Below are 57,671 nucleotides of genomic sequence, written 5' to 3' on the forward strand. Positions count from 1 at the left end.
CCATTGACGATCGCCACTTGAATGTTGCTATTGCCAGAGACGCTGAAGGTCAGATCGCCATCCACGTTATCCACATCACTGAAGGCGGTATTTAGATCGATGCTGTATGGCGTAAAGTCTTCTGCCAAGGCTTGGTCTGCAATGCTACTTTCAACCACAGGCGCGTCGTTTACCGCATTTACGGTGACGTTGACCGTCGCTTGGTCAGTCAGCGAACCATCGGTCACGGTGTAAGTGATTTCGGCGTCGCCATGGAAGTTCTCAGCCGGTGTGAAGACCAGTTTGCCGTCAACAATCTCGACTGTGCCTTGCGCTTCAGGTACAGACGCTGATTCAATCGACAGCTTATCGCCATCGATGTCCGTATCGTTTGGTAGGACATCAATCGTGACAGCGGTATCTTCTTGTGTTGTTGCCGTGTCATCTTTTGCCACTGGCGCATCATTGACTGGCGTCACATCGACGTTCACCGTGGTGGACTCCGATACCCCACCCGACGTAACGATGTAGGTGAAGCTGTCTGCCCCGTGGAAGTTGTCGTTTGGCGTGTAAGTGACGCTGCCATCCGGGTTGACCGAGACCGTGCCGTTAGCTGGACCGTTGTTGGTATCCAGCGACACCACTTTGTCGTTGCCTTCGAACGTGTCGTTACCTAAGACCTTAATGATGGTCGGCGTGTCTTCCACGACCGTCGCTTTATCTGCCACGATGTCCGCCACAGGCGCCACTGTGAAGTTCACCGTTTGGCTGACGCTTTCACCGCTTGGATCGGTAGCAGTAAAGGTCAATGCTTCTGAGCCGTTCCAGTCCGCGGTTGAAGTGAACGTAGCAATACCGTTGACGATCGCCACTTGAATGTTGCTGTTGCCGGAGACGCTGAAGGTCAGATCGCCATCCATGTTATCTACATCGCTGAACGCGGTATTTAGATCGATGCTGTATGGCGTAAAGTCTTCTGCCAAGGCTTGGTCTGCGATGCTACTTTCAACCACAGGCGTGTCGTTCACCGCATTCACGGTGACGTTGACCGTCGCTTGGTCAGTCAGTGCACCATCGGTGATGGTGTAAGTGATTTCGGCGTCGCCATGGAAGTTCTCGGCCGGTGTGAAGACCAGTTTTCCATCAATAATTTCGACTGTCCCTTGGTCACTCGGCACAGATGCCGAGTCAATCGACAGCGTATCGCCATCAATATCGGTGTCGTTTGGCAGGACATCAATCGTCACTGGCGTGTCTTCGTCAGTAATCGCCGTGTCATCTTTTGCCACTGGCGCATCGTTCACTGGCGTGACATCGACGTTCACCGTGGTGGACTCACTGACCCCACCGGAGGTAACGATGTACGTGAAGCTGTCTGTACCGTGGTAGTTGTCGTTTGGCGTGTAAGTGACACTGCCATCTGGGTTGACCGAGACCGTGCCGTTAGCTGGACCGTGATTGCTATCCAGCGACACCACTTTATCGTCGCCTTCGAACGTGTCGTTACCTAAGACCTTGATGATGGTCGGCGTGTCTTCCACAACCGTCGCGTTGTCTGCCACGATGTCCGCCACAGGGGCTACCGTGAAGTTCACCGTTTGGCTAACGCTTTCACCGCTTGGATCGGTGGCCGTAAAGGTCAATGCTTCTGAGCCGTTCCAGTCCGCGGTTGGAGTGAACGTAGCAATGCCATTGACGATCGCCACTTGAATGTTGCTATTACCAGAAACGCTGAAGCTCAGCTCGCCATCAACATTATCCACATCGCTGAAAGCGGTATTTAGATCGATGCTGTATGGCGTGAAATCTTCCGCCAAGGTTTGGTCTGCAATGTTGCTCTCAACCACAGGCGTGTCGTTCACCGCATTCACGGTGACGTTGACCGTCGCTTGGTCAGTCAGCGAACCATCGGTGACGGTATAAGTGATTTCGACATCACCATTGAAGTTCTCGGCCGGTGTGAACACCAGTTTGCCGTCAACAATCTCAACTGTACCTTGTGTTTCAGGTACGGAAGCTGATTGGATAGACAGCGTATCGCCATCAATATCGGTGTCGTTTGGCAGGACATCAACCGTTACTGAACTATCTTCCTCTGAAATTGTTGTATCATTAGAGGCAATAGGCGCATCGTTAACTGAGTTTACTGTTACCGAAACTTGAGCTTCATCCTCTAACTCACCATCTGTGATGGTGTAGCTAATCGTTGCATTACCGTTGAAATTTTCGGCCGGAGTGAAAACAAGCTTACCATCGATAATCTCAACGATACCTTGCTCTTCTGGTACAGAAGCAGAGGTAATGATTAAATCATCACCTTCAATATCACTGTCGTTAGCGAGCACATCAATTACAATCTGGGAATCCTCGTCAGTTGGAATCGCATCATTAGTTGCTATTGGCGCGTCATTAACAGGCGTAATATCTAAGTTAGCAGTGCCATTAATAACACCGCCATCGTTATCAATAATGTCATAGGAGAATGACACTTCAGTGTCATCATCAGCCTCTGGAATGTAAGTCCAAGATCCATCGCTGTTATCAATTAAGGTGCCATTCCCACTCTCAATAGTGACGTTTGTAATGACAAGAGTATCGGCATCATCAATATTGACATTAGATAGTAATTCTTCAGTAGTTATCGTGATTGGATCGCTATCTTCCTCAACAGCGCTTAATGTCACTGGAGAATTAGTAAGTGGCTTACTTGAGCCATCCCCACTTGTCTCGATACCTGTTGTGAAGAAGTCATTTAAGGTCAACGCTTGTGTTTCAGATAAGCCGAGGGATTCTAGGCCAATAGTTTCAAAGTTTGTTGAGGCTAGCACTTCAGTACCATCTCGTACAATCGTGGCACTATTTTGCAAACTGGAGCCACTATTTTCACCCGCTGCAGGTGCGAGTTCTTCATCAATAGCAGAAGGGTCTTGACCTTGCTCAATAGCACTAATAATCTGTGCTACATCGTCTGAAATATCTTTTAAACCTTGCTCTTGAGCAAGCTGAATTTTCAGGTCTTGAGGCGCAGCATCTGTCATTGCCACTATCACTTCACCTGGTAGAGGCTGCTGTCCTTCTGCAAGGACTCTCAGCTGCCCATCCAAACCTATTACGACGACTTGATTACCGAGTGGCACTAATGCTGTACGATCCATATAAACCTTAACCCTAAATAACTGTCAAGTTTTTGACTAACAATACTAATTTGCTATATATTGCCCGAATATATAGTGCAATAACAGCAATTTGATGCTCAATAAAGTAATTATGTGTCATACATCAATAAGAATCCAGATGCATAAGTGTTTTATTTTATTAAAATCTGGACACACGTTCCTAGCTATTACCTCCATCTTTAATTTGAGATCTTAATTCAAGTTTTAGGCAGATTTAGTAGGTTGTTTTATCAAAATTGAAACAAATGAACAGCGAATCAACAGGTTACTTCATCGCATATTAATGTTATTGTGCGCTAAATTATTGACGCCCTTATAAGTATTCCACTTATAAGCCCTATCACCTCGAGAATTTTTACCATTATCTAGGAGAATCACAGTGAAGTGGACTCGTGCCAACGCCTTTTGTATTGGTATGTTCACCGCTAGTCATGCTTTTGGGCAAACGCTAGAGCAAGCGGTTGAAAACACATTAAAAACCAATCCTGACATCAAAAGTGCGTTCAATGAATTCGTTAGCAAGCAGTATGTGAATGAAGCATCTGGTGGTGCTTACCTCCCATCCGTAGACTTAGATGCCGGTATCGGTTACGAAGGAATCAAACCTGCAGAGTCAGGGCGAGATTCAACCGATCTGACAAGAAAAGAAGCCACCGTGACACTAACCCAGCTAATATGGGATGGCTCAGCGACACTTAATGATATGGATCGAACAGCAGCTGATGCTGAATCGGTCCGTTATCAACTTCTAGCTGATGCCCAAGACACCGCTCTAGAGGTCGCGAAAGTTTATTTAGACTCAGTAAAAGCTTATGAAATTCTTACACTTTCCGAGAATAACTTGAAAGTGCATAAGAAGATCTATGAAGACATTAAAAAGCGAGTTAACTCAGGTATCGGTTCTACAGCAGACCTAACCCAGGTAGAGGCTCGTTTAGCAAAGGCTCACGGTAACTTGGTGGCAGCTCAGAACAACTTATATGACAGCCACACCACCTTTACACGCCTTGTCGGACAGTCACCACAAGGATTGATTTTCCCAAGAGCGGACCAAAACTTTATTCCCTACACCATCGATGAAGCGATTGACTTGGCATTCGAGTCACATCCAGTAATCAAAATCTCGGTAGCTGATGTGGACTCTGCAAAGTTCCAATACAAGCAATCTAAGGGAGCTTACTACCCAACGATATCGGTAGAAGCGGCTCAAACATGGCGTGATGATGCAAGCGGTATTGAAGGAAGCAGCGAAGAGACAACAGCGATGTTGCGCATGCGTTACAACCTCTTTAACGGTGGTAGTGACGTAGCCAACGCCGAAAGTTTTGCCTACCAACTAAACAAAGCAAAAGACCTAAGAGAACGTGCATACCGCCAAGTAGAAGAAGGCCTTCGTCTATCTTGGAGTGCGTTAGATTTAACACTTCAACAAAAAGAGTTCCTAGCGGATCACGTAGATTCGGCCTCTGAAACTGTCATCGCCTACGAAAAGCAGTATCGCATTGGAAAACGCACTCTGCTGGACTTGTTAAATACTGAAAACGAACTTTTCGAAGCGAGAAAGAACTACTTGGATGCTCGATACTCAGAGCAGTACGCCAAGTACCGCGTTATGAACGCGACTGGCCAATTGTTAAATGCCTTGCGTGTCGATGTACCTACAGAATGGAATGAAAAGGTGGAGTACTGATCATGAAACCAGTGAAGATTCTATTTGCATTGGGTATGCTCGCCATCACTCAACACGTTGTTGCTGAAGACGAATATGAGTATCGTCCTGTACCAAATGCAGAACAAATAGCAGATTTGCAAGATGACGATAACGATGGTGTCATCAATGCTCGAGATATGTGCCCAGGTACACCTGAAGGCTCAGAGGTCGACAACGACGGTTGTGGAGAATACATTAAAGCATCAGATAACATGCAAGTGCGGATACTTTTTGCTAACGACTCTGATGAGATCAATCCAGTCTTCAGAAGACAAGTTCGAGAGCTTTCCGACTTTTTAAAAGAGTACCCTACTACTTCGATAGAGCTGCACGGCTATGCTAGTAAAGTTGGTGGTTCAAAGCATAACCAAGATCTTTCTGAAAGACGAGCACGCAATGTCCGTGAAGCCCTACTAAGCTACGACATCGAACCGAGTAGAGTCCGCATTGTTGGTTTTGGTGACACTCACTTAGCACAACAAGGGACCGATGAAGTCAGCCATGCTTTAAATCGTCGAGTAACCGCATCAGTCGTTGGTTACAAAGGCGAGATAAAAAGAGAGTGGACAATATTCACAACTCTTCCAGAAAGGTAAAGTACCTGTTTTTGTTTGCTCTGCAAGCACAAAGCAAACAAAAACGAGTGAATACTTAACCTCAGAAAAGGAGCTTCGGCTCCTTTATTTTTACTCATTTCGACAACCGTATTATGCTTTAGGAATCGGCACTTTAGTGTTACTCTAGCCACGTCATAACAACGAGAGTTTTGAAATGAGCAAACTTACATCAGATATCCAAGCGAACCTTGACCTTTTTGTTGCAGAAACGAAAGAAAACCAATTGGTTTGGGGTTTACGCAATGAAGAAGGTTGGCTATCTTGCGATTCAACTGAATTCGAAAACAGCGAAGTCATGCCTTTCTGGTCTTCTAAAGAAGATGCAGAAGCACATAATGTTGAAGAATGGGCAGATTTTACTGTACTAGAAATCCCATTAGATATCTTTGTTGAAGATTGGCTTTTGACTCTTGCTGAAGATGGTGTTCTTGTTGGAACTAACTGGAACGATCAGTTAGAAGGCAAAGAAATGGAGCCTCAAGATCTAGCAAAGCTTTACATTGATTAAAGATTTCTGACCTCAACTTTATGTTGAGGTCTTTCTTTTTATGCCTCTTCTTTCAATATCTCGACCAAGTGCATAGTTTTACTACTCTTTTTCTTAGTACACCCAACTTAATCACAACGCTGATGCGTTAAAAGCGCTATGATAACTCAACTTTAAAGGCACCTTAAATTAAAGGCTCGTTTAAACATGCGCGTGCTCTATCCTTTGCTTGCGTCACTTTTGCTCACTCCAGTATATGCAAGCGACACTCAAGATATTGAACCAAACCAAAATATCACACAGTGGCACTCTGTCTACCAAACCACACTACGAAGCAACCCTGAGTCGGCATTGAGCATGCTTCAAGATCGCTACCATACAGCGAAATCGGACAGCGAAAAGCTCTACGTAAGTGGATTGATTTATGAATATATGTCAAACATAAATCAGCCTTACTACGGCAGCAGTCAAGTCTTAGACAACCCTTTTTCTCAATTAGAATCAGAATATATTCTTGCCTTAAATGAACGTAAGCATGGTAGTTACGAGGCCTCAGTAGATAGCTTTTCTTCTTTGCGACAGACAATGAAGAAAATATCCGATTCCGAAGGCAAGGCTCTGATGAACTATCAACTTTGTTATACGCTGAATCAACAAGGTAGTTATCACAAAGCAAACTTTTATTGCTCATCCTTAGAAAGCCACTTAAATCATAAGCATCAAGAAAACTTCCCTGTTGATCTTGCTTTGCGCGTGGTAGCAAATAACTACAATTACCGCGGTGACTATGAAAAAGCCTTAAGTTTGTATCGACAGTTGATGGCCAACATGTCGACGCAAAGCGATCCTTCAGGGATTTACAATGACGTCGGCAATTTACTTGCAGAGCTGGGGCAATTTGAACAATCAGAGCAATATCTCATTCAAGCCCTACTGGTTCGCCAAGATGAAGGGACACCTCTTGAAGTTGCGCAAGTCGAACATAGTCTAGGAGCGATGTACAGAAAATCCAAAGAACTCGATAAGTCCATCAGCCACTACAAAAATGCATTAACGATTCTCGAACAACTTCATTACCCATACGGGCAAGGGTTGACCTATTTAGGGTTATCTTATGCTTTGGCCGATTCTGGGCAATTAGATACCGCGGTAGATTACATTGGAAGAGCATTAAACATTGCCCAAACTTATGAGAATACGCACCTTGAAACAGAGGGTCATTTGGCTGCTGGATTGGCATATTTAAAGAACCATACACCCGAAAAATCGATTGAACACACTACAATAGCGTTAAGATTAGCGGTAAAAAACGCTAGGCCCTTATTGCAAGCGCAAGCCCAATTACTCCTCTCAAAAGCATACCAAGCGCAAAATGATTACAAAAAGGCGCTGGAGCATCACAAGGCCTACTCGACGATTGAACTAACGAACCGAGACGCGAGTAATATCAAGGCGTTAGAGGCACTAGATCTCACTAAAAAAGAGTATGAATATGAACTACAAGTCGCGCAGTTGAACAACGAAACTCTTCTAAGTCAGTACCAGTTTGAAAAACTCACAGACCAACAACGCACTTATAATTTTGTTGTTTTCTGTTTATTGATTCTCCTCGCTCTGGCATTGATGGTTCAGCGACAAACACGCTTAAAAGCCAAAATAGACAGCTTAACGTGTGCATTAAACAGAGCGGCAATTATAGAGACGATTAAAAGCCAAACCTCCAAAGCTGAAGGAGACTTCCGCTACGTTCTAGCATTAATCGATCTAGATGACTTTAAGGCGATTAATGATCAGTATGGTCATCCGACTGGCGACTTAGTACTACAACAGGTATGCAAAGCGCTTAAAGCAAAACTTAATAAGGGAGATTACTTGGGTCGTTTAGGTGGAGAAGAGTTTATCTTGCTATTGAAAAACGTCGATGAGATTGACGTTCCCTTTAGAATACAAAGTCTGCATAAAACAATTTCAGAAAAGAGTGTACATTCGCTTAATAACCATCAATTGAATATATCTGCGAGTCTGGCCTATCTATCAACCTCAATGCCACTTACCAACTTTGATGAGCTCTATTCGATATTAGACCAAGCGTTATACAATGCTAAGAAGCAAGGAAAAAACTCCCTTGTGGACGCATACAACGAGCCGATCAGTTTAAGTGCTGAGTATATTCTCTAATAAAACCAAACCACCAGCGTAGTGGTTTGTTATAGGTGGAAGCATCAGTAAGCCATTCAGATGCAACACCATCATCAAGGAGTCTTTGTGCCCAAGGCAAGAAAAAACATTCAGTCTCTAGAGCGAGGTTTTCTAATCCTCGAGTTGCTCTCGATGAGTGAGTCTCCCCTATCATTACAGACGATCAGTAATGCGATCCAGTTAAATAAGACGACTGTTCACGGGTTACTTGCGACTCTACACTCTCTTGGATATGTATCCAAACACAACCATAGCTACAGCCTAGGGTTTAGATGCTATGAACTGTCTAAGCCGATTGAACAAAAAAACGAAGCTATCCGACAACATTTTGTTCCATTGCTGAAAAAAATGGCCCAAATGACTAACAACACTGCTTACCTCGCTGTACAAAGTGGCGCTAAAGAGTACTTGTATATCGATGCTATAGAGCAGGATAACCCTCTTACTATCCGCAGCCCGAGAGGGAAACGAGAAGGACTCACAACATCTGCGATCGGCAAAGTTTTTCTTAGTTTTGATGATGAGCTTCGTCGAACATTACGCCTTGAAAACCAAATATCCCCCACGTTAGAAACTGAACTTAATCAGGTTGTATTATCAGGTTACGCACTCGATTTAGAAGAGGCAGAGCCAAACCTCAATTGCTTAGCGATCCCCCTTTATTTGGATGGTAAAGTCGTTGCTGTTGCAGGTGTTAGCGGTGCTGCCTCCGAACTGACGGTCACTAGGCTAAAACACTTTGCCAGCATCTTTCTCAAATTTTAAGATTTGACAATGTCGAATCCTAGGCCATTTTTATACTGTTTTGATTACATGCTTATACGTCGCCTCTAATATGGTCGTTGTTCAACTCAACAACGTAGGAGAAGCGATGTCTACTGTATTAATCACTGGCGCTAACCGTGGCTTAGGCTTGCAATTTGTCCGCCACTACCTTGGAAAAGGTTGGCAAGTTATCGCAACTTGTCGTTCACCAGAAAATGCTAAGCAGCTCAATGAACTAGTAACCCAATCTAATCAACTTCAACTGATGGCTCTAGACGTCACTAACCAACAAGATATCGATCAGTTAGCCACTCAATTAGCGGATCGTCCGCTCGATCATTTAATTCTGAATGCAGGTGTATTAGGCGAAGAGTGTGCAACTCTTGGCGAAATGACCCAGAAAAAATGGCTAGAAGTACTAAACATAAATACCGTCGCACCTGCCCTGCTAATTCAAGCCCTACAAGACAACGTTGCGAAAAGTCAGCACAAAACCATCGTGGGAATCTCAACCCGAGTTGCGAGTTTAAGCGATAACAGTTCAGGTAACATGTACAGTTATCGAGCATCTAAAGCAGCGCTTAATCAGGTTCTAGTATCAGCAGCACGCAATCTCGAATCGCAAGGAGTAAAAACTGTCGCAGTTCATCCCGGCTGGGTAAAAACCGATATGGGCGGTGAGAACGCAACCTTTTCTGCCGAGGAAAGTGTTGCAGGCATTGTTTCGGTCGCAGAACAGCTAACACTTGAGCAATCCGGAAGCTTCCGCGTATTTGATGGCTCTACAATCGAATGGTAACTGTTCTCTAAATGACGTCTCCCGGCCAAATTGAAGGCCGGGAGAATACAGTAAACTAATAGGCCAAAAAGATAAAAGCTCGCACTATCGTCAGACAAGCGAGCCGTTATCGTCTATGGTGTTGTACTACCGTCAAACGCTGAGGAAGTCAGCGATTGCAGAGGTGTCATTTAGGCAATGATTTCCTGTGAAACTCACTCAATCATCCCACTCAGGCGCTAGCCCTTCAGGGTTTACTTCGCGGCCATTTCTTTCCAACGCATCTATCTTTGCAATCGCCTCTTCACTCAGATTAAGTTCAAGTGCTTTCAGGTTACTTGCTAAATTCTCTCGTTTAGTTGAAGACGGGATCACCGCGTAACCTTTTGACAAAGCCCAAGCAAGCGCGACTTGAGCTGGCGTGGCCTGATAGTCCTCAGCAATACCTGCAATAGTTGGGTCCCCAAGTACTTTCCCATATGCCAAGGTCATGTAAGACGTTACCTGAATATCGTTTTCCTGCATGAAGCTGACCAACTTACGATTTTGCAAATAAGGGCTAAGCTCGATTTGGTTAGTAACAATATTCTCTTTACCGACCACTTCTATCGCTTGTTGCAACAAGTCAATATTAAAGTTGGATACGCCAATATTACGGGTTAACCCTTGCGATTTAGCTTCAAGTAATGAAGCCATGTATTCGTTCAAGTTATTGTTATTGCCAGGCCAGTGGATCAAGGTCAAATCCACATAATCTGTATTTAGCTTTTCTAAGCTCTCTTTTAGACTTGGAATGAGTTGTTCCGTGTTCATGTTATCAACCCAGATCTTGGTCGTAATGAATAGCTCATCACGTGCAATACCGGACTGTGTCAATACTTCACCGATTTCTGCCTCATTACCGTAAATCTGTGCAGTATCAATTACGCGGTAACCCACTTCTAACGCATTACGGACTGAATCCTTAACTACTTCACCCTCTAAACGAAACGTGCCGACGCCAAATGATGGTACTTTCATCTAAATCTCCTGAATTATCGATTTTATAGTTGATTCGAAGCAAAACTTTACGCCGCAAGAAACTTTCCGTAAAGTTAACAATAATCAAATCTAATTTGAAATATATTCAACAATGAAAGCTACTCTAGATGAAATGCGCACCTTTATGGCCGTGGTCGATACGGGTTCAATCAGCTCTGCGGCTGAACTGTTATCGATGACCGTCTCGGCGGTGAGTCGATCGGTATCTCGGCTAGAAGCCAAACTCGAAACGACTTTGTTAAATCGCACAACCCGTAAGTTAGATGTTACTAATGAAGGAACGATATACCTCGATAAAGTCAGACATATTGTAGAAGCAGTAGAGAATGCCGAAGCACAACTGAAAAGCCAGAAATATAAGCCCTCTGGCCTCCTACGAATAAACGCAGCTACCCCCTTCTTACTGCACGTACTAACGCCGCACATTGCTAAATATCAGAGCTTGTATCCGGAAGTCGAAATCGATCTCAATTCCAATGAGGAAAATATTAGCCTTTTGGGAACAAAAACCGATATTGCTTTTCGTATCGGTGAGCTACAAAACTCAACCATGCGCGCGATATTTCTTGGTAAAAGTCGGATTCGAATCGTCGCGAGTCCAGAGTATTTAAGACAACATGGTACTCCAACCTCAATAGATCAGTTACTCAATCACAAGCTACTTGGATTCAACAAGCCGGAGTATCTTAAGGAATGGCCGATCATGGATGATAAGAACAAACTTCTGCGTATTATGAGTAGCCTAAGATCTGATAATGGCGAGACGCTAAGATGTTTAGCCTTACATGGTGCGGGGATAGCTTGCCTGTCTGACTTTATGACCTACTCTGACCGACAAGCTGGTCGCTTAGTGGGCGTGCTTAGTGAACACACGCATAATGTCGAACAGCCAGTTCATGCGGTGTATTACAAAAATGCCAGTACCTCACGCCGGATCAGCTCTTTTATTGACTTCATCAAGCAAGAAATCAAGGTAGAGAACCACCAGTTCCTTTAAAGACCACCGCTGTTTGTGGCAAAACACTTTTGTCTTTTTGCCGCTTTTTCTCACAACAAAAATCTCATAGTGTCCTGAATATCAGGGGGGCACCTGGCCTCCTAGTACTCACAGTAATAGTCAGGCTTCATAATGCATAAAGATTTAAGTAACAGATTCACCATCGGGGTTGAGCTCCCCCTAGATAATGACTGGACCCAAGAAGGCCAGAAAAAACGGCTGCTCCAACGAAAACCGTTCGGCGTACCAGACATGAGTGCACATAAACAGCGTATTATGTTAGCCGATAAGTTAGGCTTTAACGTAGCGTGGGTAAGAGATGTCCCGTTGTACGACCCTAACTTTGGAGACGCGGCACAAATTTATGAACCGTTCAGTTATCTTGGCTATCTCTCTGCGTGCACCGACAACATTCTACTAGGGACAGCAGCGATAGTATTACCGTTAAGACAACCTTGGCTAGTGAAAAAAGCCGCTGCGACCATCAACGAGTTAAGTGGTGACCGCCTGATACTCGGTGTGGCTAGTGGAGACCGTCCTAGTGAATATCCCGTTTTTAACGCCAACTTTGACAGCCGTGGCTCGGCTTTTCGAGAAAGTGTAGAGATTTTGAAAGATACGCAAAATGATAAGCTGGGTAACGATCTACAGTTATTACCCGAGTTTGCTGATATTCCTATCTATGTCGCAGGGTTAGCGCAGCAAAGTCCACAATGGATAGGAGAAAACCTAGACGGCTGGCTCGCCTACCCAGGCACACCTGATGATCATGAACACCGCGTTGCACTTTGGCGCTCCGTAGCGGGAAACAAACCCTACGCCAGCTTTATTCATCTTGATCTAGTCGATAACCCGAATGCACCAGTCGTTCGGCATCATTTTGGTATCCGGGCCGGAGTCAATGGCTTGAGCGATGAGCTAGAAAAAATGCAAGAAGCAGGAGTCAATCACATCGGGTTGCATTTCCGTCGTAATAGCCAACCAATTGAGAAATCAATGGAACAGATCGCTCAGTACGTGTTGCCACGCTTTAACTAAGATCAAATAAAAATATGTGCCACCTTACTAAGGGGTGGCACGCTAGGCTTGGCACTTGGAAAAACAAAAAATCTGCAATAACGACAAAACTCTTTTGTTAAAACAACAATAATAGTGTTATTTTAAAGTAAGTCTTGGTTGAATAAAGTCGATGAACGCGGAAATACGTTTAGAGACTGAAGAAGATTTGTAGAACACAGCATTGACCTGTTCTCGTCCAGTATTTGTGATTTTTTCCGATTCAAACAATGCCACTAACCGTCCAGAATCAAGATCATCTTTCACCATAAAGCCAGATAAACATGCAATGCCGTTCCCTGCCAGCACTAACTGTCTAACCGTTTCACCACTGCTGGATAGGATATCAGGCTCTATCATCTCAAACCCTCGTAATGGCCACTGATTTAACACTTTAGCGCCAGAAAAACCGATCAAGTTATGACTGCGCAAATCGCTCACCGCTTCAGGGAAACCTCGTTTAGATAAATAACCAGGCGTGGCAACGATAAATAGTGGGCTTGTTCCTAAAGGTTTAGCATGCAGTGTTGAATCCGATAATCGTCCAATACGTATCGCCACATCGGTTCTTTTTTCCAATAGATCCACAAAACCCTCATTAGAGGTAAGATCGAGTTGAATATCAGGATAAGCCTCTTTAAATGGCTGAATTAACGGCACGAGTTGATGTAAAACAAATGGGCTAGCGGCATCAACTCTTAAGCGCCCCTTGGGTAATTCACCTCGTGTGATGATCTCTTCTTCAGCTTGCTGTATTTGTAGTAAACCTAAGCGAACCGCTTCAACAAACTGATGCCCTTCCTCAGTAACTTCCACTCTGCGTGTCGTGCGATTCAGCAAGGTTACCCCCAACTGTGATTCAACTTTACTAACCGCACGAGATACCCTAGCGACTTGAATACCTAGTGCATCAGCAGCGGAAGAAAATCCACCACTATCCACAACTGCCACAAGAATCTCTAATTCATCTGATCGGGTTAACATTTCATCCCCTTTCTTAACTGCGCATTTCCATCATTTATAGCAAAAGTATTTTGTAATAAACACCATTTTTCGCAACGAATAACTCTTTAATAATACACGACATGGAAACGGGCTATTCGTTTATCCATTCATATTCAATGATTATAAGAGAGAGTTGTTATGCCTTTAGCTTTACTTGCATTGACGCTGAGCGCCTTTGCTATTGGAACCACGGAGTTTGTAATTGTCGGTCTGATACCGACTATGGCCTCCGACCTCAACGTATCATTACCTTCAGCGGGTCTTTTAGTTAGCCTTTACGCACTTGGTGTTGCGGTTGGTGCTCCCGTTTTAACAGCGCTGACTGGTAACTGGAAAAGAAAGTACGTTCTGCTTTCTGTTATGGCACTGTTTGTTCTTGGCAATCTGTTAGCCTGGCAAGCACCTGGATACAACACACTAGTTACAGCAAGGATACTGACCGGACTTGCACACGGTGTGTTCTTTTCGATCGGCTCGACTATCGCCACTGGCCTAGTGTCAAAAGAAAAAGCCGCTAGCGCAATTGCTATTATGTTTACCGGTCTCACCGTAGCTCTAGTGACGGGCGTGCCACTTGGCACCTGGATTGGCCAGACATTTGGTTGGCAGGCAACCTTCCTAATCGTCGCGATCCTTGGAATCATCGCACTGATAGGAAGCGCTCTGCTAGTGCCGAGTAATCTGAAACAACCACCAGCAACCAAGCTGTCATCGCAAGTAAAAGTCTTGACTCAACCTCGTCTACTTTTGGTGTACGCAATCACCGCGCTCGGTTACGGTGGTACGTTCACAGCTTTCACTTACTTGGCTCCTATTTTGGAAGAAGTTTCGGGGTTTGGCTCTAGCGCTATCAGCCTAATTATGTTGGTTTATGGTGTATCAGTCGCATTCGGCAACATCTGGGGCGGAAAGATGGCCGACTCTATGGGGCCAATCAAAGCTCTGACAGCGATTTTCTCGGGCCTAATTGTGGTATTGCTCGTGTTTAGTGTCACAGCATTTAATCCAACTTCTGCAGTAGTGACCATTCTTGTCTGGGGTGCCTTTGCCTTTGGTAACGTTCCAGGACTTCAAGTTTATGTTGTCAAACTAGCAGAGAAACATTCACCTGATGCAGTCGACGTCGCTTCTGGTCTCAACATTGCTGCATTTAACGTAGGTATTGCACTGGGTTCTTGGGGCGGTGGCCTTATCGTGGCCAATGCTGGGCTGATGCACACACCTTGGATTGGCGCGATCGTAGTATTAGGTGCTCTACTACTAACCCGTTTCAGCGGAATGCTAGACAAGCGTGGAGAGCAGCACGCAACGGCACACTGATTCACGTTCCGAATCGATAAAAATCACTTAAATTAGCCCGGCATTACGTCGGGCTTTCAATACAGAGTTTAAATACACCATTGACTGAGGTAGAAAGTTTATTCTACCCTTAGGTAAAACAAACGTTCTACCTGGTGTATCAAATAGTGAAAGAAAAAATCGCAGCAAGCCTAGAAAAAGCATTCAGTCAGTATGGCTTCGCCGAGCCTAGCGTACCCCAACTCAAAAACGCCTGCGAAGTCAGCCTGAGAACCCTGTACAAATACTACCCCTCCAAGGAAGCGATGATTGTTGCAGCTCTCGAGCATCGCCATCAAAGGTATTTGAGTTTTTTGCTCGAAGACGCCCCTGCCAATGGAACACCGGCTGTATTACACCTATTCACTCGCCTCGAGGATTGGATGAAGGAGTTTGCACCGAATGGCTGCATGTCCATCAATGCATTAGCAGCCTATCCAGAAAATCTATCGATTAATCAAGCAGTAAAACAACACAAATTGGCGGTCCGTCAGCTTATGCTCCAACTAAGTCAGCGAGAAGACCTCGCAACCACACTCTTCTTGTTACATGAAGGTTTATCCAACGCATGGCCGGTTCTCGGTCACGCTGCCTTTGCATCCGCTGAACACACTCTGCTAGAACTAATGAAGGAGAACAATCAATGACCACAATCCCGAAAGTAATGAAAGGCGTCCAACTTATCGGTCATGGTGGGCCAGATATGCTTCGTTACCGCGATGATATACCTGTGCCAGTCCCCTCGCCTGATGATGTATTGATCCAAGTAGCCGCCGCCGGAGTCAATAACACCGACATCAATACCCGAACAGCATGGTATTCTAAAAACGACGCCAATAGCATGGATGCAAGTTGGTCAGGAGACGCGCTATCTCTCCCTCGAATCCAAGGTGCCGATGTATGCGGTACCATCGTCGCTGTTGGTGAGAATATCTGCCCATCACGAATCGGTCAGCGTGTGCTTATCGAACCATGTATTACGCGCTTCAACAGTCAAGCACTTAGCTCGCCTTGGTACTTCGGTTCAGAATGTGATGGTGGCTTTGCTCAGTTCACTGTTGTTGACAGTGAACATGCATATGCAGTGAATAGTAGTTTATCGGATATCGACTTGGCCTCCTTCCCTTGTTCTTATTCAACTGCCGAGAACATGCTTGTCCGCTCTAATGTCACAGCGAGCGATACCGTACTGATTTCAGGGGCATCCGGCGGTGTTGGCTCTGCCGCAATCCAACTGGCGAAGGCGCGTGGAGCATACGTCATTGCTATCGCCAGCCCAGAAAAGAAAGAACAGATCACTGCATTAGGAGCAAACCAAGTTATCCCTCGCGATGCAAATTTAACGGCGACTCTCGGAGAAAACAGCGTTGACGTGGTGATTGATCTGGTCGCAGGAGAGCAGTGGCCACAATTTCTTCAGATACTAAAACCAGGATCAAGATACGCTGTTTCCGGCGCCATAGGCGGCCCAATTGTCGAGCTGGATGTAAGAACTCTTTACCTTAAAGACCTAGCGTTATTTGGTTGTACCGTTTTGGCACCAGAAGTATTCGGTAACTTGGTTCGCTATATCGAACAGAACGCAATTCGCCCCTTAGTCGCGGAGTCATTTCCCTTAAACCAGATAGGTCAAGCGCAAGAAGTATTTTCACGCAAGCAACATACTGGGAAACTGGTTTTGGAAATCACATAGCGTTTCGATTAACAGCGGCCTATACAAGTCGTTGTAATTTGAGAACACTTTAAGCATCCTAAAAAGTTCTCAATACTTAGAAGATCGCTACGGTTGGCTTAGCTTGTTATCCCTTTTCATCACGCTAAGCCAGCTTGTAAAAATATGCGTGTTTGCTTCTGAGTTATAAATGTTTAATACCAACATTATCTTACTTCTGGCGTTCATGAACAGAACCGAGATCTGAACGACTTCGGTGTTAAACCTACGATCCTATTAAATATTTTCCTGAACGCGCTCACATCTTGGTAACCCACTCTAAATGATATTGCGTCAAATGTTAGGGTTGTCGACTCAAGTAAATCACAAGCTTTTTGTACTCTTAAGCTTTGTATGTATTGGTTAACATTGAAACCTGTCGCCTTTTTAAAGCGTCGCTGCAATGTCCTTTCTGTTAAACAACTCAACTCTGCAAGCTCTTTATTGCTCAGTTTTCCTTGATAATGATCGTTTATATAGTGCTGTAGTTGAACAATTACCTCATCACCATGTTGGAAGTTTGGGGTAAACTGTTGATAAAAGCGTTGCTCTCTCGGACCAGTATCAATAACCAACATTTTGCCTAACAGGCGCATTACTGCCGGTGACGCAAATAAGGAAACCAGCTCCAAACCTAAATCCACCCATGACATCATACCCCCAGCCGTAATGATCGTTCCTTCGTTAATAAGGATGGCTTCTTGTCTTACGTGGATATCGGGAAACTGACTCGCTAATGAAGGAGCCAAGCCCCAGTGTGTCGTACAAGACTTATTGGTCAACAACTGGGTTTGAGCAAGAATAAAAGTACCGGCGCAGGCGGAGGCTAAAATCGCACCTTTACTATATTGGACATTTAACCAGTCGAGTAGCTCTGGCTCTGGTTCTAAGTAATATTGACCACTGCCGCTGGGCGGAATCATTACCGCTGTTTTCACATCGAAGTGCGTGTTTGGCCAGTGATCCAATATCTCTACTTCAAAGTGCACATCAACGCCCAATTTAGCCGCAGCACGGTTTGCCATCTCGAAGAGTTCGCTTAAACCATATACGGAGGCTTGCGAGCTATCTGGGTAATTAACGAGTGCTATTTTCATTTTCAATTATCTTCAAGTGTCGCTTTTTGACTCTTTTGTGTCATTTTAGACTCTAAAGAAGGTGGCTAAAAGTCTTTATATTATTCGTACCGCAATGATCCTCAATAAAAGGAAAATAAAATGACTCAAAAAGCCCTACTTGTAATTGATTTGCAAAACGACTATTTCCCGGAAGGAAAGTTTCCTTTATGGAATACAGAATCGACTTTAGACAATGTTAAGAGAGCAATAACTAAAGCCAATGAGCAAAACATTCCTGTGATTCATATTCAGCATATTGCCGACCCTGCCATGGGTATTGCCCCATTCTTCAATGAAGGCAGCGACGGTGCCAATATTCACCCAGAAGTTCTTGCTTTAGCGCCGAATTCCGAAATCGTGGTAAAGCACTTCGCAGATAGCTTTGAAGGAACACGTTTAGAAGAAGTATTGGCAAGCAAAAATGTAACGGAGTTACTTGTATGCGGAATGATGACACAAAACTGCGTGACACATACTGCTATCTCAAAATCTGCGGACAAGTATGATGTTTCGATCTTAATGGATAGCTGTACCACGGTCGATGAAATGATTCACAACATTGCACTTCACGCTGTCTCAACGAGAGTTCCCCTCGTAACTATTGAAGATAAGCTGTAATACACGCAAAACCTTTCGCTCACACAATGCGGGCGAAAGGTCACACATATATGCACTTTCATTGATATTTGCTTACTTTGTGTTAAACATTGGTTTCCAAATAGTTACAAGGAAACGTTTATGAAATGGATAGTCGTATTGTTTATTAGCTTATTTTCAGTTTTCAGCCATGCGAAAGAGTGGAAACAAATTCGCTTCACTGTTGAAGGGGCTTACCCCCCATTTAGCTGGACGACAAAAGAGGGAAAGCTAGAAGGGTTTGAAGTCGACCTCGCTAACGCGTTATGCAAAGAGTTAGAAGTAAAGTGCGTTATCTCAAAAATGGATTGGGATGGCATCATCCCTTCTCTCCTTAGTCGCAAGAACGATGCGATTATTGCTGCAATGACAATCACAGAAGAACGAGAAAAGAAAGTCGATTTCACCGTCCCTTATGCAAAAGTACCGACTCGTTTTGTAATGAAAAATGATAGAGAAATCAACATGGATGACGGCAGCCTAAATCGTTTATCTATTGGAGTTCAAAGAGCCACAATTGGTGATAAGTACCTTTCTGCCTTGTATCCAGATATTGATATTCGTCGTTATGGTACGTTCGATGAGGCATTTACCGATCTACTCAATGGACGGTTAGATGCTGTATTTGGCGGCTCAATCGGTTTAAGTGCTGGTTTTCTTGAAACTGCACAAGGTGAAGGCTATCACTTTACTGGACCAGCGTTTACAGAGGAAAAGTGGTTCGGCCGTGGCATTGGCGTAGCAGTGAGAAAACAAGACAAAGAATTAAAAGCATTACTCGATAGCGGAATACAAAAATTGATCCAGAGCGGTAAGCATAAAACCATCGCCAGCAAGTATTTCTCCTATAGTATTTACGAGTAACCTCTTTATCTTTTTATTGCCTGCGCGGTATAGGAAACTTCCCTTTCCCTATATGGCGACAAAAACAGAGCCCTCGAGCAATCGCCCGAGGGTTATTTTTATAAAAAAGCCCACGTATATAAGTAACCCGCTCCCATGGCCATCGTTAAGATAACGATTAGGAAGGCAGCGATCATTTGGTTCTTAAAAATTGATTTCAACAAAATCACTTCTGTAAGACTTGCGCCAGCACTACCAATAATAAGCGCCATAACAGATCCAAGAGCCATACCTTTTTGTACTAGTGCCGCGCTAAGTGGAATGACCGCCTCTGCACGGATGTACAATGGAATACCAATGATTGCTGCGACCGGAATCGCGTACCACTTCGCTTCACCAGCGAACTCCGCAATGAACTCCGTCGGGATGAAGCCATAGATAAATGAACCAATCGCAATGCCCATCATGAGATAAGGGAACACTTGCTTAAAGTCTTTCCAAGTTGATTGCCAAATACGTGCCCAGCGGCTAGGTTCTTTCTCTTCCAAGACTGTCGCTGTTGCACTACCGTCTGATGAGCAGCAAGACACTTCCACTTTAGGTTCAGGTTTTGGTGCATCACCACAGCAAGATGTTTTCGCCGCAACTGGCGTAGGTTCATTGCAGGCGCTGGTACCACAGATTGATGCTGGTCTCGCTTCTTCTTTTTTCTTGCTTGAATCGCCACAAGAAGTACCGCACGAAGAAGAACCTACCGCTTGATATGCTTCTGGTTTGACGTAACGTTCAAACCCTAGTTTTTCAAGTACATAGCCTGCTACCACTGATACTGACATCGCAATAGCAAAGTAAAATACCGCAACTTTCCAACCAAAAGTCACCACAAACAAGCCAATAATCACTGGGTTAAGCAACGGGCTTGCAAATAGGAACACCATCATAGGTCCAAAACCTGCTCTTGCACGCAACAAGCCTTTTAAGAAAGGAATGGTCGAACACGAACAGAAAGGCGTAATCGAACCTAGCAACGCAGCAATGAAGTAACCTTTACCCTTTTTCGAGCTGAGAATAGATTGAATTTTTTCTGGCGTTAGAAAATCTTGCAACACACCGACAATGTAGCTAATTGCCAGAAATAAGATGATAAGTTCGGTTGCTAGAAACGCAAACATATCCAGCGCTTCTTTAGCCATAGTTATAATTTCTGTATTCACATTTACTCTCCTCGTCATTTTTCGCTAACAAGCTTACCTGATAGACAAGCCTTTATTTCGACATTTCTGGAATTATAGAGTCGCAAAACAAAAGATCAACAAAGTATTTCCATAAAAATGGAATAATAAAACTAGTCATTACTTATCATAAAGTTACATGTCGTTAGCTATGCAGACTGGTTGTCGATGATAATTTCAGAGCATCTCGAATCCTTTTTATCAAACATAACCTAAAATTATCAAAATAAGAAAAAACGATAATTATTGCAGCACCACGCTCTGAGCTAGTATGACTTTCGACCATTCTTAATAATGAGGAAACCTATGAGAGCGATAACTTACCAACGAGATAACGATACTTTCTCTTTATCCGAATTACCTACACCAAAACTAGAAACCCAATTTGATGTATTGGTTAAAGTTAACGCTGTTGGTTTGAACCCTGTCGATGCAAAAATTCATTATTGGTCAGACATGGTCACTAACATGGATAACAATTTTGTTGGCGGGTTAGACGTATCAGGAGAAATAGTCTCTGTAGGCGATGCGGTCGTTGATTGGAAGGTTGGCGATAAAGTGTTGTATCACGGAAACATGAGACGCCATCACGGTGGATTCGCTGAATTTGCTATCCATGATTCAAGAACGCTCATAAAGCACCCTCAGGTTTCAGTTGAAGTGGCAGCATCCACACCTTGCGCAGCCTGGACAGCATATCGCGCTTTGGTAGACAAGCTCGATATTTCAAATCGAAGCAGCATTTTTATCGCCGGAGGTGCTGGCGGCGTTGGAAGCTTTGCTATTCAGTTAGCAAAGACATTTGGTGTTGAACAGATCATTGCTACTAGTTCAGAAGCTAATCACGCATATTTGTCCTCGTTAGGAGCAACCCATATGATTGATTATCATCATGAAGATGTAGTTCAGCGAGTAATGGACATTACCGGAAATCATGGCGTTGAGGTTGCACTCGATTGTGTAGGCGGTGATAACGACCGAATTGCAGCCTCGGTGTTAACCTTTGAGGGAGAAATGGTGGAGCTCGTCAAGACTGTCGACCCTTCTCAATATCCAGATGCCTTCTTAAAAGGCTTGGGCTTCCACCAAATAAGTTTGGGCTCTGGTCATGTCTTTGGCGAGAGAGGGTTTGCAAGTATCGTTAATGCCGGAAAGGAAGTGTCTGAGCTATTAGAAAATGGAGAATTGGAAGTACCGAAACTGAAGGTCATCGGCTTAGAGGATGTAGGTAACGCACTCTTGGACATGCGAAATCAGAGAACAGTTGGAAAGATTGTCGTTAATCTGAACCAAAAATAATTAATAAAGATCTCGAGGCAAACTGGCAAAGTAATGAGCAAGTTAAAGCATCTTGTTACTTTGCCAGATACGAAAGACCTTTATTTTGTCTATAACGATGAATGAAAAACAAAACCTCTTGCCATACTTCCCTGCGCTTCACCAAAATTAGGCGTTTTCGAGAGTGTCTCTCCAAGTCGCTAGCAATTTAATATGACGTGGTTCAATCCCACAGCAACCACCAATAATGCTTGCTCCCTGCGCATGCCACTTTTTAGCATACTCAAGATATTCAGTCGGAGAGAAATGACGAACTTCCTGAATGGTCTCGTTGGCTTGGTGCGCTTGCTTTATCGGAGCAAAGCTATTTGCGAAAACACCTATCGTCAATTCTCTACCTGACTCACTCAATACTGCTTGTGTATCTATGATCGCTTGCTCGACAACTTCAGGAATAGAGCAATTGAAAAAGATACCTGAAACATTTGTTTTCAACAGCGTATTAACCGCGACTTTAAGAGATTCCCCTGAGCGAAGACGAGGCAAAGAGTTAGGCTCGTCCATTAAGGTGAAAGCAATATAATTGGGCTTATCTGTTTTGGCTAAAATTATTGATAGAACTTCAACTTCAGCGAGGCTAGACACGGTCTCAGCTAACCAAATATCAACATATTGATCTTGAGCTTCAAATAACTCAGAAGCCACTTCCAGTGCCCTTTTCGGCTCGAATAATTCAGGCCTGTAAGACCCCATTACAGGAGGAAGAGAGCCCGCAACGAGCACTCTATCGTTAGAGCTGGTGACTACATCTCTGGCAATTTTAGCTGCAGATTTTGCTAACTCAGTCCCCCGTTTTGCATAGAGTTCCTCGCCTAAGTGAAATGGGACACATGCATAACTGTTGACAGTGATAATCTCTGCGCCAGCGTCTATGAAATTCACATGGGCCATTTTTACATGTTGTGGTGATTCAATTAGCGCTTGTGCACTCCAAAGCGGCTGAGAAAAAGGGGCGCCAATACGTTTCAACTCTCGCCCCATGCCACCATCTAAAATTGTTACTTTCTTCATTTAGACATCCATACCGCCAAACATCCATAAGCTCTATTCAAACACAATTTTTATCAATTCAAAATGAAATTGTTATGTTTAAAGTGAACAAAAACTTAATGGCTGATTAAACACTCTAGTATTTACCAGACCTTTCATTCGGACCAAGCTAATGTTATCGCCATTAACTTCGAGTAAAAAGCCCATTATCTATGTCTCTCGGCGAGGCGAACGTTACGAGCCACAATAGTGCATGAAGTGATTGAGGGGCTAACCCTCAATCAAATTTTCTTTTTATTATAAGACCTTAGATAAAAATTTCTGCAATCTAGGATTGGAGGGGTTATCAAAAAATCGCTCAGGAGAGTCAGAAACCAAAAGCTCACCACCTTCCATAAACAACACCCTATCAGCGACCTCTTTTGCGAAACCCATTTCATGAGTAACCACGACCATGGTCATTCCGTCCTTGGCCAAATCTTTCATCACATCAAGAACTTCTCCAACCATTTCAGGGTCTAGTGCTGATGTGGGTTCATCAAACAACATAATGTTGGGCTTCATTGCTAACGCACGAGCGATTGCGACGCGCTGCTGCTGTCCACCTGATAAATGATTAGGATAATTATCCATTCTCTCCGACAGACCGACTTTATAAAGCAAATCTTTTGCTTCTTTCTTCACCGATTCAGGGTCACGTTTAGAAACCTTTAAAGGTGCTAACATGACGTTCTCTATCGCCGTTTTATGTGGAAAAAGGTTGAAGCCTTGAAATACCATGCCCACATCAGCGCGTAGTTTATTGATATCCGTAGATTTGTGGTACATATCGATACCATCTACGATTATAGACCCACTATTTATTGTCTCTAATTGATTGATCGTCCGTAAGAATGTTGACTTACCAGAACCTGACGGTCCTACGATGACAATCACTTCCCCTTTTTCTACATTTACCGATACCTCCTTGAGCGCATGGCAGCCATTAGGGTAAATTTTATTAATTGTTTTTGCTGAAATAATGTATTCCATTAATGACTCCACCATTAATCACTTGCTGCCAATTTCTTTTCTAACGTTTGTATTGCCCAAGATAAGGTACTAGTTAGAAGCAAATAAAGGGCCGCAACGGTAAACCAAACTTCAAATGGGGCAAAACTACCACTTACGACTTCCCTGCCCGCTTTTGTCAGATCAGTAATCGAAATCACGGAGACGAGTGAGGAATCTTTTATCAGGTTGATAAACTGCCCGGCTAAGGGAGGTAATGTCTGCTTAAACGCTTGAGGTAAAATGACATAAATCATCGCTTTGGGATAATTCATTCCTAGTGAACGCGCCGCTTCCATTTGTCCTCTTGGGATTGACTGGATTCCTGACCGCACAATTTCTGCGACATAAGCAGCGGTAAACACGGAGAGCGCTATCACTCCCGCAGTAAAACGCTCAAGGTCAAGCACAGTACCAATAAAGAAGTAAACGATAAAAATCTGTACTAAAAGAGGCGTTCCACGAATAACCTCGACATACACAAGCGCCAGCTTTTTTAATGCCGGATTGCTGGATATACGCATTAGTCCGACAACTAAGCCCAACGCTAGAGCAATGATAAGTGACCAGAGTGAGATTTTAATGGTCGTCACAACACCATCTAAAATTGGGCCAAAGCGCCACTCTTTTATAGTTGCTAAGGTATCTCCTTCAAAAATAAGATCACCTTCATAGACGTCCACAGACTTATATTGGCTTAGTTCAAGAACAATATCACCATGAATACTCTCCAGAGCCAGTTGGTTATTCTCGTCGAGAATGATGTTCCCATCGACAGGCGCGGTAATGGATGAAGCAGCGTTAGTGGCAATATAAGGAAGGACACGCTCCCAATTCCAGCTGTAATCGATTCGCTTACCTGACAGATAGACAAGACCGCAAATTGATAGCAAAACAAGAACAAAAACAGCGTTCCACAATAGGGATTTAAAGTTATTTTGCATGTGATTCCGAGAATGACTTTGATTAAAGTTGGTTGGGTATTTGAATAAAGAAAAGCGTTAGCTTCACAGCGCGAACCGTTTGGTTGGCGATGAACCGAGCCAGAAGCTAGCCGCTCCTCTACAATAACAAAATGATTACTTAACTTGCTTTAACCATTTATCGTCGTTAAACCACTTATCGTAAATGCGATCGTAAGTTCCATCGCCCTTAATTTGACGTAAATAGTTGTTTAAGAAGTTAAGCGTATCTGGATTTCCTTGCGGCACAGCCCAACCCAAAGGCTCGTAAGTAAACGGTTTAGCCAAGTGCATTAACTGCCCTTTGTTTTCCGCCACATAAATAGAGTTGTAAGGAAAGTCATAAACAAACGCATCTACCTTTCCGTTGGCAACCTCAAGTACCGCTTCAGACTGGGTTTCGTATAGATTTATCTTAGCTTTCGGAAGGTATCGTTTTACCGCTTGCTCACCCGTTGTCCCAAGCTTAGTTGCAACAACATATTCTGGACTATTGAGATCACGGTAACTAGACACTTTACCTTCATGTTTGAGATCTACGAGAATGGATTGGCCAATAACCACATAGGGATCAGCGAAATTCACCTGAGTATTTCGCATAGGTGTGATAGTCATCCCGCCCATAATCATGTGACACTTACCAGTCAACAGTGTTGGGATAATGCCATCCCATGAAGTGTTTACCGGCACAAACTTAACATCCATGGCACGCGCCATTTGCTTACCCAAATCGATATCAAACCCAATGTACTGCCCATTTTTTGCTGTCATTTCAAAAGGCATATACCCAGAATCAAAGCAGACTTTTAGCTCCCCTGTACTTTTGATGTCGTCTAAAATTGGGTCTGCATTAACCGTCGTCGAAACAGCTAACCCCAGTGCAGCAAAACACAATAACTTTTTCATGGATATTCCTTTATCATTTGTTGTAAAGTTTTTTTATACACGACAATAGAATAAAAAACCACAAATAATGACTTTTTAATCACTAGAATTTGTAGGATCGTTACTAAGCTGGAAGATCTGAATGAAAATCTATACCAAGCCATTGCAATTGAATTGCATGCATTAAGTGATTAAGTTGTAGGCAGGTCACTATAACGACAAGAAACATACGCTTTGACTGAATAGTCAGCGTTTCCGAGAGTGGTTTAATTATTAACGAAACCATACAGATATTCGCTTTTTCACATTGACCGTAATGTCAAAAGTGCTTGAGTTTTATTGTTGACAATTCTTCCATAGTCAATGGTCACAAATGTGATGTACAGCACATTTCTATAATGGCACTATCACCTTTGTCGAGAGATATTAACAAGGATTCGTTGGACATCTTGACTTTGTAATACAAATAAAAAGGTGACTATATGAAAAAACTAATGACGCTCTCATCACTATTATTATTCAGTTTATCTGCTACTGCTGGTATTCATGTCGAACACTCTACAAACAAAGTTGTTCTCAATGACTTTACGACAAAAGATGCCGCTTATAGCTCTGCGTTTGATCTTGCCGATGAATACCAAACGCTATCAAAACATGAACTTAGAAATCGTCTAAACATCATTGGAAGCGGTTTCCCTCGTGATATTGCAATCGATGATAGTAAGGTGAGAGTTGAAGAATACGCACTTAACCGTGATGAAGTTAAATATCGTGCAATCATAAACTTCGATTATCACTTCAGAACAAGTGACGGCGGTAAAAACTAAAAAATCATCTGCACCTTTACTTTCTTAGAGCCCTTCCTATTTTAAGAAAGTAAAGGTGTCTAATCACATTGAAACGACTGCTTTTCATAAATCGCTCTCTCCTTACATAAACAGTATCAATCCCTACCTCTATCGTTTACATAAAAATAATTTTTCCAATCTTCATTGAGATACATTTCGTCGTTTGGCGCTTTATCATTCACTTGGTTCGCCATATGGATTCCACATCACTTAAATGAAAAAGACCCTTGAAATTGAGTTCACTTTTTTATGAAGATTAACTCAATCTAAGATTGACAACTTTCGTTATATTTTTCTCGTTTATAGCAATATATAAAAAAACTCTTTTTGTTTTAATTAACCATAAAGCGTGAAAATAAAAAAAGGCAACAAGATACTTCTTGTTGCCAAAGAAAAAAATCATCATTCAAAAAATATGAAAATGAAAACTAGCAGTGGACTAGCTAACAAAGCCATTATATTCAAAACACTTAAACAAGTAACGATCAATATAATCCATTATATATGGATGAAAATCAGCACTTATAAAATTACACCGATAAATAAAAAAGCCTGAAAATAGTTTCAGGCTTTTTATATTTATTAATTTTTTAGAATGAATATCTCGCAGCTATTGCAAGAATATCGTCTTCATTGTCTACATCTGTAATTCTGTATTCTGCTAGTGCTTTAAAATTAGAAGTCAAATCGTACTCTGCACCTAGTGAGTAGTAATCGACGACGTCTTCATCATCACGCTCTAGATTGTTATAGCCAACTAGTGCCCAAAGCTTATCTGTTACTTCATAAGTGGCAACTGCTTCAATACCGGTGTAATCAATATTACTTTCAGAACCATCTTTAGCCCAGTTTTCACCATCACTGTATAAAACAGAGGCATAAAACTTGTCGTATTCAAATGCAATAGCACCCGTTAGCAGCTCTGCATCTTCTGCACCCGATTGCCCTTCACCTTCGTTGTAACCAAGCGCAACTTTGAAGCCATATGGCAACTTGTAGTCCGCCGCCGCACCATAAGAGGCTGCATCTGTTGACACTTCATCGTTTTCAGCCTGATAGCTAACATGAATATTCAAACCTTCATAGCTTGTCGTTAGCTTAAATACTGAATCGGAGCGACCGGTACCATATAGATCCGCACTTACACCAGCAGCTTCATTACCAAACTCCGGGAAAATATCCGTGTAGTCAGATACTAAAGTGACCGCACCGTATTGACGTCCATAACTTACTGTTCCGTAATCTGCACCAACTCCTACATAGCCTTTTCGGATATCAAATTCATCATCTTCAATCCCATCAGCATCTCTGCGATTAGACTTAAATTCCAACTCATATAAGCCGAAGGCATAAAGATCTTCATTTATTTTAGACTCACCTGAAAGTCCTACACGAATGTAGCTATTATCTCCGTCAGCATTTTTATCATCAGAGAAATAATACATCCCTTGCGCTCGGCCATGAATATTTAACACTGATTCTTGATCTTCATAAACTACGGCTGAATTTGCAGCACTTGCAGAGAAAAGTGCTGCGATTGCGATCGACGTTCTTGTCATTTTCATTTAATTACCACTACTTGTGTTGTTTGAATCGAGTGAAATTATGAACAGTGGCAATTATTTTTAAAGTGCAAATTCAACCATATTCTATGGATAAATATAAACAAGCCCTCAATCTAAAACATTATGTCCTAGTACTCATATTAGTTGAGATAATCCATCCAAACAGGAGGCGTCCCTATTATTTTTTGAACAGTATCAATGAACAGTTTGGCTAATGGTTGTTGATTTCGGTGAGTATACATTGCATATATTTCCCCTATTGCGGGAAGATTATAATCAGGAAGCAACTGTACAAGATCTTGTTTACTCAAACTCTCCTGAAGAAAGAACTGCCCTATTAAAGCATACCCTAGATCAGATTTTACGGCATCGAGCATTAACTCAGTTTCATTCACGAAGTACTGCCCGTTGATATTATACGTTCTAACGTCGCTTGATGACTGGCTTGGCGCTATACGTAGCTTATCCGCCTTAAAGTTAGCATTCGAGTATATTACTGCTGGCATTTTTATAAGCTCTTCTGGAGAGCTCGGAGTTCCATACTTGTCAATAAAACTCTTTGATGCAACCAGTGCCATATTATTGCTTGCCAACTTACGTACTATCATGTTGGACTCTCGGATTGGTCCGATACGAAACACAACGTCAAAACCTTCGTGGATAACATCGACTCGATTATCATCGAGCAGCAGCTCTACAGTAATGTTTGGGTACTGTTTTATAAACTCTTTAACTGCCTGATTTAAGTATGCTCTGCCAAAGAAAGTGGAGCTTGATATTTTCAAGTTACCCTTCGGTTCATCCTGAAATGTAGCAGCAATACTACGAGTTTCGGTTAGAACCTCTCTTACTTTCTTGGCTTGCGCCACCATCTCAACACCTGCATTGGTCAGGGATAGCGAACGCGTGGAACGGTTTAACAGCCGTAAGCCCAATTCATCCTCTAGCTTTTTGATCTGTTTTGACAAAGCTGAACGATCTATATGATTTCTGTCAGCAGCCTTAGCAAAAGTTCCGTATTCAGAGACATCCAGTAGTAATTCAAGTTGGCTTGCGAGATCCACTGCACAATTCCTTATTTAGTTTTTATTCTTTATGTGATGGGAAATGGATTTTACAAAATTAATTTCAATTTTTTATGGTTCAAATTGCATCAGTGAATTGCAAATAATGCACGAATTAAAAACGCTTTAATTTTCGTCGCTATCTTTATCTTCTGTTTAGTTATTCCTATTTATTATGGCTTATTACATTTAACAATACTCCACGTCTTTAAAACCCTAAACTGACCTTTTTCAAACCAAAAAGTGAGCATTTTGACCAATATTTAATCGTGCATTTTTATCACTACTCTATGTTCGATGAGGGCCTATTTACCCATAGGTACAATGAATACAATGCCGTTCCTTTTAGTATGAACAGAATCATTTAGGGCGCGACAAATGTTAAAGAAAGTTTTCGGCATTGGCCTTTTATCCGTTTTAGCTGCTTGTGCAGACGAAGAGATAACCAAACAACCTAATACTCCCTTACCTACGATAGACGTCTCCAAAGTCATCTATGAGCCCGTTCAATCGTGGTTCACCTTTACAACAAGGCTTCAAGCACCAGAGAAAGTTTCTTTAATGCCACGCGTTTCCGGAGTTATTGAAACGGTAGAGTTCAAAGACGGACAGAGTGTCAACAAAGGCGACTTACTCGTCACTCTTGATGATCGAACCTTCAAAGCTCAGGTCTCACGACTTGAAGCGCAAGTTAAGAGTGCTCGAGCTGCGCTAGAGCAAGCAGCAAACGAACAAAAGAGAGCCGCTCAACTTGTTAAGCGAAAGGCCATCTCAGCGGAACAAGCAGAGGCCCGAGATACCGCAGTAAAACAACGCTCTGCAGAACTAATGGCCTTGCGTGCTCAGTTAGAATCCGCAAAGTTAGATCTTGAGTTTACGAAGATATATGCCCCTATTAGCGGCACTATTTCAAGAGCATTCATTACTAAAGGAAACAATGTAAACGCAAATCAAAGCGTTATATCAAACATTGTCTCTAACGATCAGGTATATGCATACTTTGATGTCGATGAGCGAACTTGGAACCGTTACTTCTCGACAATCAATGCCGACTCTAACTTACCTACTCGTCTTGAACTATCTGGACAAAATGGGCAGGAATTTTTTGGACGCGTTGACTTTGTCGACAACTCCATCAACGAAAACACCGGTACTTTGCAGGTTCGAGCGGTATTCGATGCAACAAAATCAAACTTAAAAGTGGGATCGTTTGGCCGAGTTCAGATATCAACAACCAAACCAGTTGAACGAGTTCTCGTTCCAGAGCGTTCTATTGGCACAGATCTAGAAAACCGCTTTGTATTAACACTCAATGAAGAGAATACGTTGCAATACAGCATCGTAACCTTAGGCGAACGTTACGGAACATTTCGTGCTATCGAGAATGGCTTGAACGCCGACTCAATTATTGCGGTAAATGGCCCAGCAAAAGTTGGCCCAAATAGCAAAGTCAAACCAAAAAATGTCACGCTAGATATTAGCAATACTTCATTGATTATGGCTTCAAACTTAACATCGTTGCCAAACAAACGTTTAGCTCAAGACTAAGAAGACAACCGAATGAAATTTGCACACTTTTTTATTCAAAGACCCATATTTGCCTCTATGTTATCGCTATTGATATTAATAGTAGGCGCAATTTCACTTTTACAGTTGCCTGTGAGTGAATATCCAGAGGTTGTCCCTCCTACAGTCGTAGTTACAGCAAACTATCCTGGTGCGAACCCAAAAGTAATCGCAGAAACAGTTGCTACGCCTCTGGAGCAAGAAATTAATGGTACAGAAAACATGTTATATATGTTTTCGCAGGCAACCAGTGACGGCAGAATGACATTGACCGTAACCTTTGCTTTGGGTACGGACTTGGACAAAGCTCAGGTTCAAATTCAAAACCGCGTCACTACAGCTTTGCCTCGATTACCAGAAGCCGTCCAACGGTTAGGAGTTGTTGCCGAAAAAGCCTCTCCTGATCTCACCATGGTTGTGCATATATATTCTCCAGATTCTAGCCGTGAAGTCAGTTATTTAGCTAACTACGCTAATTTAAACTTGAAAGATGAGATAGCTCGGCTCGGAGGCGTTGGTGATGTGCGCCTTTTCGGTGGTGACGAGTACTCAATGCGCTTGTGGTTAAATCCAGATGAGCTCGCTTCTAGAAATCTAACCGTAATGGACGTTGTCTCCGCCGTCCGATCTCAAAACCAACAGGTGGCAGCAGGCTCATTAGGTGCGCAACCAGCCGCTAATGAAAACCAATTCCAAGTTTTGTTGAACGTAAAAGGCCGCTTGGAGAATATTGATGAATTCAACGACATTGTCGTAAAAGTTGACGAAACAGGGGCTTTGACACGTCTTAAAGACGTTGCACGCGTAGAGCTAGGTCAAAACTCTTATGCACTGCGCGCCTTGTTAAATGGTAAACCAGCGGTGGCGATGCCCGTATTCCAACGCCCTGGTGCTAATGCTATTGAGCTATCTAATCAGGTTCGTTCAACCATGGACCGTTTACAAGCAGCCTTTCCAGCTGGAGTTTCATATGAAATAGCCTACGACCCGACCGTCTTTGTTCGTGGTTCGATAGACGCGGTGGTTCATACTCTGCTAGAGGCAATTGTACTTGTTGTTGTCGTAGTTATTCTGTTTTTGCAAACATGGCGCGCGTCTATCATCCCTATCATTGCGGTGCCTGTTTCATTAATCGGTACGTTCGCTGTAATGCAAATGCTCGGAGTATCGATTAACACACTTTCGTTGTTTGGACTTGTTCTCGCCATAGGCATCGTCGTCGATGACGCCATTGTCGTCGTCGAAAACGTGGAACGGAACATCCATAATGGTCTTGCACCACTAGAAGCAACGAAACAAGCAATGACCGAAGTTACCGGGCCAATTATTGCAATTGCATTAGTGTTATGTGCGGTGTTTATCCCGACAACCTTTATTACAGGGTTATCCGGTCAGTTTTATAAGCAGTTCGCACTAACAATTACGATCTCGACGATTATTTCAGCAATTAACTCGTTGACGTTATCGCCTGCTTTATCAGCACTGCTATTACAAGATAAGAACGCAAAACCCGATCGGCTAACCAAACTCTTGGATGCGGTTTTTGGTAAGTATGTTTTTGCGCCATTCAATAGAATTTTTGAGTATAGCTCGAACCAATATCAAGCTCTGGTCAAGAAGCTGATTCGCTTTAGCCTTGTTGTTGTGGTGGTATACATTGCGTTACTCGGGGGAACGGTTTCTCTATTCAAAGCTGTTCCTGGAGGATTCATTCCTCAACAAGATAAGCAGTATTTAGTTGCGATCGCCCAACTTCCAGATGCAGCAAGTTTAGATCGAACAGAGTCCGTTATTAAAGAAATGGAAAACCTCGCGCTGGCAACACCTGGCGTAGCACAAACCATTTCTTTCCCAGGCTTATCGGTCAATGGTTTTACTAACAGTCCGAATAGTGGCATCGTTTTTGTTACGCTTGAGGACTTCGATAAACGAAATGATCCAACTCTCGGAGCAAATGCGATTGTTGCATCTTTGAATAAGAGCTTTTCAATCATTGATGAAGCCTTCGTTGCGATTTTTCCACCACCACCAATCCAAGGACTTGGCTCTACTGGCGGCTTTAAACTTCAAATCGAAGACCGTGCGAACAAGGGGTTTGATGAGCTCTTCAAGCAATTGAACTTGGTAATAAGTGAGGCATCAACAAGACCCGAGCTGATGGGATTATATTCCACATTTCGTATACAAGTGCCGCAGATGGACATCCAAATAGATCGTGAACAAGCGATGCTGCAAGGTGTTCCTCTAGAGCAGGTTTTTGATGCGCTTCAAGTTTATTTAGGATCATTATACGTCAATGACTTCAATATGTTTGGTAGAACATACAAAGTGAATGCCCAGGCAGACATGAACTATCGTCTCGAACCTGACCAAATACTTAACTACAAAGTAAGAAATGCTGCCGGACAAATGGTTCCTCTCGGCGCTGTACTGGAGATCATACCCACGATTGGGCCTGACCGCGTGATGCACTATAACGGCTACCCTAGTGCAGAACTAAACGGCAGTCCTGCTTTTGGTTACAGTTCTGACCAAGCCCAAACGGCTATTGAGGAAGTACTGGATCAAAACCTAGCAGAGGGAATGGTTTATGAATGGACTGATGTAACCTACCAGCAGATTTTGGCTGGTAACACGATGGTGTATATATTCCCACTTGTTGTTTTGTTAGTTTTCATGGTGCTAGCTTCGCAGTACGAGAGTTTAAAACTACCATTCGCTATCATTTTGATCGTTCCTATGACCATTTTTTCTGCACTAGCAGGTGTTTGGTTCATTGGTGGTGACAACAATATATTCACACAAATTGCTTTGATTGTCCTTGTGGCTCTAGCGTGTAAAAATGCCATCTTGATGGTGGAGTTCGCTAAAGAACTTAAAGACAATGGCCAAGATACCTTATCAGCGATTTTGGAAGCATGTCGTTTACGTCTTCGACCGATTCTAATGACATCAATTGCATTTACCGCTGGTGTTATTCCATTAATGATTGGTACAGGGGCCGGAGCGGAAATGCGACAAGCAATGGGTATTGCTGTATTCTCGGGTATGGTAGGCGTAACGGTATTTGGATTACTACTCACACCTGTTTTTTACATGTTAGTGAGTCGAAACAAAAAACGTCAAACACTATAACCATAATATAAATACTCATTTAAATTCATACTAAAGGGAGCTATTGCTCCCTTTTCTTTTGGTTATTAAGTATATTAATAATTTCTAGACAGAGCAGAAGTTATACATGAAACTAATACGCTAATATCTAACGTGGATAAACATTGTGGATTTAGCAAATAAACTACACCTGCTTTTAGAAGTCTCTAAAGCTGGATCTTTTGCAAAAGCAGCAGATGGGATGAATATCGACCGCTCTGTTTTGTCTAAACACATCAAGCAGTTAGAAGAGCACTTAGGCGTTAGGCTATTAAACAGAACGACTCGCTCTCTTTCATTAACACAAGTCGGCAAGCAAATAGTAGAAAAAGCAGACCAAATATCTCAACTCCTTGATGATACTCAACAAATAGCGGAGAACTTTCAGACTGAGCCTTCAGGGAAAGTACGAATTTCAAGCTCAACATTATTTGGAAAACTCTATCTACAACCTTCGATAGAGAAGTTTTTACATAAGTACCCAAAAGCAAGTGTTGAACTAATGCTAGATGATCTTCATGTAGACGTGATTAGAAGTAATTTTGATATTGCTTTTCGAATCGGACCTATGAGGGATTCATCAATGGTAGCAAGAAAATTAGCAAAAAATACGACTGCAATCATTGCTTCTCGAAATTTAATTGAAAAACATGGTAACCCAGAAACGCCTGATGAGTTAGTTAAGCTACCTTTTATTATTTATTCAAATGGTAATTTTATTGTCGATAAACTTAAATTCTACGACAAAGCAAAATCAGATGGTTTAGATACATACCCAATATCAGGGTCATACATGGTCAATGAAGCTGAGCTAATAATTGAAAGCGTAAAGTCAGGTCTGGGCGCAGCACTTATAGGTCAATTTATGCTCCCTAACAACCTAGAGTCTTCTAATTTAGTTCAACTTTTACCAGAATATGAAACTCAAGATTTTGGTGATATTTATGCCATGTACTCACACCGTCAGCAATCACCATTGGTTAGGGCATTCATTGATATCGTTCAAGAAGAAATTGGCATACCACCAATATGGGAAAAGCATTTCAATAAAAGCTAGGTGATTCTATTTAACCAAAAATTAACAGCAAATAAAACATCAAATAAAATCAATAAGTTAAAACAGGAATATTTAAGATTCATAGGAGTTTAATGTTAGGTGAATTAAGTTCCATTCTAAATGGCGCTTAATTCACTAAATATAAAACATTCTTGATTTATAATACTAACAAATCCATCACCTATACAAGTTACGATGTATATTAAAGAAAAACACACCTCGGTCACTAGTTTGTTAGTATATAAAATATCTTATCTTATTTTTTTGGTTATTTACACGTTAGCAACGATTTATTTTAGCGTACAAATGGACAAAAGCACATCGGAGAACTCTCTTATAGAAATGACTCAAATAGCATTTGTGCTTTTTTCATCGTTAATGTGTTTGTATAAATCTAAGGAATATCTTGAACTCAAACACATATTAGTAATAATGTCTTCATTTTTTATGGTTATATTCGTTAGAGAAATAGACTACCACATAGAGCAGTATTTCCCTCACGGTTCATGGAAGTATCCTGCTTGGATTATAATAGTCTCGGTCTGTTATTTTTGTTTTAATAATATAGTTAACATAAAAAATGAGGTAAAACTTTTCATTTCTCATTCTAGCTTCACGACATTAACGATTGGATTTTTTATTGTTTTCTTATTCTCACGATTTGCAGGGTATGGTGATTTTTGGGTCGAGTTCATGGGGAACTCATACAATAGAGACGTGAAAAACTTGGTTGAAGAAAGCTTAGAGTTACTAGGTTACGCGATACTTTTAAACGGTGTTTTACTTATTAAAGTAGAAAATCACTAAGTATAAATAAGAGTTCAGAGCTTGTAGTTCAAGCTTTGAACTTTTTTGGCTAAAAAAAAGCAGCAAATTATATTTGCTGCAAATGATGAAAAAAACAATATGCGTAAGTTAACTTCCTAGCAATGGATGCGTTAACGAGTTAATAATAACGAACCGTAACAATTAAGTCTCGTTGAAAATAATCCATAAAGAATGGCATTTATTACACTGTTAATTATGTAACCTTATCTAATCTAGTTATCACACGCCGTCGTTTTTATATCTTATCTCTTTCCGTCAATAAATAGCTCTTCACATCAGATCCCATTTATCATCCCACAACAGTCGGATTCACAACAAAGCAATAAAAATCAATAAATTAGAAGTAGCCACTTAAAAAGTAAAAAGGAGTAAAAACGAAACTATGTCAGATAGAACATATTAAAGATCACCGGCTCTGAGTAGAAAACCGTTCATACTCGTTACGCATACAATCAATAAAGACTTCCATCGCCGGCGTCACACACTTCCCAGCATGATAAGCACAAAGTGGCTTGATCATCTGTGAAAATTCGGTGAACTCAAGCTCTTGTAAACTGCCCTCTTGCAACTCTTTTTCAACCGTAAAACGAGGTAAATAAGAGATACCAATATTACTCTCAACGCAGTTTTTGATCGTATTAATACTGCTAAGTTCGATCATGTTGTCGATGCTAATATCACGCTCCTGAATAATGCTCTCAAACATCTGTCGAAAAAGGCACTTAGGGCCATTGCTTATAAACCCTAAATCAATATGTTGCTCTCTCTTCTTTAAATCTAGCCCTTTTAAAAGCGGTGAAGCAACCAATACCAGTGGCTCGTGCTCAAACTCGTGGACCTTGAGCGTATCGTCATTACCAACTCGATAAAACACACCTAAATCAGCTTTATCCGCTATCAACTCATCTCGAATCTGATAGCAATTTTGTGATTGCAGAGAGAGTCGAACATTGGGCGCTCTGATCCTGAACTCTTTTAAAACATTAGCCATCTTATAAGCAAGTTGAGTCTCAGCAACCAGCACTTTCAATTCACCGGTCGGCTCCGAGTTTTCTTGCTGTGCTGTTCCCTCAATATTTTCCATCACTCGCGCCAGTTCATAGACGTAAGGCAGTATCTTTTCTCCTGCTTGAGTCAAAACCATCTTACGCCCTATTTTTTCGAACAGCTGCAAAGACAGATCTTGTTCCAACTGCTTGATTTGAAAGGTGACGGTTGATTGCGTGCAATAAAGCTTCTGTGACGCTTTTAGAAACGATCCTTCTTCAACAATAGCTTTAAAAGTAAGAAAGCGTTTTAGATTCATGACTAGACTCCACAACCAACAGTTCAATAAATTAAAAGTCTAAGTTTTAATTTATTCGATTTTTTAATCAATTGTAGCGAAGTATAGTGCAGTAAAAACAGGAGAGATAGAGATGACCGCCATCTACACCGCATTTTTTACTTACGTAATCATTACTTCAATTACACCAGGGCCAAACAACATTTTATCGCTCAGCATCGCGACGCAATATGGACTAAAACGCTCAACAAAAGTGATTTCGGGGATGTTTTGTGGCTATGTTGTTTTGATGCTACTTTGTGGCGCTTTCACGTATAACATGATCAGCCTCTTGCCCGTGATTACACCTTGGCTAACATGGATTGGAGCAGCTTATATTGTTTGGTTGGCTTGGGGGCTTGCTACGAGTGAGATCAAAACTTCACCGGATAATTCTAAAGGTATCAGTTTCTTAACAGGTTTCGGTTTGCAGTTCGTTAATGTGAAAATCATTCTTTATGGAATTACCTCTATCTCTACGTTCGTACTGCCCCACACTCAGAATATCTACTGGATCTTAGCGACTAGCCTCATTCTTGCTTTGATCGCACTTCTTAGCAACGTAGTCTGGGCCGTTGCAGGAAAGCTACTTCAATCGCAATTCCAAAGATATGGCAAAGTCATCAATATGAGCTTAGCAGCAGCTCTGATCTATTGTGCGACACAGTTATTTACTTAAGTATATAGTTGATCATCAAGAACAATATTGCTCTTCAACTTAGACGACTACGTTTATGTGAAGAGCAAATTCTGCTCTACAAATCGCTGCGGTTTCTCGTGCCTTACTCGCTCCTCCCACTGCTTCATACGGCAGTTTTTGAAGAAGTAGATTCAACGTCACTTAATCAACCTAAAGATACGAAATCTTGTTTAGCTATACATACACGGCCTTGGCGACCTCGGCAATAACTAAGTATTACTTAGTATACACAAATCAGAAAAACTAAGATAATCTTAGTCATCCAAGTCCTTCGTATGAACATTAAGTGTTGTTTAATAATCCACTCCCAGCCCGCCTTAAGCATGCGCGTAAACAAGCGAATCTGTCCCAAAAAGCACTGGGCATCCGTATCGGCATGGATGATAGTTCTGCAAGTGCAAGGATGAATCAATACGAAAGGGAGCGCCATACTCCCGACGTAAAAACGCTCAAACTTATCGCAGATGAGCTAAACGTGCCTCTAAACTATTTTTTTTGTGAAGATGAAATCACCGCTGAACTTGCTGTGAATCTCCACAAGCTGTCAAATGATGACAAGCAAAGAGTGCTTGAGAGCACAGCCCAGCTGATTGCGGACGCAATCGCCACGAAGTCGAGTACGTAATTGGGATTAAACGCCTAAGAATACGTATCAATACCAAAGAATCAAAGAGCATAACTAAGGGTTCAACATGGCTACAACAAAAGCACTTGTGGTTTTTTCCGGTGGGCAGGACTCTACGACCTGCTTAATCGATGCATTAAATACATATGATGAAGTTCATGCTATAACGTTTGATTATGGCCAGCGTCATTCAGATGAAATAGATATCGCTATCGAATTAGGTAAGCAACTTAACATCAAAAGCCACAAAGTCCTGGATGTAAAATCAATTAATGAGTTAGCGATAAGCTCGCTGACAAGAGACAACATTCCGGTATCTAATGACTTAAGCGACGCTAACGTACCCAATACATTCGTTCCAGGGAGAAACATTCTCTTTCTTACTTACGCATGTATCCATGCTTACCAGCTTGGCATTCAAGACATCATTACGGGAGTCTGCGAAACAGACTTTAGTGGTTACCCTGACTGCCGAGACAACTTTATTCGCTCTCTAAATCTCTCTTGCAATTTAGGTATGGATAAAGCCTTCAACATTAAGACTCCTTTAATGTGGCTTACTAAAGCCGAGACCTGGGCTCTAGCTGATAAGCACAATATGTTGGAGTTTGTCCAAAACAATACTTTAACATGTTACAACGGAATCGTTGGTAAAGGCTGTGGTGAATGCCCAGCGTGCCTACTGCGACAAAGCGGCTTAGAAGAATACTTAGCGAGCAAATAGTCTTTGTTAGCGGTAATAGCGCTGGGATAAAACCTTTTGCGTTAGCTTCTAAACGTTTTATCTCAGCGTGAAACTCCAGCCAACAGAGCTTCATTTTGATGCCGCCAGATTGGTGGCATCAATTAAATGCGAAACGATTGTCGAACCAAAGATAGCACCACACCACAGCAGCCAACACTGCTTAGCTTTTACAACGCTATAAATTGTTTAGATACATCGACAATGATTCCATAGCAAAGCTACCAACTGCATTACTCGCGAAACCGGGATTAGATAGAAAAGCCACTTCGAATGATGACGAGCCTCTCGTCTAAGCAATACTCAAATATTTATGAGTTTGAACAGACAAACGCCAATTGCGGGCAATACACGTATCAATACACAATTGCGTAGCACGAAGCTTCTGGCTAATTGGTTGTAGTGCAATGATAGTTTCAGCCGCTACGTTCGCATTTGCTAAAAGCTCATCAAGGTGGTCGATGTCTTTCTGGGTGCCGACTGGATGCTTAATCTCATTTGCCCGCTCTAACGCGCTATTAAGCACTGGTAATTTACCTTTCATTGCTACTTTTGGTGACACTGTCACCCACGTATTTTCTGAAGTAATCACTTCTGATGTGCCACTGGTTTCAATTTGGCATTGGCACCCCATATCTTCAAACGCCTTTGTTAAAGGGCGCAGATCATAAATACAAGGCTCTCCACCAGTAATCACGATATGCTTAGCATTAAAGCCTTGCTGTTGATATTGCTCTACGATGTTCTCGGCAGATGCAACACACCACGTCGGAGAATCTTCCGTTTTCACCAGAATATCGCCTATTTGACGTTGATCATTCTCATCTGCATACCACGTTTGTTTGGTATCGCACCATGAGCAACCAACCGGACACTCTTGAAGCCGAACAAAAACAGCAGGGACTCCAGTGAAAACCCCTTCCCCTTGGATGGTTTCAAACATCTCATTTAGCTTATACAACGCAGAACTCACTCAACTCATAACATTTCGAGGCGAAGACCATAATGGACACGCGTGTCTAGGTCAATTTAAACCAAAAATTAATTGTTAAAATAGACCATTTTGTAGTTTCATAGCGTAATGAATATAGGTTTCTGGTTAACGTTAAACCAAGCCTTATTCACTGACAGATCCCAAAAAACTTTAAGGTAAGAAATGATGTATAAACTGATCGCACTAGATATGGATGGCACGCTACTCAATAGTGATAAAGCCATTTCTGAAGAAAACAAACAAGCGATCGCAAAAGCTCGAGAAGCAGGCGTTACTGTCGTTCTCGCTTCTGGTCGCCCATTAGAAGGAATGCAAGACAAGCTCGACGAACTGAATATCCATTCCGATCGAGATTTTGTTCTTTACTACAACGGTTCGATGGTCAAGAACGTAGGCACAAACGACATCATCCACCAGCAAATCATAGATGGTAAAGCTGCAAAACTGGTGGCGCGAAAAGCCGAAGAGCTAGGTGCGTACGTCCATGCTTTTAGTCAAGTTCATGGTTTAATCACCAACGAGCACAACCCTTACACCGATATTGAAGCAAAGATAAATGGCTTAAATGTCACCGAGATGAACTTCGAATCACTAGAAGACGATCATCCAATCATCAAAGCTATGATGGTTGCAGAGCCAAGCAAACTAACAGAAGTTATAGCAGCACTGCCAGCTGAAATGCGCGAAGCGTTTACGGTTGTTCAAAGCGCTCCGTTTTTCCTTGAGTTTCTTAACCCTGCGAGCAACAAAGGTATTGGTGTTGCCGCAATTGCCGAGTATCTGGGAATTAAACCGGAAGAAGTTATCTGTATGGGTGACGCAGAAAATGACCACCACATGCTGAAATACGCTGGCCTTGGTATCGCGATGGCAAATGCAATGGAAGAAACCAAGCAAATCGCTGACTACATTACGGCAAGTAATGATGAGCACGGTGTCGCTAAAGCTATAGAAAAGTTCGTGCTCAATGCATAGCCCTTTCCGCCATGTCTGTTGCGTTAAGCTTCTTACGTTTAACACCCCTAGCCGTCCAAGATAGGCAAGCGGCGTTTTTCGTGGACTAAACGTGTAAAAGCCTTGCTGTAATGCAAGGCTTTGTTTTTACTCAAATACTAATAGATAACAAATACAGCCATCAATCTAGCAACGTTTTGCTCGGTTGGTTTTCACAAGTCAGCTTCCTTGCAAGCAGCATAAATAACAACATTAATAATGGATAATGTAACGTCGACAAGACTAATGACCACAAACCGCTAAACGATACGATATTAGCCGAGTACAAATAGAGTTGATCAACAAGCAACAATGCAAGCGTCACAAAGATCATCTGCCGAGTATCTAAATGTGCTTTCGACTCTTTAAATGTCATGACCAACGCTGATGCAGTGATTAAAATTGCTAGCCAGCGACCAAACACAGGTAATGGCCAGATGACGGAGATGACCGATGTTGCCGCAGTCATAATGAACCAGACGCCTTTTGAGCTTAGAACTTGATCAACGTTCACATCTTGATTTGTCTCCAGTCGAAGAACATGCCAAGCCACCAAGCTGCCTAACAGCGCGCCAAATAACATATCTAAAATAAAGGCACTGCCGAGGAAAAACTTACCTAACACCACAGTAAGAGTGATGAACACGAAGACTGCCGTTGTTCCATTCAAACCAAAATACTGGGTTCTATGAAACAAGAACGTCAGCACACAAAACCACACAGCGATAGGCAAGCTAGGAAAACTAAAGCCAAAGCTGTGCGTTAACTCCATCATTGGTATATAGACATGTGGGCGCGGTAACGAAAAGCCTTGTTGAGCGACAAGCACCATAAGCGAAGTTGCACTAATTGCGAAAAAGAGTCGGTACACAAACTGGCTACCAAAGCGCATCATGGCAAAAGGAAATAGAAAGAGTAGTACCGTCGGTTCTGTCAGATCTATAACGAGTTTCGAGATCTGACTAGCTACCTCGTAACTCGTTTCTGACAACGCCCCTACCCAACTCTGTAAATCTATCAGCCACGCCAATTCAACCTGACGAAATGAAGGCGCGGATTCGATCAACTGAGTCACATAAGATACTGATTGCTTGGTAGCTTGATCAAAAAACTGAGTGGCTTGTGGCCATTGCTCAGGATAACGATATAAAGATGATGGTAATTCAGATGGGCTAAGCAACATCGCTGACGCAACTTCTACTCCATAATGAGGGGCAAACCAAATAGGCAGTTCATTTCCACCTAAAGAATTATTCATAGAAAAAGCGATAATGTCAGAGTCTGATATACAGTCGTAAAAAACCGCAGTGTCCGTTCTGCCAAGCTCCTCTCCAACCGTAACCACTATACCGGTTTCTTCCCACGTTTCTCGTTGAGCAGCAACTTGTGGAGACTCACCATCAATAATGGTTCCGCCAGGTAGAGAAATCTTATCCGTTAATACTTCATGAACTAGCACTAACTTGTCATCAGCGCGAACAATACAGAGCGCTCCTTTAACTTCGCTCGCAGTGGCTTTAGCCGTAGAAATCGGTGAAACAGGTAACAAAATAAAACAAAGGATGAGTAATAACAGCTGTCTCAACACAAAATATGACCTTAAATAAACATAATGATAACCAATGAATCATGGCAGTTAATCTTATCTTTTTCGACAAAAATTAAGTAACGAGTTATGCCAAACTGAGTTGATCGCGTAAAACCTGATCTCAACGCTCACTGGAGAATAATTTAATGCAAACCTGACAAAAATCAGACAAAACATAAAATGTTGATCGCAATTCTGCCAGTTATATAAAGATAACGTCAGGACAAAGTCATACACATTTTGTGGGTTCTCATAGTTGACACAATAAAAAAGGGCTTATTATTCGCAAACAATAAACCCCAGTTATGGTAACTATGTACTGATCGTTGAAACCAAGAATGAATCTTATCTCATGGTCAACGAATCAAATTCACTGGCCCGATCGTTAGTTAGACGTGCAATTCGCATCGCCGACTTTTTGCCAAACACCCCAAGGCCCTGAGTCTGCTGGATTATCACCTTGAGTCCACCACTGCGCTTGCCAAACTTTACCATTCCAAGTAACCGTATCTCCTTTGAGATACACTAAGCTGGCTTGCCATACAGTTTTACAGCTATCTGTGGGAGGCGTTGTCACCGTTTTCGCTTGAGCGGATACTAACGCTTGGTATTGTGTGCTGGTCTTATCAACGTTGAAGTTCAAAGCCACTCTTGCTTCTCCGCTCTGAGTAGCACCAAATTCAACATCAATACGACAACTTGCATTCATTGCTAACGTCGCCTGAGAGCACTGATCATTGGCAATAACAGCTGCATCAGTAACACCCGAAGCAAACGCGCGAACATTTTCCACAGTGAACGTGGTGTTCCCTGAATTCTGGATAACAAAGCTATGTTGCTGTAACTCCCCAACATTAAATGATGCCAGTGTCTGTTCGGTGGTGTATCCAACAGAAACATTCTCTTTTGGTGGTGTTGCTGTTCCGATAACACCATCGACAAAATTGCGCATAGCAGCGATATCGCTATAAACCCCATACATACCAGGACGAGCACAACCTATTCCCCAACTGACCACACCAAGTTGAGTAATTACACCACTGCGATTAATGACGATTGGACCACCACTATCTCCCTGACAAGAATCTATCCCACCTTGAGGAATACCCGCACAGAATGACACTTCTCCAACCGTTGTGTAGTTGCCACCGGCTTGACGGCAAGTCATATCCGACACAAGTGGGACGTCAACCTCTTGCAATCGAGACGGAGAGCTTCCTCCTTCAGAAGTTCGCCCTAAGCCAGCAACACTAAGCCAATCTCCGATGCTCGCGTATTGCGTTAGACTGCCATTCGCAATCTCAACTGAAGAAACACCTTGAGGCACAGAGTCGAGCTTCAATACCGCGAGGTCATGAGAAAGCGTCGCGCGGCGATATGCCGGGTGCATATGGATCTCACTGACGTTTGCACGAACACCGTCACTACCGTTATAAACAACGCCACCGATTTTAACCGCTATCTGATTCGGAGAATCACCCTCAACACAATGCGCAGCAGTCAGGACGTAACCATTCCCGATATAACTGGCCCCACAATATGATCGGTTACCATAACGACTAACAATTTGGGTGTAGAATTTCCAGTCACGTGGGTCGGCAGTTACTCCGCCTACGATCTGGGGTTGGATAGTATGATTTTGCGTCTGTGACAAATCATCAGCACTTGCGAACATTGGCAAAACGGCTAAAGCAAGTAACGATTTTGTTAGTTTCAAAATATTGTCCTCTTGTTTTTGTAAGCACGATCCTCGTGCTACTAATAAACAAGCAGACAAAAACGCCGATACCAATGTGGGTGCATATCAATTTGTTAACATTGCGAGCAACTTATAGAGAAAAGTCTATTGACGAACTGAATGATTTCAATTCGATAGAACCTAAATCACAATATTAAAGTTAAATACGATTATTCGTTCAGCGGTTTTCTTAAATAGTGGATATGATGTGCAAATCCTTGTTTTTCATACAAAGATATTGCGCCCTGGTTAAAATGCCATACTTCAACAAACATCTGTTTTGCACCGTAATCAGAGAACGTTGACTCAATTTTATTAATCAATGCCTGCGCCGTACCTTGTTTTCGATATTCAGGCAGCACATAGAGCTCATCCACACTTCCCATCATAACTGGCTGGCTGACGGTAGAAATAAGTTCACAGAAGTGACCAGAGATAAAGCCAATAATTTCATCTCCTTGTTTTGCTACGTAAACAAGGCACTCAGGGTCGTCAATATATCGAGCAATGCTTTTTTCTTGTTCTATCTCCTCTGCCGTTTTGAAAAGCTCAGGAGATTGAAGATGATGCTCATCATGAAGCTCGAACATAAGATCGTTGAGCAACTCTAGGTCGCTAAAACACGCAGGTTTAATCGCAAACGTGGTCATACAAAGGGTCACTAAAAATGGAATGGCTGTAGTTTGTGAGGAAAACGTCGTATTGGCAAGTCACAAATGCTTTCACGATACGTTTGTACTGTTTGAACAACAAAAAGGCCCCTGCACTTAATAAACGTACAGAGGCAGAACCAACCAACAGAGTTCGAGGATCAGGGGTTAGTTAGAATTGAGTTTTTCTCAGCGTCGTAGCACTCGCTCAATTTCGTTCAAGCTACTTGGGTCATCAATCGTTGACGGAACGGTGTATTTTTCACCATCAGCTATTTGACGTATAGTTCGACGCAAAATTTTACCTGAACGTGTTTTCGGTAAACGGTCTACAACCAACGCATGCTTGAAGCAAGCAACTGCACCTATCTCACTACGCACTTTGCCCACAAGCTCACCTTCAAGGTCTAGCTCATCCACTTTTACACCGTCTTTTAGTACCACAAAGCCAAGTGGAAGCTGACCTTTTAGATCATCGTGGATACCAACCACCGCACATTCTGCAATCGCTGGGTGGCCTCCTACTATTTCTTCCATTTCACCTGTCGACAATCGGTGTCCAGCGACATTAATCACGTCATCAATACGTCCCATAATAAACAGGTAACCGTCTTCATCCAGATAGCCACCATCACCTGACACGTAGTAGCCTGGGAATTGGCTAAGATAACCAGTTTCAAAACGGTCATGATTACGCCAAACCGTTGGCAGACAACTTGGTGGTAGCGGACGTTTTAATGCGACAAAGCCTTGTTGGTTAGGCCCGACAGCCTCTCCAAGTTCATTCAGAATCTCGACCTGATAACCCGGAATGGGCTTCGTCGAAGAACCAGCTTTAACTGGCATCATTTCGACACCTGTCGGGTTGCCCGCTATGGCCCAGCCCGTCTCGGTTTGCCACCAGTGGTCAATGACGGGCTTGTCCGCTTTGCTCTGAACCCACTCCAGTGTCGGAGGGTCAAGGCGTTCTCCCGCCATAAAGATGGTTTTCAGATTCGACAAGTCGTACTGTTTTAAGTGCTCACCTTCCGGGTCCTCTTTCTTAATCGCACGAAACGCCGTTGGTGCAGAGAACAACGCATCTACTTTATATTCATCACACACTCGCCAAAATGCGCCAGGATCCGGTGTTCGAACAGGCTTGCCTTCGAATAGGATAGTAGTGCAACCGTGAATTAGTGGAGCGTAAACAATGTAAGAGTGCCCTACTACCCAGCCCACATCAGATGCCGCCCAAAAGACGCCATCTTGAGGAATGTTATAGATTGCGCTCATGGAGTACTTCATCGCGACAGCATGACCACCGTTATCACGCACAACGCCTTTCGGCTTACCTGTCGTACCCGATGTATAAAGTATGTAGAGCGGCTCGGTTGCTAACACCGGAACACAACCATGTGGCAGCGCTTGGTTGTACTCTCGCTGCCAATCTAAGTCTCTATCTTGGTTTAGCTCAGCGTCGCACTCTGGACGTTGGAAAACAAACACTTTCTCAGGCTTCCAACGGCTGTCCATAATGGCTTTGTCTACCATTGGTTTGTATGGAATGACTTTGTTGATCTCAATCCCGCACGACGCCGTCATGATCACTTTCGGCTCTGCATCTTCAATTCGTACAGCAAGCTCATTAGGTGCAAAACCACCGAATACTACGGAATGAATCGCCCCCAAACGCGCGCAGGCAAGCATCGCCATTGCGGCTTCTGGGATCATCGGCATATAAATAACGACTCGGTCGCCTTTTTCAACACCTTGAGCAGACAGCATGCCAGCAATTTTTGCTACTTGGTCACGTAGATCGCTATAGGTGTACGTGGCTTTACGACCTGTCACTGGCGAGTCATAAATGAGTGCAGTATTATCACCGCGTCCTTGCTCGCAATGATAATCTAATGCTAACCAGCACGTATTCATTACACCATCTGGAAACCAACGTTCTATGCCGTTTTCATCAGATTTCAAGATAGTTTTAGGAGATTCGAACCAATCGATATTCTCCGCTTGAGCGCGCCAAAAACTCTCCGGTTCATTCTTCGCCCATAAGTATTCTTTTTCGTATGAAGACATATTGCTTCCTCCAGTATGTCCTGACATTGCTCTCGTTCTACTCAAAGATCGCTCTTTTAATCCAAAGATCGTCTCTTTTAATCGAAGACATAGAAGGGTACACGCACAAATCCCTCCATCAGTATTCTCGCACTTCGGCTCATAATGGCTTTTTGCACCACCCAGCCCTGCTCAGTTTGCTTCGCTTGTGCCCCAACTTTTAACGTTCCTGACGGGTGGCCAAAAGTCACGGACTCTTTTTCACCGCCACCAGCGGCTAAATTCACTAACGTTCCGGGCACACACGCAGCAGAAGCAATAGCAACGGCTGCTGTTCCCATCATTGCATGATGTAGCTTGCCCATCGACAGCGCGCGAACGAGCACATCAATATCCGACTCATTAACGGCTTTACCACTTGAAGACAGGTAACTTTTCGGTTTAGAAACAAACGCTATTTTCGGCGTATGTTGGCGTGTTTGAGCTTCTTCTAAATCAGAAATCAGGCCCATTTTTAACGCGCCATATGCACGGATGGATTCGAACATTGCTAATGCTGTGTCATCGTTGTTGATATCGTCTTGCAGCTCGGTGCCCTGATATCCAATCGATTCAGCATCAATAAAAATGGTTGGTATGCCCGCGTTAATAAAGGTCGCGTTGAACGTACCCACATCCGGCACCACTAAATCATCAACTAAGTTACCCGTAGGGAACATACTTCCTTCGCCATCAGAAGGGTCAACGAAATCGACTTGAATCTCGGCGGCCGGAAACGTCACGCCATCGAGCTCAAATTCGCCGGTTTCTTGAACGAAACCATTGACGATTGGCACGTGAATCAAGATGGTTTTGCTGATGTTCACCTGCCAAACACGCACCGTCACAATGCCATTTTCTGGAATGCGATCTTGTGGGATCAGACCAGCATGAATGGCGAAAGGACCGACAGCGGCAGACAAGTTGCCGCAGTTACCGCTCCAATCGACGAATGGTTTGTCGATCGACACTTGACCAAATAAGTAGTCAACATCGTGATCGGCTCTGCTGCTGCGCGAAACAATCACTGTTTTACTGGTGCTTGACGTCGCGCCCCCCATGCCATCAATTTGCTTCGCGTAAGGATCAGGGCTGCCAATAACGCGTAGCAACAGTTTGTCACGTGCGGCTCCAGCCACTTGCGCTTCTTGAGGCAAATCCTCTAGGTTGAAAAAGACACCTTTACTCGTGCCGCCACGCATGTACGTCGCGGGCACTTTTATTTGGCTTGTTTGATTCGGAGTATTATTTGACATAAGCACTCCTTATTGTGCCAAGAAATCTTGCGCGAAACGCTGCAGAACACCGCCTGCGTTGTACACGTGAACTTCGTCAGCGGTATCTAAGCGACAAGTAACCGGAACATCGACTTTATCGCCGTTGCTGCGTGTGATAACCAGCGCTAAATCAGCGCCCGGCTTGATTTCTCCAACCACGTCGTAAAGTTCCGTACCATCCAGCTCTAGCGTATTGCGGTTAACGCCTGACTTAAATTGCAGTGGTAGTACGCCCATGCCAACCAAGTTAGTACGGTGAATACGCTCAAAGCCTTCAGCAACAATGGCTTCTACGCCTGCCAGTCGAACGCCTTTTGCTGCCCAGTCACGGGATGACCCCTGACCGTAATCCGCGCCAGCCACCACGATCAATGGTTGTTTACGATTCATGTAGGTTTCAATCGCTTCCCACATACGAACCACCTGCCCTTCTGGCTCTACACGCGCCAGAGATCCCTGCACGACTTCGCCGTTTTCCTTCACCATTTCATTGAACAACTTTGGGTTAGCGAAGGTCGCGCGTTGCGCCGTTAAGTGGTCACCACGGTGAGTCGCGTAAGAGTTGAAATCTTCTTCTGGCACACCCATTTTCGCTAAGTATTCACCTGCTGCGCTGCTTGCGAGAATCGCGTTGGATGGTGATAAGTGATCAGTGGTGATGTTGTCGCCCAGAATCGCCAATGGACGCATGCCAGACAATGTTCTTTCTCCCGCTAGCGCACCTTCCCAGTACGGTGGTCGGCGGATATAGGTACTCATCGGACGCCAGTCGTACAGCGGGTTGGGATTTTGCTCTTGATCATTCAGCTTAAACATCTGAATGTAAACTTGCTTAAACTGCTCAGGTTTAACATGAGTACCGACAACTGCATCGATCTCTTCATCGCTTGGCCACAAATCATTTAAGTAAATTGGTTTGCCATGTTGGTCAGTGCCCAGTGCATCGCGCTCGATATCAAAACGAATGGTACCGGCCAGCGCATAAGCGACAACCAATGGTGGTGAAGCCAAAAAAGCTTGTTTGGCGTACGGATGGATTCGACCATCAAAGTTACGGTTACCAGAAAGCACCGCTGTCGCATATAAATCACGGTCGATGATCTCTTGTTGGATTTTTGGATCCAGCGCACCACTCATACCGTTACAAGTTGTACATGCGTAACCAACAATGCCAAAGCCAAGCTTCTCTAGCTCTGGTAATAAGCCCGCTTCTTCCAGATACAAGCGTGCAACTTTAGAACCCGGAGCAAAAGACGATTTCACCCAAGGTTTACGTACAAGACCAAGTTCGTTGGCTTTCTTCGCCACAAGGCCAGCAGCAACCACGTTTCTTGGGTTACTGGTATTCGTACATGAGGTAATAGCAGCGATGATCACTGCACCATCTGGCAACTCGCCTTCTTTCTCTTCCCACGCTCCAGAAATGCCGCGCTGTGCCAACTCAGAAGTTGGTAAACGACGATGAGGGTTTGACGGACCAGCCAAGTTACGGCTAACTGATGATAAATCGAACTCAAGTACGCGCTCGTAAACTGCGCTATCAAGATCGTCTGCCCAAAGACCGGTTTGTTTTGCGTAATTTTCTACTAAAGCAACTTGTTCTTCATCTCGACCAGTTAGTTTCAAGTAATTGATGGTCTGCTCATCAATATAAAACATGCCAGCTGTTGCGCCGTATTCTGGTGTCATGTTTGAAATCGTTGCGCGGTCTCCGATCGTTAGATCACGTGCGCCTTCTCCGAAGAATTCAAGATATGAAGATACCACACGCTCATTACGCAGAAACTCAGTAATCGCGAGGACAATATCCGTTGCGGTAATGCCCGGTTGACGTTTACCCGTCAGTTTGACACCGACAATATCTGGTAGACGCATCATTGATGGTCGGCCAAGCATGACGGTTTCTGCTTCCAGACCACCGACACCTATCGCAATAACACCAAGAGCGTCTACGTGAGGTGTGTGACTGTCCGTACCCACACAGGTGTCTGGGTAGGCAATGCCCTGCTTTGCTTGTACCACAGGAGACATTTTTTCCAAGTTGATTTGGTGCATGATGCCATTCCCAGCTGGAATCACGCTGACGTTTTCAAACGCTGTTTTACACCACTCAATAAAGTGGAATCGGTCTTCATTACGGCGCTCTTCAATCGCGCGGTTTTTGTCGAAGGCATCAGGGTCAAAGCCCGCATGTTCAACCGCTAAAGAGTGGTCAACGATCAATTGTGTCTCAACCACTGGGTTCACTTTTGCAGGATCACCGCCCTGATCTGAAATGGCATCGCGCAGACCCGCTAAATCGACTAGAGCGGTCTGACCAAGAATGTCATGACAAACAACGCGTGCTGGATACCAAGGAAAATCAAGATCGCGTTTGCGTTCAATTAACTGTTTCAGGCTATCTGTCAATGTGTTCGGGTCACAGCGGCGGACCAGTTGCTCAGCTAGCACGCGAGAGGTATAAGGGAGTGTTTCATAGGCTCCAGGAGAAATGGCATTGACGGCTTCGCGTGCATCAAAATAATCCAGTTGAGTTCCCGGAAGCGGCTTACGATATTGAGTATTAATATTTGTGTTCATGGTTTGCTTCCATTCAGTCTTTACATCTTGCCTTCATCAAGGTTTTCCATTGCTCCAGAAACACAGTGATGAGAGGATCTCCTTCCTCTGTTAGAGAGAATGACAAAGGAAGGAGGTGGTCAACCAAAGCATATAATGCCCTCGTTGACCTTCGCGCTAGCGATTCTCGATAGGCACCCATTCTTGATGATCTGGGCCCGTATAATCGGCACTTGGGCGAATAATACGGTTATTGGCACGCTGTTCATAAACGTGTGCAGCCCAGCCCGTTAAACGACTCATAACAAAGATTGGGGTAAATAGTTTGGTTGGAATGTCCATGAAGTGGTAAGCCGATGCATGGAAGAAGTCCGCATTACAGAACAGACCTTTCTCTCGCTTCATCACTGATTCAACACGCTCAGAAACCGCATATAGATGAGTATCACCAACTTGTTTCGATAGCTCTTTGGACCATCGTTTTATTAAGGCGTTGCGAGGGTCACTTTCACGATAAATCGCGTGACCGAAGCCCATGATCTTGTCTTTATTGGCTAGCATTTTCATGATGTTCGCTTCCGCCTCGTCGGGCGTTTGCCAATCTTCAATCATTTCCATCGCCGCTTCGTTCGCACCACCGTGAAGTGGCCCACGAAGCGTACCGATTGCTGCCGTGATACAAGAATGGATGTCTGACAACGTTGATGCACAAACGCGTGCTGCGAATGTAGAAGCATTAAACTCATGTTCAGCATAAAGAATGAGCGAGCAATGCATCACTTGTTTGTGCAGCGCAGATGGCGCTTTGTCTGTAAGTAATCGTAAGAAGTAACCACCGATGCAATCTTCAGTCTGATCCTCGGTGTTGATACGCACGCCATCATGACTAAAGCGGTACCAGTAACAGATGATGGCAGGGAACAAGGCTAGCATACGTTCGGTTGCTTTCAGTTGCTCCTCGAAGCTCATTTCCTGCTCTAGGTTACCCAATACAGAACAACCCGTGCGCATTACGTCCATTGGGTGTGCGCTTGCAGGAATTAACTCTAAAGCTTGTTTTAGCTCGGCTGGCAAACCTCTAAGGCTGAGTAGGTGTGTCTTGTATGCATCGAGTTCTTGTTGATTCGGCAAGTGACCGCGTAACAGAAGGTGAGCCACTTCTTCAAACTGTGCGTTGTTCGCAAGATCAGTAATATCGTATCCACGATAAGTTAAACCAGTTCCCGTTTTTCCGACAGTACATAAAGCTGTGCTTCCTGCGCTTTGACCACGAAGGCCTGCGCCACCTAATTCTGCTTTCTTTTCTGCAGTTTGAGACATTGTTTGAACTCCTTTTCTGTCTGACTTTTCCCTCTCTGGGGTGTTTTTAGCCAAACGAATTTCACGTTATTAGATGAGATAAATTCCGATTATCTTTTTCTTAGGCTTCCGTTTATTTTTGCTTTTCCCCCGCTATTTCCCTTCAGAGAATAACTGGTCAAGTTTGTCTTCGTAGTCGTGGTAATTCAGGTGCTGATACAACTCTTTACGTGTTTGCATCGAATCAACCAGTGCTTCCTGATTACCCACTTCTAGCAAATGTTTGTAGACCGTTTCAGCAGCTTTGTTCATGGCACGGAACGCACTTAATGGATAAAGCACCATGTCCACTTTTGCTTTCGCTAGCTCATCGCAGCCATACAGCGGTGTCGCGCCAAATTCTGTAATATTCGCCAGAATAGGAACGTGCTTTCCGGTCGCTTGCTCAAGCGCATTTGAAAACTGAAGGTACTGGTCCAGCTTGTTCATCGCTTCTGGGAAGATCATGTCTGCGCCAGCTTCCACACACGCAATCGCGCGCTCGATTGCGCTGTCCATGCCTTCAACAGCTAACGCGTCAGTACGAGCCATAATCACGAAACTTTCATCATTGCGTGCATCAACCGCGGCTTTTACACGATCAACCATCTCTTGCTGGCTGACTATTGCTTTGTTCGGACGATGACCACAACGTTTCTGTGCGACTTGGTCTTCCATGTGCACCGCTGCCGCGCCCGCTTTTTCCATCGCTTTGATCGTGCGAGCAATGTTAAATGCACCGCCAAAGCCCGTGTCAATATCAACCAAAAGAGGCAAATCACATGCGTTAGTAATGCGGTCAACATCAACCAAAACGTCGTTTAATGTTGTGATACCGAGATCCGGCAATCCGTATGACGCATTTGCGATACCGCCACCAGACAAGTAGATCGCTTGGTGACCCAAGTTTTTTGCCATCATGGCGCAATACGGGTTTATAGTGCCGACAATTTGTAGTGGATTATTTTGTTCAATGGCGAGTCTGAATTTCGCTCCCGGTGTTAAGCTCATGACGAATTCCTTCTAGTCTTTGTCTAAACTTTCTGTATGTATAATTTGAGATTGGATGAGCTTTCGACTTCCTGATATGTGTCTTCTCATCAACATTTCTGCAAGCTCTTCATCGCGATTGCGAATGGCTTCCAAAATGAATTTGTGTTCGGTGAGCGCCTCATTCGGGCGAGATTGCGCACGTGGCGACTGGTAACGATACATCCGTAATAAGTGATAGAGTTCATCACACAGCAGAGATATTAACTTACTGTTTCTGCTCGCTTGGATGATGCGATAGTGAAAATCAAAGTCACCATGTTGATGGAAGTAAGACGCGCCTTCCATTTGGTCTATATGCTTGGAATGTGTCGACAATAGCATTTCCAAGCTTAAGAGCTCTTCTTGCGTAATGTGTCGCGCAGCTAACCTTGCCGCCATGCCTTCCAATGCTTCTCGAACGGCATAAAGTTCTATCAGCTTTTCCGGAGAAAAAGTGGTCACTCTAGCCCCAACATGAGGAATTCGCTCGATGAGCCCTAGCCCCTCTAGGCGCATCAATGCTTCACGCAAAGGCCCACGACTGACCTGATATTTCTTTGCTAGCTCAGGCTCTGATATCTTATGGCCAGGCTTCACGTCGCCATTAACAATGACTTCAATCAGTGTTTCGGTCAGCGTTTCGGATTTGGTGTGTTCTTTCTCAGAACCCAGCACTTTATAACGAGCTTTCAACTCAGAGTTCATATTCAGATACTCTTGTTACCGACATCGAAATGTCTACAATTTCTTAACCTGAATATAAAGTAGTCGATCAAAGTGTCGACAATCAAGTAAATTGTCGACAATTTAGACTAAGGTCGTAATTTAAATGGGCCCAAAATGCCCATTAAGTGCCGTTTTTAGCAGGTATAAAGAATGGGCAACTCATATTGTCGACAATTTATAAACCTTTAAGCTTATGATCTAAAAACTAAAAGCTCAGCTGTCGAACAATAATCGGATAAAAAACTATTCTTTAGGTACAAATTGATCAAAGACTTGTTGCGAAGTCATCTTTTGTGAAGCGGAATTGAGGTCATAATAAGCTGGCTTTTCATCGGTAAAAATCTCTAAAGTGAGTTTGAAATCTGGGTTATCGAACAAACCAGCGGAAAGAATGTACTCACCTGTCGGCAACAAATGATAGAAAAGGTTTGTGCCGCATTCGCCACAAAAACCTCTCACCGCCCAGTCAGACGATTGATAACGCTTTGGCTCGGCCCCCTTAAAGGTTACGTTAGGACCACAATGCACAGCATGAAGTGCGCCACTCGACCATTTTCGACACATCGAGCAGTGGCATAGACTCACTTCATTCTTAGCATCTGCGATCACTTCAATAGCGCCGCACAAACACGTCCCTTTCATTCTCTTTTCCTCGTTCATTTTCCGTCATTTTATTATGGCCTACCAAAGCGTAAAGCCGCGTGACCTAACACCAACTTCTCGCCGTGAACTTTATGAACAAAATAACCGAAATGCTCAATATTCTCTTTATATCTCTTTTACAGACAGATATTTAACACTTAATTAACCTTTACACCAAGTTCAGCTTTAACGCTTACAAGGCATGACAACTGAGCAAAAACAATAAGGCTCAACTAAATAGAGTCGCTAACATAAGGAACGTGAACATGTTAAAGGTACTCAAACCAACGCTCGCCGCTTCAATCATCGCAGCTTCATTTTCATTCAACGCTCTTGCTGCAGATATTGAAAAAATGCACTTTCTTATCCCTGGAGGTGCCGGTGGCGGTTGGGACATGACCGCCCGAGGTACTGGTGATGTATTAATAAAGTCGGACATCGTCGAAACCGTATCATTTCAAAACCTATCTGGTGGTGGCGGTGGCAAAGCAATCGCACATTTGATTGAAACGGCTGATCGTCAAGAAGATACACTCATGGTGAACTCAACACCGATCGTCGTTCGCTCGCTCAGTGGGATCTTCCCACAATCTTTCCGCGACTTGACTCCTGTTGCCGCAACGGTTGCCGATTATGGCGCCATTGTTACATCAGCCGATTCTCCTTACAGCTCTTGGGAAGATGTCGTTAAAGCTTTTAAAGAAAACCCTCGTAAAGTGAAGGTTGCTGGTGGCTCTGCTCGTGGTTCTATGGATCATTTGGTTATAGCAGCGGCTTTCAAAGGTGAAGGTTTTGATGCGCGCAAAGTTCGTTACATTGCCTATGATGCAGGTGGAAAAGCCATGGCTGCCCTACTTTCAGGCGAAACACAACTGCTCTCTACAGGGTTAGGTGAAGTACTCGAAATGTCTAAGTCTGGGCAAGTGAAAGTGTTAGCGATTACAGCACCAAAACGTTTAGAAGCTGCGCCTAACATTCCAACTCTCACCGAATACGGTAATGAAACTGTCTTTGCTAACTGGCGTGGATTCTTTGCAGCACCAGGCACAAGCCAAGAAAAGCTAGATGAATGGAATGCCGCATTTACTAAAATGTATAACACCGACGAATGGCAAGTCGTTCGAGACCGCAATGGTTGGATCGACAACTATAAAGCGGATAAAGCATTCTTCGCGTTTCTTGAAGATCAAGAGCAACAGATGGGTGACTTAATGCGCGAGTTAGGCTTCCTGAAGTAACTGTCGAATTGGGGTCCCTCAGATACCAACCTCAATGAATAACGTAGGTTGGTATTTCCCCATTGTATTTGCACTCTAAGTTTCACCGCATATGGACATTGTCGACAATCGGCATGCACACTCCTTTGTTTATATACCCAAAGCGGCTCGACTAGCAGCGAAATGCTTAATTGTTAATGGTTTAGTTTATTCATTAACGTCCATATGCGGTCTTTTTTACTTTTGTTAGGAGTTGAATATGCCTCGTTCAACCAACTTTTTCACCAAAGAGTATTTGCTCTGTCGTGACCGCGTCGGCGCAATGATCTTTCTACTTTTCTGTCTTTGCTACGGTTATCAAACCTCGCAGATTCCATTGTTTCCAGGTGATGAGTATGAACCATTCACCGCACGTACTCTGCCAACCATCCTGACTTACGTTGGTGTCGGCCTTTCTTTGCTATTGCTGGTGACAGGACAACCAGATAAACAAAGTGGCGCAGTGCTGACCTTCAATTGGAAGTTACTGATTGCCTTTTTAATTTTAATGGCGCTCTACGGCGTGGGCCTGACTTATCTAGGTTTTGTGATAGCTACTGGCTTCTTTTTATTGGCTGGCTTTTATCTGCTCGGGGAAAGACGTAAACCCGTTCTGTTTGGCGCGTCGTTTCCATTCGTGATCGCGTTCTACTTATTACTCACTCAAGGTTTGGACATCTATCTCGAACCGGGTTTGATTTTCACCATCTGGTAGTCAAAGAAAGGACTGAATTATGTTAGATGGAATTCTACAAGGTTTATCCACCGCAGTAATGCCAATGAACATTATGATGGTGATCGTTGGTTGCTTCGTCGGTACATTTATCGGCATGTTACCTGGACTTGGGCCGATCTCAGCCATTGCTTTGATGATCCCAATTACTTATGGCCTAGAGCCCTCCTCTGGCCTTATTTTAATGGCGGGTGTTTATTACGGTGCGGTATTTGGTGGTTCTACATCGTCGATTTTAATTAACGCGCCGGGTTGTTCTTCAACCGTGGTCACAGCATTCGACGGCTACCCAATGGCTCAAAAAGGCCAGGCAGGTAAAGCATTAGCTTTGGCAGCTTATTCGTCTTTCACTGGCGGTACGCTATCTGCCATTATGTTGCTTGTTGCCGCACCAGCATTGGCTAGCGTCTCCCTTAGCTTCCAATCGTCGGACTATTTTGCGTTGATGCTACTTGGGTTATCAGCAGTCGCGGCTTTTGCGGGGAAAGGTCAGGTAATCAAAGCGTGGATGATGACCATTCTTGGTTTGATGCTATCTACAGTTGGAATCGATAAAGGCGTAGGCGTTGAACGCTTTACCTTCGGTTTAACGGATTTAATGGATGGCTTTAGCTTCTTGTTGCTTGCAATGGCGACATTCGCACTGGGTGAGACACTGATGGGCATCCTTAAAC

General features: G+C 43.3%; 48 protein-coding genes (1 of these 48 running past the window's edge). 25 read left to right on the top strand and 23 right to left on the bottom strand.

The window, feature by feature from the left end; genetic code table 11:
* On the bottom strand, positions 1-3,134 hold a 3,134-nt coding region (locus R7Q48_RS17515; RefSeq protein WP_318132393.1), incomplete at its 3' end, for a tandem-95 repeat protein.
* A 400-nt stretch (positions 3,135-3,534) separates the two neighbouring features.
* Here R7Q48_RS17515 and R7Q48_RS17520 point away from each other — a divergent pair.
* The 6 genes from R7Q48_RS17520 (at position 3,535) to R7Q48_RS17545 (ending at position 9,733) form a co-directional block, all read left to right on the top strand.
* A complete protein-coding gene (locus tag R7Q48_RS17520) occupies positions 3,535-4,845 on the top strand; it encodes a TolC family outer membrane protein (RefSeq protein ID WP_017821962.1) in 1,311 nt (436 codons plus the stop codon).
* 2 nt (positions 4,846-4,847) lie between these two features.
* A complete protein-coding gene (locus tag R7Q48_RS17525) occupies positions 4,848-5,462 on the top strand; it encodes an OmpA family protein (protein ID WP_005377354.1) in 615 nt (204 codons plus the stop codon).
* 175 nt (positions 5,463-5,637) lie between these two features.
* On the top strand, positions 5,638-5,991 hold the full coding sequence (locus R7Q48_RS17530) for a DUF2750 domain-containing protein (RefSeq protein WP_005377352.1): 354 nt from the start codon (positions 5,638-5,640) through the stop codon (positions 5,989-5,991).
* A gap of 186 nt (positions 5,992-6,177) precedes the next feature.
* Positions 6,178-8,148, top strand: a complete 1,971-nt coding sequence (locus R7Q48_RS17535; protein ID WP_256896147.1) for a diguanylate cyclase domain-containing protein — start codon at positions 6,178-6,180, stop codon at positions 8,146-8,148.
* Positions 8,149-8,235: 87 nt separating this feature from the next.
* On the top strand, positions 8,236-8,934 hold the full coding sequence (locus tag R7Q48_RS17540; protein ID WP_053304420.1) for an IclR family transcriptional regulator: 699 nt from the start codon (positions 8,236-8,238) through the stop codon (positions 8,932-8,934).
* 106 nt (positions 8,935-9,040) lie between these two features.
* The gene (locus R7Q48_RS17545) at positions 9,041-9,733 is read left to right on the top strand and encodes an SDR family oxidoreductase (RefSeq protein ID WP_256896148.1); all 693 of its coding nucleotides are present in this window, start codon (positions 9,041-9,043) and stop codon (positions 9,731-9,733) included.
* A gap of 198 nt (positions 9,734-9,931) precedes the next feature.
* Here R7Q48_RS17545 and dkgB read toward each other — a convergent pair whose 3' ends face one another.
* Positions 9,932-10,732: a 2,5-didehydrogluconate reductase DkgB gene (gene dkgB, locus R7Q48_RS17550; RefSeq protein WP_053304418.1), complete on the bottom strand. Its 801-nt coding sequence runs from the start codon at positions 10,730-10,732 to the stop codon at positions 9,932-9,934.
* A 112-nt stretch (positions 10,733-10,844) separates the two neighbouring features.
* Between dkgB and R7Q48_RS17555 the strand changes: the two genes are divergently transcribed.
* Both R7Q48_RS17555 and R7Q48_RS17560 read left to right on the top strand, forming a co-directional pair.
* On the top strand, positions 10,845-11,750 hold the full coding sequence (locus tag R7Q48_RS17555; RefSeq protein WP_005377343.1) for a LysR family transcriptional regulator: 906 nt from the start codon (positions 10,845-10,847) through the stop codon (positions 11,748-11,750).
* Between the two features lie 132 nt (positions 11,751-11,882).
* Positions 11,883-12,788 carry a TIGR03571 family LLM class oxidoreductase gene (locus R7Q48_RS17560; protein ID WP_064353954.1) on the top strand — a complete coding sequence of 302 codons (906 nt, stop codon included), beginning with the start codon at positions 11,883-11,885 and terminating at the stop codon, positions 12,786-12,788.
* 117 nt (positions 12,789-12,905) lie between these two features.
* Here the strand turns inward: R7Q48_RS17560 and R7Q48_RS17565 are convergent, their stop codons facing one another.
* On the bottom strand, positions 12,906-13,790 hold the full coding sequence (locus R7Q48_RS17565; RefSeq protein WP_256903301.1) for a LysR family transcriptional regulator: 885 nt from the start codon (positions 13,788-13,790) through the stop codon (positions 12,906-12,908).
* Positions 13,791-13,949: 159 nt separating this feature from the next.
* Between R7Q48_RS17565 and R7Q48_RS17570 the strand changes: the two genes are divergently transcribed.
* The 3 genes from R7Q48_RS17570 (at position 13,950) to R7Q48_RS17580 (ending at position 16,842) form a co-directional block, all read left to right on the top strand.
* Positions 13,950-15,131: an MFS transporter gene (locus R7Q48_RS17570; protein ID WP_318132394.1), complete on the top strand. Its 1,182-nt coding sequence runs from the start codon at positions 13,950-13,952 to the stop codon at positions 15,129-15,131.
* Positions 15,132-15,274: 143 nt separating this feature from the next.
* Positions 15,275-15,796, top strand: a complete 522-nt coding sequence (locus tag R7Q48_RS17575) for a TetR/AcrR family transcriptional regulator (protein ID WP_042523849.1) — start codon at positions 15,275-15,277, stop codon at positions 15,794-15,796.
* Positions 15,793-16,842, top strand: a complete 1,050-nt coding sequence (locus R7Q48_RS17580) for an alcohol dehydrogenase family protein (RefSeq protein WP_256903299.1) — start codon at positions 15,793-15,795, stop codon at positions 16,840-16,842. Before R7Q48_RS17575 ends, R7Q48_RS17580 begins: the two co-directional genes overlap by 4 nt.
* 203 nt (positions 16,843-17,045) lie before the next feature.
* On the opposite strand, the gene R7Q48_RS17585 is transcribed toward R7Q48_RS17580, so the two are convergent.
* On the bottom strand, positions 17,046-17,957 hold the full coding sequence (locus R7Q48_RS17585) for a GlxA family transcriptional regulator (protein ID WP_064353956.1): 912 nt from the start codon (positions 17,955-17,957) through the stop codon (positions 17,046-17,048).
* A 120-nt stretch (positions 17,958-18,077) separates the two neighbouring features.
* Here R7Q48_RS17585 and R7Q48_RS17590 point away from each other — a divergent pair, with 120 nt between their 5' ends.
* Both R7Q48_RS17590 and R7Q48_RS17595 read left to right on the top strand, forming a co-directional pair.
* Entirely contained in the window at positions 18,078-18,596 is a 519-nt protein-coding gene (locus tag R7Q48_RS17590) for a cysteine hydrolase family protein (RefSeq protein ID WP_005377333.1), read from the top strand.
* 120 nt (positions 18,597-18,716) lie between these two features.
* A complete protein-coding gene (locus R7Q48_RS17595) occupies positions 18,717-19,478 on the top strand; it encodes a transporter substrate-binding domain-containing protein (protein ID WP_005388903.1) in 762 nt (253 codons plus the stop codon).
* Positions 19,479-19,576: 98 nt separating this feature from the next.
* Here the strand turns inward: R7Q48_RS17595 and R7Q48_RS17600 are convergent, their stop codons facing one another.
* A complete protein-coding gene (locus R7Q48_RS17600) occupies positions 19,577-20,650 on the bottom strand; it encodes a permease (protein ID WP_250155405.1) in 1,074 nt (357 codons plus the stop codon).
* Positions 20,651-20,995: 345 nt separating this feature from the next.
* On the opposite strand from R7Q48_RS17600, the gene R7Q48_RS17605 reads away from it, so the two are divergent.
* Positions 20,996-21,988, top strand: a complete 993-nt coding sequence (locus R7Q48_RS17605; RefSeq protein ID WP_213894411.1) for a zinc-binding dehydrogenase — start codon at positions 20,996-20,998, stop codon at positions 21,986-21,988.
* A gap of 147 nt (positions 21,989-22,135) precedes the next feature.
* Here the strand turns inward: R7Q48_RS17605 and R7Q48_RS17610 are convergent, their stop codons facing one another.
* From R7Q48_RS17610 to R7Q48_RS17625, 4 genes are all read right to left on the bottom strand, one after another.
* Positions 22,136-23,038 (bottom strand): homocysteine S-methyltransferase family protein, encoded by a 903-nt coding sequence (locus tag R7Q48_RS17610; RefSeq protein ID WP_213894409.1) that lies wholly within the window; start codon positions 23,036-23,038, stop codon positions 22,136-22,138.
* A 276-nt stretch (positions 23,039-23,314) separates the two neighbouring features.
* Complete coding sequence (locus R7Q48_RS17615) at positions 23,315-24,049, bottom strand: amino acid ABC transporter ATP-binding protein (protein WP_213894407.1); 735 nt, start codon at positions 24,047-24,049, stop codon at positions 23,315-23,317.
* A gap of 14 nt (positions 24,050-24,063) precedes the next feature.
* Entirely contained in the window at positions 24,064-25,011 is a 948-nt protein-coding gene (locus R7Q48_RS17620; protein WP_256903298.1) for an amino acid ABC transporter permease, read from the bottom strand.
* Between the two features lie 135 nt (positions 25,012-25,146).
* Positions 25,147-25,935 carry a transporter substrate-binding domain-containing protein gene (locus tag R7Q48_RS17625; RefSeq protein ID WP_005377324.1) on the bottom strand — a complete coding sequence of 263 codons (789 nt, stop codon included), beginning with the start codon at positions 25,933-25,935 and terminating at the stop codon, positions 25,147-25,149.
* Between the two features lie 461 nt (positions 25,936-26,396).
* Here R7Q48_RS17625 and R7Q48_RS17630 point away from each other — a divergent pair, with 461 nt between their 5' ends.
* Positions 26,397-26,741: a DUF3316 domain-containing protein gene (locus R7Q48_RS17630; protein WP_256903297.1), complete on the top strand. Its 345-nt coding sequence runs from the start codon at positions 26,397-26,399 to the stop codon at positions 26,739-26,741.
* A 611-nt stretch (positions 26,742-27,352) separates the two neighbouring features.
* Here R7Q48_RS17630 and R7Q48_RS17635 read toward each other — a convergent pair.
* Positions 27,353-28,327, bottom strand: coding sequence for a porin (locus R7Q48_RS17635; protein ID WP_005377322.1), 975 nt, complete (start codon positions 28,325-28,327; stop codon positions 27,353-27,355).
* 140 nt (positions 28,328-28,467) lie between these two features.
* Positions 28,468-29,391, bottom strand: a complete 924-nt coding sequence (locus R7Q48_RS17640) for a LysR family transcriptional regulator (RefSeq protein ID WP_005377321.1) — start codon at positions 29,389-29,391, stop codon at positions 28,468-28,470.
* 378 nt (positions 29,392-29,769) lie between these two features.
* Between R7Q48_RS17640 and R7Q48_RS17645 the strand changes: the two genes are divergently transcribed.
* From R7Q48_RS17645 to R7Q48_RS17655, 3 genes are all read left to right on the top strand, one after another.
* Positions 29,770-30,939, top strand: coding sequence for an efflux RND transporter periplasmic adaptor subunit (locus R7Q48_RS17645; protein WP_130546099.1), 1,170 nt, complete (start codon positions 29,770-29,772; stop codon positions 30,937-30,939).
* Between the two features lie 12 nt (positions 30,940-30,951).
* Positions 30,952-34,092, top strand: a complete 3,141-nt coding sequence (locus R7Q48_RS17650; protein WP_005377311.1) for an efflux RND transporter permease subunit — start codon at positions 30,952-30,954, stop codon at positions 34,090-34,092.
* Positions 34,093-34,237: 145 nt separating this feature from the next.
* Positions 34,238-35,167, top strand: coding sequence for a LysR family transcriptional regulator (locus R7Q48_RS17655; protein ID WP_025768139.1), 930 nt, complete (start codon positions 34,238-34,240; stop codon positions 35,165-35,167).
* 1,234 nt (positions 35,168-36,401) lie between these two features.
* Here the strand turns inward: R7Q48_RS17655 and R7Q48_RS17660 are convergent.
* A complete protein-coding gene (locus R7Q48_RS17660; RefSeq protein WP_137282042.1) occupies positions 36,402-37,301 on the bottom strand; it encodes a LysR family transcriptional regulator in 900 nt (299 codons plus the stop codon).
* A 112-nt stretch (positions 37,302-37,413) separates the two neighbouring features.
* On the opposite strand from R7Q48_RS17660, the gene eamB reads away from it, so the two are divergent.
* The 3 genes from eamB to queC all read left to right on the top strand — a co-directional run bounded on the left by eamB (position 37,414) and on the right by queC (position 39,368).
* Positions 37,414-37,998: a cysteine/O-acetylserine transporter gene (gene eamB / locus R7Q48_RS17665; protein ID WP_047102681.1), complete on the top strand. Its 585-nt coding sequence runs from the start codon at positions 37,414-37,416 to the stop codon at positions 37,996-37,998.
* A gap of 307 nt (positions 37,999-38,305) precedes the next feature.
* Entirely contained in the window at positions 38,306-38,644 is a 339-nt protein-coding gene (locus R7Q48_RS17670; protein ID WP_005388200.1) for a helix-turn-helix domain-containing protein, read from the top strand.
* A gap of 67 nt (positions 38,645-38,711) precedes the next feature.
* A complete protein-coding gene (gene queC / locus R7Q48_RS17675) occupies positions 38,712-39,368 on the top strand; it encodes a 7-cyano-7-deazaguanine synthase QueC (protein WP_005377298.1) in 657 nt (218 codons plus the stop codon).
* A gap of 310 nt (positions 39,369-39,678) precedes the next feature.
* Here queC and queE read toward each other — a convergent pair whose 3' ends face one another.
* Positions 39,679-40,329, bottom strand: a complete 651-nt coding sequence (queE, locus tag R7Q48_RS17680; RefSeq protein ID WP_053307054.1) for a 7-carboxy-7-deazaguanine synthase QueE — start codon at positions 40,327-40,329, stop codon at positions 39,679-39,681.
* 216 nt (positions 40,330-40,545) lie between these two features.
* On the opposite strand from queE, the gene R7Q48_RS17685 reads away from it, so the two are divergent.
* A complete protein-coding gene (locus tag R7Q48_RS17685) occupies positions 40,546-41,355 on the top strand; it encodes a Cof-type HAD-IIB family hydrolase (protein WP_017821691.1) in 810 nt (269 codons plus the stop codon).
* 160 nt (positions 41,356-41,515) lie between these two features.
* Here the strand turns inward: R7Q48_RS17685 and R7Q48_RS17690 are convergent, their stop codons facing one another.
* The 10 genes from R7Q48_RS17690 to R7Q48_RS17735 form a co-directional block, all read right to left on the bottom strand.
* A complete protein-coding gene (locus tag R7Q48_RS17690) occupies positions 41,516-42,961 on the bottom strand; it encodes a bifunctional NUDIX hydrolase/phosphatase PAP2 family protein (RefSeq protein ID WP_256903295.1) in 1,446 nt (481 codons plus the stop codon).
* A 385-nt stretch (positions 42,962-43,346) separates the two neighbouring features.
* Positions 43,347-44,678 carry a trypsin-like serine protease gene (locus R7Q48_RS17695; protein WP_256903294.1) on the bottom strand — a complete coding sequence of 444 codons (1,332 nt, stop codon included), beginning with the start codon at positions 44,676-44,678 and terminating at the stop codon, positions 43,347-43,349.
* 191 nt (positions 44,679-44,869) lie between these two features.
* Positions 44,870-45,349 carry a GNAT family N-acetyltransferase gene (locus R7Q48_RS17700; protein WP_005377290.1) on the bottom strand — a complete coding sequence of 160 codons (480 nt, stop codon included), beginning with the start codon at positions 45,347-45,349 and terminating at the stop codon, positions 44,870-44,872.
* 189 nt (positions 45,350-45,538) lie between these two features.
* Positions 45,539-47,416: a propionyl-CoA synthetase gene (locus R7Q48_RS17705; RefSeq protein ID WP_213874499.1), complete on the bottom strand. Its 1,878-nt coding sequence runs from the start codon at positions 47,414-47,416 to the stop codon at positions 45,539-45,541.
* Positions 47,417-47,493: 77 nt separating this feature from the next.
* On the bottom strand, positions 47,494-48,690 hold the full coding sequence (gene prpF, locus R7Q48_RS17710; RefSeq protein WP_005377286.1) for a 2-methylaconitate cis-trans isomerase PrpF: 1,197 nt from the start codon (positions 48,688-48,690) through the stop codon (positions 47,494-47,496).
* Positions 48,691-48,699: 9 nt separating this feature from the next.
* A complete protein-coding gene (acnD, locus tag R7Q48_RS17715) occupies positions 48,700-51,291 on the bottom strand; it encodes a Fe/S-dependent 2-methylisocitrate dehydratase AcnD (RefSeq protein WP_054579505.1) in 2,592 nt (863 codons plus the stop codon).
* A gap of 156 nt (positions 51,292-51,447) precedes the next feature.
* Positions 51,448-52,590: a 2-methylcitrate synthase gene (prpC, locus tag R7Q48_RS17720; protein WP_005377283.1), complete on the bottom strand. Its 1,143-nt coding sequence runs from the start codon at positions 52,588-52,590 to the stop codon at positions 51,448-51,450.
* 132 nt (positions 52,591-52,722) lie between these two features.
* A complete protein-coding gene (prpB, locus tag R7Q48_RS17725; protein ID WP_005388185.1) occupies positions 52,723-53,619 on the bottom strand; it encodes a methylisocitrate lyase in 897 nt (298 codons plus the stop codon).
* Positions 53,620-53,631: 12 nt separating this feature from the next.
* Positions 53,632-54,345 carry a GntR family transcriptional regulator gene (locus tag R7Q48_RS17730; RefSeq protein ID WP_005377279.1) on the bottom strand — a complete coding sequence of 238 codons (714 nt, stop codon included), beginning with the start codon at positions 54,343-54,345 and terminating at the stop codon, positions 53,632-53,634.
* Positions 54,346-54,609: 264 nt separating this feature from the next.
* Complete coding sequence (locus R7Q48_RS17735; RefSeq protein ID WP_169644085.1) at positions 54,610-55,008, bottom strand: GFA family protein; 399 nt, start codon at positions 55,006-55,008, stop codon at positions 54,610-54,612.
* Positions 55,009-55,274: 266 nt separating this feature from the next.
* Here R7Q48_RS17735 and R7Q48_RS17740 point away from each other — a divergent pair, with 266 nt between their 5' ends.
* From R7Q48_RS17740 to R7Q48_RS17750, 3 genes are all read left to right on the top strand, one after another.
* Complete coding sequence (locus tag R7Q48_RS17740) at positions 55,275-56,246, top strand: tripartite tricarboxylate transporter substrate binding protein (protein ID WP_005388181.1); 972 nt, start codon at positions 55,275-55,277, stop codon at positions 56,244-56,246.
* 238 nt (positions 56,247-56,484) lie between these two features.
* On the top strand, positions 56,485-56,979 hold the full coding sequence (locus R7Q48_RS17745) for a tripartite tricarboxylate transporter TctB family protein (protein WP_005388179.1): 495 nt from the start codon (positions 56,485-56,487) through the stop codon (positions 56,977-56,979).
* Between the two features lie 19 nt (positions 56,980-56,998).
* Positions 56,999-57,671: the start of a tripartite tricarboxylate transporter permease gene (locus R7Q48_RS17750; RefSeq protein ID WP_256903292.1), read on the top strand. Its footprint extends 854 nt past the window's final position; the window shows 673 of its 1,527 coding nt (coding positions 1-673); the start codon lies at positions 56,999-57,001; the stop codon falls past the right edge of the window.

Source organism: Vibrio sp. 378, assembly GCF_033339435.1.

What these genes read in the sequence shown, in the direction of transcription:
- R7Q48_RS17645 (WP_130546099.1), top strand. Translation starts at nt 29,770, where the DNA reads ATGTTAAAGAAAGTTTTCGGCATTGGCCTTTTATCCGTTTTAGCTGCT.
- R7Q48_RS17545 (WP_256896148.1), top strand. Translation starts at nt 9,041, where the DNA reads ATGTCTACTGTATTAATCACTGGCGCTAACCGTGGCTTAGGCTTGCAA.
- R7Q48_RS17700 (WP_005377290.1), bottom strand. Translation starts at nt 45,349, where the DNA reads ATGACCACGTTTGCGATTAAACCTGCGTGTTTTAGCGACCTAGAGTTG.
- R7Q48_RS17745 (WP_005388179.1), top strand. Translation starts at nt 56,485, where the DNA reads ATGCCTCGTTCAACCAACTTTTTCACCAAAGAGTATTTGCTCTGTCGT.
- R7Q48_RS17730 (WP_005377279.1), bottom strand. Translation starts at nt 54,345, where the DNA reads ATGAACTCTGAGTTGAAAGCTCGTTATAAAGTGCTGGGTTCTGAGAAA.
- dkgB (WP_053304418.1), bottom strand. Translation starts at nt 10,732, where the DNA reads ATGAAAGTACCATCATTTGGCGTCGGCACGTTTCGTTTAGAGGGTGAA.
- R7Q48_RS17740 (WP_005388181.1), top strand. Translation starts at nt 55,275, where the DNA reads ATGTTAAAGGTACTCAAACCAACGCTCGCCGCTTCAATCATCGCAGCT.
- R7Q48_RS17595 (WP_005388903.1), top strand. Translation starts at nt 18,717, where the DNA reads ATGAAATGGATAGTCGTATTGTTTATTAGCTTATTTTCAGTTTTCAGC.
- R7Q48_RS17585 (WP_064353956.1), bottom strand. Translation starts at nt 17,957, where the DNA reads ATGAAAATAGCACTCGTTAATTACCCAGATAGCTCGCAAGCCTCCGTA.
- R7Q48_RS17685 (WP_017821691.1), top strand. Translation starts at nt 40,546, where the DNA reads ATGTATAAACTGATCGCACTAGATATGGATGGCACGCTACTCAATAGT.
- R7Q48_RS17590 (WP_005377333.1), top strand. Translation starts at nt 18,078, where the DNA reads ATGACTCAAAAAGCCCTACTTGTAATTGATTTGCAAAACGACTATTTC.
- R7Q48_RS17600 (WP_250155405.1), bottom strand. Translation starts at nt 20,650, where the DNA reads ATGGCTAAAGAAGCGCTGGATATGTTTGCGTTTCTAGCAACCGAACTT.
- R7Q48_RS17570 (WP_318132394.1), top strand. Translation starts at nt 13,950, where the DNA reads ATGCCTTTAGCTTTACTTGCATTGACGCTGAGCGCCTTTGCTATTGGA.
- R7Q48_RS17660 (WP_137282042.1), bottom strand. Translation starts at nt 37,301, where the DNA reads ATGAATCTAAAACGCTTTCTTACTTTTAAAGCTATTGTTGAAGAAGGA.
- eamB (WP_047102681.1), top strand. Translation starts at nt 37,414, where the DNA reads ATGACCGCCATCTACACCGCATTTTTTACTTACGTAATCATTACTTCA.
- R7Q48_RS17530 (WP_005377352.1), top strand. Translation starts at nt 5,638, where the DNA reads ATGAGCAAACTTACATCAGATATCCAAGCGAACCTTGACCTTTTTGTT.
- R7Q48_RS17650 (WP_005377311.1), top strand. Translation starts at nt 30,952, where the DNA reads ATGAAATTTGCACACTTTTTTATTCAAAGACCCATATTTGCCTCTATG.
- R7Q48_RS17565 (WP_256903301.1), bottom strand. Translation starts at nt 13,790, where the DNA reads ATGTTAACCCGATCAGATGAATTAGAGATTCTTGTGGCAGTTGTGGAT.
- R7Q48_RS17605 (WP_213894411.1), top strand. Translation starts at nt 20,996, where the DNA reads ATGAGAGCGATAACTTACCAACGAGATAACGATACTTTCTCTTTATCC.
- R7Q48_RS17705 (WP_213874499.1), bottom strand. Translation starts at nt 47,416, where the DNA reads ATGTCTTCATACGAAAAAGAATACTTATGGGCGAAGAATGAACCGGAG.
- queE (WP_053307054.1), bottom strand. Translation starts at nt 40,329, where the DNA reads ATGTTTGAAACCATCCAAGGGGAAGGGGTTTTCACTGGAGTCCCTGCT.
- R7Q48_RS17625 (WP_005377324.1), bottom strand. Translation starts at nt 25,935, where the DNA reads ATGAAAAAGTTATTGTGTTTTGCTGCACTGGGGTTAGCTGTTTCGACG.
- R7Q48_RS17580 (WP_256903299.1), top strand. Translation starts at nt 15,793, where the DNA reads ATGACCACAATCCCGAAAGTAATGAAAGGCGTCCAACTTATCGGTCAT.
- R7Q48_RS17535 (WP_256896147.1), top strand. Translation starts at nt 6,178, where the DNA reads ATGCGCGTGCTCTATCCTTTGCTTGCGTCACTTTTGCTCACTCCAGTA.
- R7Q48_RS17560 (WP_064353954.1), top strand. Translation starts at nt 11,883, where the DNA reads ATGCATAAAGATTTAAGTAACAGATTCACCATCGGGGTTGAGCTCCCC.
- R7Q48_RS17620 (WP_256903298.1), bottom strand. Translation starts at nt 25,011, where the DNA reads ATGCAAAATAACTTTAAATCCCTATTGTGGAACGCTGTTTTTGTTCTT.
- R7Q48_RS17735 (WP_169644085.1), bottom strand. Translation starts at nt 55,008, where the DNA reads ATGAAAGGGACGTGTTTGTGCGGCGCTATTGAAGTGATCGCAGATGCT.
- R7Q48_RS17610 (WP_213894409.1), bottom strand. Translation starts at nt 23,038, where the DNA reads ATGAAGAAAGTAACAATTTTAGATGGTGGCATGGGGCGAGAGTTGAAA.
- prpF (WP_005377286.1), bottom strand. Translation starts at nt 48,690, where the DNA reads ATGTCAAATAATACTCCGAATCAAACAAGCCAAATAAAAGTGCCCGCG.
- prpC (WP_005377283.1), bottom strand. Translation starts at nt 52,590, where the DNA reads ATGTCTCAAACTGCAGAAAAGAAAGCAGAATTAGGTGGCGCAGGCCTT.
- R7Q48_RS17555 (WP_005377343.1), top strand. Translation starts at nt 10,845, where the DNA reads ATGAAAGCTACTCTAGATGAAATGCGCACCTTTATGGCCGTGGTCGAT.
- R7Q48_RS17525 (WP_005377354.1), top strand. Translation starts at nt 4,848, where the DNA reads ATGAAACCAGTGAAGATTCTATTTGCATTGGGTATGCTCGCCATCACT.
- R7Q48_RS17630 (WP_256903297.1), top strand. Translation starts at nt 26,397, where the DNA reads ATGAAAAAACTAATGACGCTCTCATCACTATTATTATTCAGTTTATCT.
- prpB (WP_005388185.1), bottom strand. Translation starts at nt 53,619, where the DNA reads ATGAGCTTAACACCGGGAGCGAAATTCAGACTCGCCATTGAACAAAAT.
- R7Q48_RS17635 (WP_005377322.1), bottom strand. Translation starts at nt 28,327, where the DNA reads ATGAAAATGACAAGAACGTCGATCGCAATCGCAGCACTTTTCTCTGCA.
- R7Q48_RS17615 (WP_213894407.1), bottom strand. Translation starts at nt 24,049, where the DNA reads ATGGAATACATTATTTCAGCAAAAACAATTAATAAAATTTACCCTAAT.
- acnD (WP_054579505.1), bottom strand. Translation starts at nt 51,291, where the DNA reads ATGAACACAAATATTAATACTCAATATCGTAAGCCGCTTCCGGGAACT.
- queC (WP_005377298.1), top strand. Translation starts at nt 38,712, where the DNA reads ATGGCTACAACAAAAGCACTTGTGGTTTTTTCCGGTGGGCAGGACTCT.